49 protein-coding genes (2 of these 49 cut by a window edge) are annotated in these 57671 nt (G+C 64.5%); 24 read left to right on the top strand and 25 right to left on the bottom strand.

Annotated elements, in window-relative coordinates:
* Positions 1-116, bottom strand: partial view of a hypothetical protein gene (locus I603_RS13090; RefSeq protein WP_068865664.1) — the 5' portion only. The gene continues 541 nt to the left of window position 1, outside the view; the window shows 116 of its 657 coding nt (coding positions 1-116); it begins with the start codon at positions 114-116; its stop codon lies beyond the left edge, outside the window.
* Positions 113-319, bottom strand: coding sequence for a helix-turn-helix transcriptional regulator (locus tag I603_RS13085; protein ID WP_068865663.1), 207 nt, complete (start codon positions 317-319; stop codon positions 113-115). Before I603_RS13085 ends, I603_RS13090 begins: the two co-directional genes overlap by 4 nt.
* 238 nt (positions 320-557) lie before the next feature.
* On the opposite strand from I603_RS13085, the gene I603_RS13080 reads away from it, so the two are divergent.
* Positions 558-1190 (top strand): lysozyme, encoded by a 633-nt coding sequence (locus tag I603_RS13080; protein ID WP_232305395.1) that lies wholly within the window; start codon positions 558-560, stop codon positions 1188-1190.
* A gap of 43 nt (positions 1191-1233) precedes the next feature.
* Here the strand turns inward: I603_RS13080 and I603_RS13075 are convergent, their stop codons facing one another.
* The 4 genes from I603_RS13075 to I603_RS13060 all read right to left on the bottom strand — a co-directional run bounded on the left by I603_RS13075 (position 1234) and on the right by I603_RS13060 (position 10112).
* On the bottom strand, positions 1234-5484 hold the full coding sequence (locus I603_RS13075; RefSeq protein WP_068865661.1) for a translocation/assembly module TamB domain-containing protein: 4251 nt from the start codon (positions 5482-5484) through the stop codon (positions 1234-1236).
* Positions 5484-7787, bottom strand: coding sequence for a BamA/TamA family outer membrane protein (locus I603_RS13070; protein ID WP_232305394.1), 2304 nt, complete (start codon positions 7785-7787; stop codon positions 5484-5486). The genes I603_RS13075 and I603_RS13070 overlap by 1 nt, the downstream gene beginning before the upstream one ends.
* A 28-nt stretch (positions 7788-7815) precedes the next feature.
* Positions 7816-8661 carry an arginyltransferase gene (locus I603_RS13065; protein WP_068865660.1) on the bottom strand — a complete coding sequence of 282 codons (846 nt, stop codon included), beginning with the start codon at positions 8659-8661 and terminating at the stop codon, positions 7816-7818.
* Positions 8662-8846: 185 nt separating this feature from the next.
* Positions 8847-10112, bottom strand: coding sequence for a threonine ammonia-lyase (locus I603_RS13060; RefSeq protein WP_068865750.1), 1266 nt, complete (start codon positions 10110-10112; stop codon positions 8847-8849).
* A gap of 134 nt (positions 10113-10246) precedes the next feature.
* Between I603_RS13060 and I603_RS13055 the strand changes: the two genes are divergently transcribed.
* Positions 10247-11155 carry an NAD(P)-dependent oxidoreductase gene (locus I603_RS13055; RefSeq protein WP_068865659.1) on the top strand — a complete coding sequence of 303 codons (909 nt, stop codon included), beginning with the start codon at positions 10247-10249 and terminating at the stop codon, positions 11153-11155.
* Positions 11152-12810: an amidohydrolase gene (locus tag I603_RS13050; protein ID WP_407643895.1), complete on the top strand. Its 1659-nt coding sequence runs from the start codon at positions 11152-11154 to the stop codon at positions 12808-12810. The genes I603_RS13055 and I603_RS13050 overlap by 4 nt, the downstream gene beginning before the upstream one ends.
* On the opposite strand, the gene tatC is transcribed toward I603_RS13050, so the two are convergent.
* From tatC to I603_RS13005, 9 genes are all read right to left on the bottom strand, one after another.
* On the bottom strand, positions 12811-13608 hold the full coding sequence (gene tatC / locus I603_RS13045; RefSeq protein WP_068865658.1) for a twin-arginine translocase subunit TatC: 798 nt from the start codon (positions 13606-13608) through the stop codon (positions 12811-12813).
* Positions 13601-13951, bottom strand: coding sequence for a Sec-independent protein translocase protein TatB (gene tatB, locus I603_RS13040; protein WP_068865657.1), 351 nt, complete (start codon positions 13949-13951; stop codon positions 13601-13603). The genes tatC and tatB overlap by 8 nt, the downstream gene beginning before the upstream one ends.
* Before the next feature lie 37 nt (positions 13952-13988).
* Positions 13989-14225, bottom strand: coding sequence for a twin-arginine translocase TatA/TatE family subunit (gene tatA / locus I603_RS13035; RefSeq protein WP_068865656.1), 237 nt, complete (start codon positions 14223-14225; stop codon positions 13989-13991).
* A gap of 94 nt (positions 14226-14319) precedes the next feature.
* Complete coding sequence (gene scpB / locus I603_RS13030; protein ID WP_068865655.1) at positions 14320-14937, bottom strand: SMC-Scp complex subunit ScpB; 618 nt, start codon at positions 14935-14937, stop codon at positions 14320-14322.
* The gene (locus tag I603_RS13025) at positions 14934-15725 is read right to left on the bottom strand and encodes a segregation and condensation protein A (RefSeq protein WP_068865654.1); all 792 of its coding nucleotides are present in this window, start codon (positions 15723-15725) and stop codon (positions 14934-14936) included. The genes scpB and I603_RS13025 overlap by 4 nt, the downstream gene beginning before the upstream one ends.
* Entirely contained in the window at positions 15722-16744 is a 1023-nt protein-coding gene (gene nagZ, locus I603_RS13020) for a beta-N-acetylhexosaminidase (protein WP_068865653.1), read from the bottom strand. Before nagZ ends, I603_RS13025 begins: the two co-directional genes overlap by 4 nt.
* Positions 16745-16821: 77 nt before the next feature.
* On the bottom strand, positions 16822-17502 hold the full coding sequence (locus I603_RS13015) for an SPOR domain-containing protein (RefSeq protein ID WP_068865652.1): 681 nt from the start codon (positions 17500-17502) through the stop codon (positions 16822-16824).
* A gap of 28 nt (positions 17503-17530) precedes the next feature.
* Positions 17531-19279 carry an arginine--tRNA ligase gene (gene argS, locus I603_RS13010; RefSeq protein ID WP_068865651.1) on the bottom strand — a complete coding sequence of 583 codons (1749 nt, stop codon included), beginning with the start codon at positions 19277-19279 and terminating at the stop codon, positions 17531-17533.
* A 226-nt stretch (positions 19280-19505) separates the two neighbouring features.
* A complete protein-coding gene (locus I603_RS13005; RefSeq protein ID WP_068865650.1) occupies positions 19506-20159 on the bottom strand; it encodes a hypothetical protein in 654 nt (217 codons plus the stop codon).
* A 90-nt stretch (positions 20160-20249) separates the two neighbouring features.
* Between I603_RS13005 and ispH the strand changes: the two genes are divergently transcribed.
* Genes ispH through rnhA form a run of 3 tightly spaced genes read left to right on the top strand, consistent with a single transcriptional unit; the run spans position 20250 to position 22706 of the window.
* Positions 20250-21242: a 4-hydroxy-3-methylbut-2-enyl diphosphate reductase gene (gene ispH, locus I603_RS13000; protein ID WP_068865649.1), complete on the top strand. Its 993-nt coding sequence runs from the start codon at positions 20250-20252 to the stop codon at positions 21240-21242.
* A gap of 22 nt (positions 21243-21264) precedes the next feature.
* On the top strand, positions 21265-22233 hold the full coding sequence (gene thrB / locus I603_RS12995; RefSeq protein ID WP_068865648.1) for a homoserine kinase: 969 nt from the start codon (positions 21265-21267) through the stop codon (positions 22231-22233).
* A 29-nt stretch (positions 22234-22262) separates the two neighbouring features.
* Positions 22263-22706 (top strand): ribonuclease HI, encoded by a 444-nt coding sequence (rnhA, locus tag I603_RS12990; RefSeq protein ID WP_068865647.1) that lies wholly within the window; start codon positions 22263-22265, stop codon positions 22704-22706.
* A 22-nt stretch (positions 22707-22728) separates the two neighbouring features.
* Here rnhA and I603_RS12985 read toward each other — a convergent pair whose 3' ends face one another.
* The 3 genes from I603_RS12985 to I603_RS12975 form a co-directional block, all read right to left on the bottom strand.
* Entirely contained in the window at positions 22729-22905 is a 177-nt protein-coding gene (locus I603_RS12985) for a YegP family protein (protein WP_068865646.1), read from the bottom strand.
* 73 nt (positions 22906-22978) lie between these two features.
* A complete protein-coding gene (locus tag I603_RS12980) occupies positions 22979-24094 on the bottom strand; it encodes an NAD(P)/FAD-dependent oxidoreductase (RefSeq protein ID WP_068865645.1) in 1116 nt (371 codons plus the stop codon).
* Positions 24091-25032 (bottom strand): alpha/beta fold hydrolase, encoded by a 942-nt coding sequence (locus I603_RS12975; RefSeq protein WP_232305393.1) that lies wholly within the window; start codon positions 25030-25032, stop codon positions 24091-24093. Before I603_RS12975 ends, I603_RS12980 begins: the two co-directional genes overlap by 4 nt.
* Before the next feature lie 126 nt (positions 25033-25158).
* On the opposite strand from I603_RS12975, the gene I603_RS12970 reads away from it, so the two are divergent.
* The 7 genes from I603_RS12970 (at position 25159) to I603_RS12940 (ending at position 32610) form a co-directional block, all read left to right on the top strand.
* The gene (locus I603_RS12970) at positions 25159-25650 is read left to right on the top strand and encodes an A24 family peptidase (RefSeq protein WP_068865644.1); all 492 of its coding nucleotides are present in this window, start codon (positions 25159-25161) and stop codon (positions 25648-25650) included.
* Between the two features lie 89 nt (positions 25651-25739).
* Complete coding sequence (gene cpaB, locus I603_RS12965; RefSeq protein ID WP_068865643.1) at positions 25740-26840, top strand: Flp pilus assembly protein CpaB; 1101 nt, start codon at positions 25740-25742, stop codon at positions 26838-26840.
* Positions 26841-26923: 83 nt separating this feature from the next.
* On the top strand, positions 26924-28510 hold the full coding sequence (locus I603_RS12960) for a type II and III secretion system protein family protein (protein ID WP_068865747.1): 1587 nt from the start codon (positions 26924-26926) through the stop codon (positions 28508-28510).
* 19 nt (positions 28511-28529) lie between these two features.
* The gene (locus I603_RS12955; protein WP_068865746.1) at positions 28530-29216 is read left to right on the top strand and encodes a CpaD family pilus assembly protein; all 687 of its coding nucleotides are present in this window, start codon (positions 28530-28532) and stop codon (positions 29214-29216) included.
* A gap of 3 nt (positions 29217-29219) precedes the next feature.
* The gene (locus I603_RS12950) at positions 29220-30500 is read left to right on the top strand and encodes an AAA family ATPase (protein ID WP_068865642.1); all 1281 of its coding nucleotides are present in this window, start codon (positions 29220-29222) and stop codon (positions 30498-30500) included.
* 111 nt (positions 30501-30611) lie between these two features.
* Positions 30612-31583, top strand: a complete 972-nt coding sequence (locus I603_RS12945) for a type II secretion system F family protein (protein WP_068865641.1) — start codon at positions 30612-30614, stop codon at positions 31581-31583.
* A 16-nt stretch (positions 31584-31599) separates the two neighbouring features.
* Entirely contained in the window at positions 31600-32610 is a 1011-nt protein-coding gene (locus tag I603_RS12940; protein WP_068865640.1) for a type II secretion system F family protein, read from the top strand.
* A gap of 41 nt (positions 32611-32651) precedes the next feature.
* On the opposite strand, the gene I603_RS12935 is transcribed toward I603_RS12940, so the two are convergent.
* The 4 genes from I603_RS12935 to I603_RS12920 form a co-directional block, all read right to left on the bottom strand.
* The gene (locus I603_RS12935) at positions 32652-33128 is read right to left on the bottom strand and encodes a MarR family winged helix-turn-helix transcriptional regulator (protein WP_068865639.1); all 477 of its coding nucleotides are present in this window, start codon (positions 33126-33128) and stop codon (positions 32652-32654) included.
* The gene (locus I603_RS12930) at positions 33121-33993 is read right to left on the bottom strand and encodes a crotonase/enoyl-CoA hydratase family protein (protein WP_068865638.1); all 873 of its coding nucleotides are present in this window, start codon (positions 33991-33993) and stop codon (positions 33121-33123) included. Before I603_RS12930 ends, I603_RS12935 begins: the two co-directional genes overlap by 8 nt.
* A 178-nt stretch (positions 33994-34171) precedes the next feature.
* On the bottom strand, positions 34172-34957 hold the full coding sequence (locus I603_RS12925) for an SDR family NAD(P)-dependent oxidoreductase (protein ID WP_068865637.1): 786 nt from the start codon (positions 34955-34957) through the stop codon (positions 34172-34174).
* 26 nt (positions 34958-34983) lie between these two features.
* Entirely contained in the window at positions 34984-36153 is a 1170-nt protein-coding gene (locus I603_RS12920) for an acetyl-CoA C-acetyltransferase (protein ID WP_068865636.1), read from the bottom strand.
* Between the two features lie 182 nt (positions 36154-36335).
* On the opposite strand from I603_RS12920, the gene I603_RS12915 reads away from it, so the two are divergent.
* Together I603_RS12915 and I603_RS12910 are read left to right on the top strand one after the other, a co-directional pair.
* Positions 36336-37646 (top strand): putative 2OG-Fe(II) oxygenase, encoded by a 1311-nt coding sequence (locus tag I603_RS12915; RefSeq protein WP_068865635.1) that lies wholly within the window; start codon positions 36336-36338, stop codon positions 37644-37646.
* Positions 37647-37907: 261 nt separating this feature from the next.
* On the top strand, positions 37908-41000 hold the full coding sequence (locus I603_RS12910; RefSeq protein ID WP_068865634.1) for a TonB-dependent receptor domain-containing protein: 3093 nt from the start codon (positions 37908-37910) through the stop codon (positions 40998-41000).
* Positions 41001-41108: 108 nt separating this feature from the next.
* Here the strand turns inward: I603_RS12910 and clpB are convergent, their stop codons facing one another.
* The gene (clpB, locus tag I603_RS12905; protein ID WP_068865633.1) at positions 41109-43685 is read right to left on the bottom strand and encodes an ATP-dependent chaperone ClpB; all 2577 of its coding nucleotides are present in this window, start codon (positions 43683-43685) and stop codon (positions 41109-41111) included.
* 208 nt (positions 43686-43893) lie between these two features.
* Between clpB and I603_RS12900 the strand changes: the two genes are divergently transcribed.
* The 7 genes from I603_RS12900 (at position 43894) to I603_RS12870 (ending at position 52612) form a co-directional block, all read left to right on the top strand.
* The gene (locus tag I603_RS12900) at positions 43894-46113 is read left to right on the top strand and encodes an acylase (protein ID WP_084440112.1); all 2220 of its coding nucleotides are present in this window, start codon (positions 43894-43896) and stop codon (positions 46111-46113) included.
* A gap of 45 nt (positions 46114-46158) precedes the next feature.
* On the top strand, positions 46159-49014 hold the full coding sequence (locus I603_RS12895; protein ID WP_068865632.1) for a M16 family metallopeptidase: 2856 nt from the start codon (positions 46159-46161) through the stop codon (positions 49012-49014).
* 153 nt (positions 49015-49167) lie between these two features.
* A complete protein-coding gene (locus I603_RS12890) occupies positions 49168-49470 on the top strand; it encodes a hypothetical protein (protein WP_068865631.1) in 303 nt (100 codons plus the stop codon).
* A gap of 94 nt (positions 49471-49564) precedes the next feature.
* Positions 49565-50014: a hypothetical protein gene (locus I603_RS14745; protein ID WP_198157259.1), complete on the top strand. Its 450-nt coding sequence runs from the start codon at positions 49565-49567 to the stop codon at positions 50012-50014.
* A gap of 3 nt (positions 50015-50017) precedes the next feature.
* Positions 50018-50455: an META domain-containing protein gene (locus I603_RS12880; protein ID WP_084440111.1), complete on the top strand. Its 438-nt coding sequence runs from the start codon at positions 50018-50020 to the stop codon at positions 50453-50455.
* A gap of 33 nt (positions 50456-50488) precedes the next feature.
* A complete protein-coding gene (locus I603_RS12875) occupies positions 50489-50824 on the top strand; it encodes a DUF4212 domain-containing protein (protein ID WP_084440110.1) in 336 nt (111 codons plus the stop codon).
* A 12-nt stretch (positions 50825-50836) separates the two neighbouring features.
* Positions 50837-52612 carry a sodium:solute symporter family protein gene (locus I603_RS12870; RefSeq protein ID WP_068865628.1) on the top strand — a complete coding sequence of 592 codons (1776 nt, stop codon included), beginning with the start codon at positions 50837-50839 and terminating at the stop codon, positions 52610-52612.
* Positions 52613-52640: 28 nt separating this feature from the next.
* On the opposite strand, the gene acs is transcribed toward I603_RS12870, so the two are convergent.
* Both acs and I603_RS12860 read right to left on the bottom strand, forming a co-directional pair.
* On the bottom strand, positions 52641-54572 hold the full coding sequence (acs, locus tag I603_RS12865; protein ID WP_068865627.1) for an acetate--CoA ligase: 1932 nt from the start codon (positions 54570-54572) through the stop codon (positions 52641-52643).
* 151 nt (positions 54573-54723) lie between these two features.
* Positions 54724-55401 carry an OmpW/AlkL family protein gene (locus I603_RS12860; protein WP_068865626.1) on the bottom strand — a complete coding sequence of 226 codons (678 nt, stop codon included), beginning with the start codon at positions 55399-55401 and terminating at the stop codon, positions 54724-54726.
* A gap of 185 nt (positions 55402-55586) precedes the next feature.
* Between I603_RS12860 and I603_RS12855 the strand changes: the two genes are divergently transcribed.
* Positions 55587-56291: a Crp/Fnr family transcriptional regulator gene (locus I603_RS12855; RefSeq protein ID WP_068865625.1), complete on the top strand. Its 705-nt coding sequence runs from the start codon at positions 55587-55589 to the stop codon at positions 56289-56291.
* A 75-nt stretch (positions 56292-56366) separates the two neighbouring features.
* Positions 56367-57671, top strand: partial view of a cytochrome-c oxidase, cbb3-type subunit I gene (gene ccoN, locus I603_RS12850; RefSeq protein WP_068865624.1) — the 5' portion only. 363 nt of this gene lie beyond the right edge of the window; the window shows 1305 of its 1668 coding nt (coding positions 1-1305); it begins with the start codon at positions 56367-56369; its stop codon lies off the right edge, out of view.

Below are 57671 nucleotides of genomic sequence, written 5' to 3'. Positions count from 1 at the left end.
ATGAACCGCATGAGCGCAAAACTCGCGGTGAAGCCCGCAACTCCCCCGATCAGTCCGGGAATGACAAGCTTGCGCAGCCACGGGGTTGACGGTGGAGTTTCTTGTTCGGTCATCATTCATCGGGCTCCCAGTGATCGATAAACAGTTCCGGCACGGCAACACCGAACAACCGCGCCATGCGCAGCGCGAGCGGTAGCGAGGGATCGTATTTGTCCGTCTCCACCGCATTGATCGTCTGGCGCGATACCCCGAGCCGGCGGGCGAGTTCGCCCTGGCTCCAGCCGCGGCTTTCACGAAAGGATTTCACGCGATTTTCCAAGTTTCGGGCTTTGCCAGAGAGAGTTGTTCGGTGTCTGCGTCCCGCCCACCGCGCCTGAGGGACTTTTCCTTAGGCGATTCGGGCCTGACAAGAGTTCTTTACTGTAAAGAGCTCTTGTCAGTCAAGAGCTCTTTACAGCGCTGTCGGCACGCGAAGACCCGAAGTATTTTCCTACTCGCCCAGATTGTGCCTAATTCCCGCACCTCGTCCGCTCCCTTCCCTGTTTCGAGGTGCTGTCATGCAATATCAGTTCCCCTCTCCCCTGCTGGCCGTTGTCCGCCGCCTGTTCGCCATATCTGCCGCCGATGGTGGCACGCCTGCCCCTCGCGAAAAGGACGAGCGTTGTATTCCCGATGGTTTTGCAACGGCCTCTGACCCGGCTGCCCAGCGCATGGTCGGTTCCGCCGGGATCGCGCTCATCAAGCGTTTTGAAGGCTGCGCACGGCTGCGCACCGACGGACTGGTGGAAGCCTATCCCGATCCCGGTACCGGGGCAGAGCCGTGGACCATCGGCTGGGGCGCGACGGGCCGCGATCATGTCCATGGCGGGCGGATCGGTCCCGGCACTCTCTGGACACAGGACCAGTGCGACGCGCGGCTGGCCGATGATCTGGTCCGCTACGCTGCCGAGGTCCGCACGGCCATTGGCGATGCGCCCACCACGCAGCCGCAATTCGATGCGCTGGTCAGCTTCCACTACAACACCGGCGCGATCGCCCGCGCGACTCTGACCCAAAGGCACCGCGCCCTCGACTACGCAGGTGCGGTGCGCGAATTTGCCCGCTGGAACCGCGCGGGTGGCCGGGTGCTCAAGGGTCTGGTGCGCAGACGCGCCGCCGAGGCCGCACTCTACATGAGCGGGGCCGAGTGACGGAAACAGTCGCGGCGGCCAGGAGAACGCGTGCGGCAGAACATCAGTAATCGCGGCTGACTTCGACCAATACGCTGTCGCGCCCGATGGTCGAGACCGTGCCGAGCAGCGCCAGCCAGCTGGTTATGCGATATTCCACCGTCGTGGCGCTGTAGCCCTGTCCGTCGGTCACCAGTTCGACATAGACCCGCCGGCCGATATTCTTGCCCAGCGCCACGCCGGTCTCGCGTCCGATCAGTGGGTCGGCGCCGACGATGCGCAGCTGGTCAAGCCCGATCGACTTGCGCAACTCGCCGATCGGATCGAGTCCCGCGCCCCCGCCCTGCAAGGCGGCAAGCGCGGCGGCCAGTTGCAGCGCGTCTGTTGCCGACAAGGAGGTAACCGACCCGCCGAATAGCAGCCGCGCGAGAATCTCCTCCTCCGGCAGCGCCGGTTCCGAGGAGAAGGCAATGGTGGGCGACTGGGCATTGCCGGTGATCGCGATGTCGACATTGGTGCCGTTGCGCGAGGTTTCGGCAAGAATGTCGAGCCGCGGATCGATCGGTTCGTTCTCGTCGAACAGGATACGGCCGCGAGTCAGTTCGAAGCGATTGCCCGCAAAAGTATAGTCACCGCGCACCAGCCGCGCAGTACCGCCGATACGCGGATCGTCCACTGTGCCGCGCAGGGCGATGTCGATGCCCCATTCGCTGTCAAGGCCCATGCCCTCCACTGCAACGCGGCTCGGGGCCGAGGCATTGACGAGATAGCGCCACGCCGCATCGCGCGCCGACACCCGTTCGCGCGCACGGCCATCCCCGCCGTTGATCTCGCGCGTGGCGATCTGCGGCAGCGCGACGTCCTCGGCGGCAATCCCCAGCGCCCAGCGTGCGCGGTCGATCTTGACCCGTCCGGCGATGGTGCCGCCAAGACCGTTCGAGACGATCCGCAAGGGCCCGGTAATGGTCGCCTCCAGCCCATTGGCGTCGAGCAGTCGTGCACCCTTGACCGATGCGCGCAGATCGATCCCGGGACCGCGAGTCGCGCTCAGGCTGGCAAGGTCGATCGTCCCACTGCCGGAAACCGTGCCGCCGCCGGGCGTAGCGCCGCTAAAACGGGTCAGCTCGAGCCGCGAGCCGGCAAATCGCCCGGTACCGCTTACCCCGGTTATCCGGGTGCCGGTCAATGCGCTGGAGACGGTCAGGTCCTCGGTCGCGAGCGTGCCGACGATACGCGGATCGGCCAGCGTACCTGTCGCCCGCGCGGCTATGTTGACCGGGCCGGTAAGGTCGAATGCCTCGATCGCCGCGAGCCGCCACAGCGTCTCGGCCGCGCCGTCAAACATCAGCCGCGCCACAAGGCGACCGTTCATCAGCTTCGTGCCGATGTTGCCATCCTCGGGAAAGTCGGTGATTCTGACCGCGATATCGCCGAGCCGCGCGTCATCCTCGGTGAGGCGGGCCGCCGCGGTCAACCGTTCGGCGTTGAGATCGATCACACCGAGTACGCCGACCGGCTTGGACGAGAGCACAAGTCCCGCGCGGCTGAAGCGGTCGATGCGCACCCGGGCCTTTGCGCTTGGCGGACCGTCGCCGAACTGGCGGTAGTCGATGATGCCGGAAAGCTGCCCGCCAAGCCCGAGGTCGCCCCCCGCTAGATCGAGCAGGCGCAGCGGCATACGGGCGAACTTGACCTCCAGCGCGGTCTCCTGCCCACCCAGAACCCCCTCGGCGATGGCATAGCCGCGGCCGAAGCCGAACTGGGTCTGCTCCAGTCGCCAACCGCCGCCCTCCTGCTGGGTCAGCACGGCGCGGCGCGGCATCGATATTGCAGTTCCGGCATATTGCCCGCGTGCCACCGCGGCGATCCGGTCCGGGGCCACGTCGGCATCGAAGGTAAGCGCGAACCGGTCGGCCCGGCGTCCGGCGATACCGCCAGTAACCTTGCCCCTGCCTCCGGCGATCTTCGCATCGGCGGTGAAGCTGGCAATGTAGAGCGCACCGTAAGCCAGACCCTCGCCGCTGATATCGGCATCGATGCGGGTGTCGCCCTCGGCATAGCGACCGGTGGCGCGGATGCTGGCGCGCGCGATGCTGATTGGAACCTTGCCGCCGAAGGCGGCATCGTCGGCGTCAAGGTCGACCGCAAAACCCAGCGCGCCGCCGCTCTGCGGGCGGAACGACACCGTCCCGTCGAGCCCGCCGCCCGCCAGCGCCAGATCGCCCGAGACGCCGGCCTCGTCCAGGACCACGTCGCCCGAGACCCTGGTGCGGTAAACTGATAATTGCTCGATGCCGATCCGGGTCGGCCCGCTTTCGGGGAGGATAAGGCCCAGCCTTCCCTCGAACGGCCCGAGCAGCGAGCCGCCTTCGATGTCGAGTGCAAAACCCTCAGCGCTGGGGGCGAGCGCGATGCGGACATCCTGCAGCCCGGCCGCAGGATAGGGATCGGCCAGCACCAGCACGGCGCGCGGTCCATCGGCGGCGAGTTCGGCATCGATGGTGAAGGGGCCATACTGCGCCTGCCGCCCGCTGCCGGCGAGCGTGGTCCGCGCGCCGTCGCTGCCGGGAACAACCTTGCTGTCGAGCCGCGCGTCGAGCTTCGCGCTTGCGATCACCACGTCGCGCAACACCAGCGGCTGGTCCGCGCCCGTGCCCAGCGAGCCCGTGAAGCGGATTTGCTCCCCGGCCAGATCGGCGAGGGTCGCATTGCTCACCTTCGACAATACGCCGGCAAGATTGGCGCGCAGGCTCCACGGGACAGCTGGGCCGAACTTGGCGAGGATCTTGGCATTGGCTGTTACTTCGCCCGCCTTGTCGACCTTCAGGCCGCGCGCGGTGACAGGTCCGGCCAGCGCATATGCGCCGGCGGGAATGTCCCCGCGCAGCGCCAGCGTGGCCTCCAAGCCCGGAAAGGCGATGCGCGCGGCATCGGCGCTGAGGCGCTGGCGTGCGAGATCATAGACCAGCGTGCCTGTCACACGTCCCTTGACCAGCCTCGGGTCGGCAAGGGCGTTGCCGGTAACGATCCGCGCGGCGGTAAGCGCGAGAGGCACGGACAGGGTGTCACCATCAAAGCGCGCCAGCCCTTCCTGCACCAGGTCTTCGGCCTCCACTCCAGGTGCCAGCAGCCGTCCGAGCGAGAGACGGTGATCGATTGCGAGATCACGGAAACGCCCCGACAGATCGGCGGCGAGGCGCGCATCCTCAAAGCGCCAGTCTTCGCCCAGCAGCCCCGGATCGCGCAGCGTCAGGCTGGTGCGCGCGCCGTCGACCGCGTTTTCGGCAAGGTCGACGACGCCCGCCCCGCGCAGATCAAAAGCGCGCGTGATCAGCGCAGCCTTGCCCTCCATCACGCTGTCCTCGAGCGTGAAGCTGGCGGCGAGAGACACCCGCTCGCCCAAGGCGCGCGCGCCCAGATCGTCGGATGCAAAGCGGGGCCGCAGCTGGCCGAGCACGCCATACTTGCCGGCATCATTGCTGATCCGGAAGGCGGCAACGGCAGGCTGGCTCTCAGGCCCCGAGCCCTCGCTTGGCAGCTGCCGCGCGACGGCTGTGCCGCGCCAGCGCCGCCATGTCCCGTCACCTGCTACCCGTGCATCATATCCGGCATCCAAACCGGCGAGCCCTGCCAGCACCCCTCCTGCGGGCGCGCGGTAATCGGCCTCCAGATCAAAGCGGTCGCCATCCGGCTCGGCATCAAGCAGCAGGGCAAACCGGTCACGCGCGCCAAATTTCGCCTTGGCATCGATCAACACACGGCCTGCGCGGATATCGACTCTCGCCTGCAGGTCGGCCTGTTCGGCCCGTGAGGTGGCGACCCCCTCTCCGATCACGAGACCCTCGATCGCGAGCCGATCGATGCGAATGTCGAAATCGGGCAGCAGCGGCGCATCGGGATCACCGGGGAGCAATTCGGGCAGACGCGTCAGCCGACCGCGCCGCGCGGTGACCTCGCGGATGTCGAGCCCGCTCCACAGCCAGTTGAGCGGACGCCAGTCGAGCGCCACTTCCGGAATGGTGAGAAACACGCCTTGGGGATCGCTCACCCGCACGTCGCGCAGCATCGCCGTGCGGTAGACGTCGCCCTCGATCCGGCCGACGGTGAAGCGCAATCCCGAAGCAGGGGCCACCGCTGCGATCTGGTCGGCGATGAAACGTTTGCCGATGGGAGTGGAGAGAAAGCCGGCCACCAGCACCAGCGGGGCAAGCAGCAGCGCCAGCGCCCAGCCCAGCCGCTTGGCCCAGACGCGCTTGGCGCGCGCGGGCGGATCGTCGCTTGCAAGGTCGGGGGAAAGATCGTCAGCCACGCTCATCAGAACGCCTGCCCGAGACTGACATAGACTACCACAGGGCTATCGAACTGCCCGGGGTTCAACGGGGTTGCCACATCGACGCGGATCGGGCCGAAGGTGGTCTTGTAGCGTACGCCGAGCCCAGCGCCGTACTTGATAAAACGGAAATCGGGCGTGCTGCCGAGGCTGACCGTACCGGCATCGAAAAAAGGCACCACTTCGACGGCGCCGCCCAGCAGCGGGGTCTCGATCCGCGCTTCAACCGAGACCTCGACCAGCGAGCCGCCGCCGGTCGGCTCTCCGCGATCATTGACTGGACCGACACCCTGAAAACCGTAACCGCGCACCGATCCCCCGCCACCGGCATAGAGCCTGCGCGATGGCGCGATTTCGAAGAACCGGGCGCCCTGAATGGTCGCCGCGCGCACCCTCCCCGCGAGCACGGCGGCGCCTAGCGATTTGTAATAGCTCGCATCGGCCTGGGCGCGCAGGTAGAACACCTCGCGCCCCTCGGACCGTGAAACCTCGGGCGCAACGAACATGGTGGCGCGGTAGCCGCTCGAAGGGTCAAGCAGATCGTCACTTTCGTCGAGGGTCAGGCTGCCGAACACGCCGCCGATGAGGAAGGCCTGGCGCGGCAGCTGGATCGTGGAATTGCGCGCCAGCCGGTTGCGCTCGTCAGTGTAGAGCAATTCGCCGCCCAGCTGCCAGCTAACCGGCTTCTGGAACAGGATGTTCGATACCTTTTCGAAGGTGGCACGCATCCCGAACCCGCGCGAGTCCACGGCCAGGGTCTTGATGTCGCTGGCGAACAGATCGGCCGTCAGCACCTGGTCACGACCGCGGAAGTTGTTGCGCCGCACGCCGATGCTGGCGAGCGCCTCGCGCGTGCCGAGAATGCCGCGCAGCCGCAGCGCACCTTCCGGCGGGAACAGGTTGCGGTGCTCCCAGCGGCCCTCGACCTTGAAGCCGTCCTCGGTACCGTAACCGATCGCACCTGCTATGGTGCGCACCGGCGCGCGTTCGAAGTCCACGTCGAGCGCGACTTCGCCCGGCTCACCATCGGCCGGGGGAGCGACTTCGCGCGGAGTGACGGTAACACTGGAGACGAGGCCCGTGGCGATGATCGCGCGGCGCAGATCGGTCTCGAGGCTCTGGCGATAGATGTCCCCCGGCGCGAATCGGGCGATGCGGGCCAGGTGGCGACCGGAGAGGAAGGAAGGATCGCCGCTGACGACCTGGCCGAACGCATATTGTCCGGCCGGCTCCACCGCCAGCGTCAGGTCCCCCTCCTGGCGGGCATGATCAATCAGCAATTCGGGTTCGGCCACCGTGGCGAAGGGATAGCCGGTCTCTCCCAGCGCCACGCGCAGTTCCAGCTCGCGGTCGACGATACGGTCGGCGTAGAGCGGATCGCCCGGCGCAATGCCGAATGCTGCCCGCAGCCGCTTGGAATCGGTTTCCGATAGGCGTTCGAGCGGGCCGAAGTTGATTGATCCGAAGGCGTAGCGCGTGCCGGGGAGGAGATCGTAGCGCACGCTCGGCTCGCTTGCGACGCTGCCATTGGCATCGCCCTCGTCACCGCGCGCCCGCCGTCCACCGGAAAGCTGCCGGACAACCTCGCCGCCATAATAGCCATAGGTGCGCAACATCTCGCCGAGCAATTCCTCGTCGGCCCGCGCGCGCGCCGCGACCTGGGGAGCACCGTCCTTGTCACCGTCAAGCTGGCGCAGGGTGGACAATTCGCGGAAGCGCTCGATGAATTCGCGGCGTTCGGGAAAGGCATCGGGTGCGGCTGGGAAGCCTAGCACCAGCGTATTACCGACCCTTACATCCTCTAGCTCTGGCGATTCTCCGATCAACTGCTGGGCAAGGCTCGCCAGCGCCTCCACTTCCGGGTCAGGCGCGAGCGGTTCGGGCACCGCAACGGTGAAATCGGTGAAGGCGGCGTCGAGCGCGGGCTGCAGCCTCTCGGCAGGCGGAGGCAGGAATTCGGCACCGGCTTCGGGCATTTCAACCACATTTCCTGCGGTTTCGGGCTGGCTGTCGCCTGTTTCGGGTGAAACGCCGGGGCGATCGGGCGCTCCCAATGTTGCCCAACTTTCGGGATCATCGACCGCAGCGGGCGGTATCAACTCGTCCAGCGTACGAGGCACCGGCGCGGGTTCGGGCAGCGGTTCGACTGGTTGCGGTGACGGTGCGCCACCATCAGCCGGAACATCGGGCCCCGCCTGCGTGGCGAGCGTTTCAGGCGCTGGAGCCTGCGCCCATGCAGGCTGCATGGACAGCAGCAGTGCTGCCGGACTCAGAGCGGTCGCGAGCACGAAACCATGTTTCAGGCGATGGCTTGGCTCAGCTGCCCGGGAACTTGACAGGCTGCCCATCCTTGCCTCGGGCACCGGCCAGCGGCGCATCCTGCGGCTGGCGCGGCGCTGTTGCCGCGGCGATCAACCGGTGCTGTTCGTCGGGATCCATCAGCTGCCAGCCTTCTCGCGTCAACCGCTCCATCGGGCGGTAGCGGATCTTGTACTGCATCCGCGGGCTGCCTTCCACCCAGTAGCCGAGATAGACATAGGGCAGACCTTCGGCCGCAGCGCGCCGGATGTGATCGAGGATGATGAAATTGCCAAGGCCCACCCGGGTCTTATGGTCGGGCTCGTAGAAGGAATAGATCATCGACAGACCGTCACCCTGACGATCGGTCAGGCAGGCCCCAACCAGTCGCCCCGGCCGGCCGCGCGCATCAGGTTCGCGATACTCGGTCACCACGCTGTTGACCGGGGTATGCTCGATCATGTCGGCGTAGTCGAGCTCGTCCATCGCCGCCATCCCGCCATCCGGATGTCGCTGGCCGAGATAGCGCGCCAGCAGCTCGAACTGCTCGTCGGTGGCCCAGGGGCGACATTCGGTCACAATCAGATCGCTGTTGCGCTTCAGATCGCGCTTCTGGCTCGGCGAGGGACGGAATTCGCCCGCCACGACCCGCACGGAAACACAGGCCTGACAATCAAGACAGGAAGGCCGGTAGGCGACCGTCTGGCTACGGCGGAAACCGATTCGCCCGAGCGCCTCGTTAAGCTGATCCGCGTGCGCGCCCTTGAGCTCGGTAAAGACCTTGCGCTCGCTCCGGCCCGGCAGATAGGGGCACGGGGCCGGGCTGGTCACGAAAAACCGGGGAAAGCGGATCGGGGCCGTCACTGGCGGGCTCTGTCCTCTTGGCGTGAATCGTTCGGGCAAGTGTTACCGAAAGGTTATGCCTGCACGCGGCCCGCGGTAAAAGTCCCTTAACCACGAAATCATGCGAATAATGCCGCAGCCGGCACACCCTGTCGCATCAACATGGGCCGGAATGGTGCAAAGGCGCCTTGCTGCGTCCGCCAGGATCAGCCCAGTTCGACCATCTGAACCGAATAGCCCTTGGCCCTCAGGCCTTCGACCAGCCGCTCGACCTGCTCCGCATCGCGCGCCTCGCATTCGATATCGGTGATAAGACCCTTGGCCGGCAGGGTGGTGAAGATGCGCTGGTGATAGATCTCGATGATGTTGACATTGTGCTCGTCGAACAGGCGCATCACCTTGAACAGCGCGCCCGGACGGTCCTGCAAGGTAATGCGCAGCCGCGCCAGGCGACCCTGCCTGGCAAGATCGCGCAGCAGCACGTTCGCGAGCAGGCGGGTATCGATATTGCCGCCGCACAGCACCAGCCCGATGCTCTTGCCCGCGAAGCGCGCGGGATTGCTGAGCACCGCCGCAAGGCCCGCCGCGCCCGCGCCTTCGACCACGGTCTTCTCTATCTGCAAAAGCAGCGCCACTGCCTTTTCCAGCGCAGGCTCATCGACCAGCAGGATGTCGTCGACGCGATCGGCGATCACCTGAGCGGTGAATTCGCCCGGCTTCTTGACCGCGATGCCTTCTGCCAGCGTATCGCCGCCGCACGGCAAGTTCTGGCCCTTGATCCGGTCGAACATGCTCGGGAACAGCGCGGCCTGCACGCCAACCACTTCCATCGCCGGATTGAGCGCCTTGGCGACCGTCGCCATGCCGGAAATCAGCCCCCCTCCGCCGATCGGAGTGACGATGCAATCGAGATCGCTCTTCACGTCGAACATCTCAAGCGCAACCGTGCCGGCGCCCGCGGCCACATGCGGATCATCGAAGGGATGGACGAAGGTCAGTCCCATCTCACCCTCCAGCCGGCGAGCGTGGGCGTAGGCCTCGTCGAATGTCTCGCCCTCCAGCACCACCTTGCCGCCGACACTTTCGGTCTGCATCACCTTCACCGTCGGTGTGGTGCGCGGCATGACGATGGTGACGGGCACGCCGAGCCGGGTGCCATGATAGGAAAGCCCCTGCGAATGGTTGCCCGCCGAAGCCGCGATCACACCGCGTGCGCGCTGTTCGTCCGTCAGCTGGAGCAAGGCATTCAGCGCGCCGCGTTCCTTGTAAGCAGCGGTGAACTGGAGATTCTCGAACTTCAGCCAGATGTCGGCGCCGGTGATCTCGGACAGGGTGATCGAATGCATCATCGGCGTTTCGACCACCGCGCCTGCTATGCGAGCAGCGGCGGCGCGCACGTCATCAAGGGTGAGATCGGCCGGGGTGGCGGCGGGCCGTACCGGCGAAGCGGCGGAGGTTGCAGGCGCAGTCATGATGCGCGCCGCGCTAGCCTTCCCCTGCGGCAAGGGCAATTCCAAACACATCCCCCCGCCCAAGAAATGCTTGCCTTGCCCCTGCCCCTCCTTTGCATTGGCACAGCGCGCAATTGCGATTAGGGCCTCGCGGCATGAGCGCACCGATCAGCATCGCCTTTATCGGGCTCGGGGTCATGGGAGGGCCGATGGCAGGCCACCTCGCCCGCGCCGGACACCGTGTCACCGCCTATAACCGCTCGCCTGAGCGCGCCGACAAATGGCGCGAAATCTGGGCGGCTGAAGGGCTGGACATTGCCTTCGCTCCAAGCCCGGCCGACAGTGCACCCGGTTCGGATATCGTGTTTACCTGCGTGGGTAACGATGAGGATCTGGCCGAAGTCACAACCGGCGAGGCGGGCGTGCTGGCATCCATGGCACCGGGCAGCCTGCTGGTCGATCATACCACCACTTCGGCGGACATGGCGCGAAGCCTGGCCCGATCCTGCGCTGCCAGGGGTATCGGATTCGTCGATGCCCCGGTCAGCGGCGGAGAGGCAGGCGCCGTCAACGGACAGCTCGCGATCATGTGCGGCGGCAGCGCTGACGACCTTGCCCGCGCGCGTCCGGTGATGGAAGCCTACGCCAAGGCCATTGTCCATGTCGGCGCTGCGGGCGCGGGACAGACCGCGAAGATGGCCAACCAGATGGCAATCGCGGGCGTGCTCGCGGGGCTTTCCGAAGCGGTGCGACTAGCGGAGGCGGCGGGGCTTGATGTCGACAGGACATACGAAGCCATTTCCGGCGGCGCTGCACAAAGCTGGCAGATGGACAACCGCTGGACGACGATGACAAAAGGCGAATTCGACTTCGGCTTCGCGGTCGACTGGATGCGCAAGGATCTGGGCTATGCGCTGGCCGAGGCGCGCAGGCTGGGCCTTGCCGCACCGGTTACCGCGCTGGTCGACCAGTTCTATGCCGACGTGCAGGCCGCAGGCGGCGGGCGCAAGGATACCAGCGCGCTCATCACCCGCCTGCCGCGCCGTGTTCCCGAGGAAGGATGATCATGCTTCGTCTCACGCTCAGAGCTGTTCTCGCCACCTCGCTTCTTGCTCTCGCCGCGCCTGCCCTGGCCGACACGCTGGTCGACAATGTCGACGGGGTGACCATCGACGCGGAAGGCAAGGTCCTACGCTTTACCGGCCTTGTATTCGACGATGACGGCAAGGTCGTGCAGGTGCTGGCGCGTGGCGAAGAGCGCCCACGGGTCGATTACCGCCTCGATGGCGAAGGGCGGGTGATGCTGCCCGGCATGATCGATGCCCATGTGCATGTCATGGATATCGGCTTTGCCGCGCTGACGCTGGACCTGTCGGACACGACCTCGCTCGAGGACGCACTGGCAAGGATCCGAACGTTTGCCGGGGAGAACCCGGGTCGCCCGTGGATCCTCGGACGTGGCTGGAACCAGGAGAAATGGGGCCTCGGGCGCTTTCCGACCGCTGCCGAGCTCGATGCCGTGGTGGCCGATCGTCCGGTGTGGCTCGAGCGCGCGGATAATCACGCCAAGTGGGCCAACAGCCTCGCAATCCAGACCGCCGGGGTGACTGCAAAAACGCCCGATCCGGCGGGCGGCAAGGTAATCCGCGATGCCAGAGGCAATCCTTCGGGTGTGTTCGTGGACAAGGCGATGGCGCTGATCGAGGAGGTCGTCCCCCCGCCCCGCCCCGAAGACCGTGATCTTGCCTTCGCCAAGGCGCAGGAAGTGCTGCTGGGCTACGGCGTGACGGCGGTTGCCGACATGGGCACCGAAATGGCCGACTGGACCACCTTCCGCCGCGCGGGCGATGCGGGGCGGCTGCAAATCCGCATCATGGCCTATGCCGACGGGTTCGAGACACTCGAACTTGTCGCCGGCTCCGGTCCCTCGCGATGGCTTTATGACGATCGCCTGCGCATGGGCGGGATCAAGCTCTATCTTGATGGTGCTCTGGGATCGCGCGGGGCGAGCCTGAAGGAGCCCTATCACGATGATCCGGGTGCGAAGGGCCTCCCGCTGCTCACGCCCGCACAGCTCAGAAACCTGATGAGTCGCGCCGCGATGGACAATTTCCAGACCGCCGTGCACGCTATCGGCGATGCCGCCAATGCCGAGGTGCTGGCTGCGGTCGAGGAACTGGCCGAGACCTATGACGGCGACCGGCGCTGGCGGATCGAACATGCGCAGATCGTCGATCCGGCAGACCTGCCGCTGCTAGGCAAGCATGGCGTGATCGCCTCGATGCAGCCGCTGCACCAGACCTCAGACCGGTTGATGGCCGAAGTGCGGCTGGGGCCGGACCGGCTCGAGGGCGCCTATCCTTGGCGCAGCGTGCTCAAGGTCGGCGGGCGCTTGGCCTTCGGCTCGGATGCGCCGGTGGAGCCGGCCGATCCCTTTGCCGGAATGGCCGCCGCAATCAGCCGCACCGATGCCAAGGGCGAGCCTTTCGGTGGATGGCTTCCGCAGGAGACGGTGAGCCGCGAGACGGCGCTGGCAGGGTTCACTGCCGATGCCGCTTTCGCCGGATTTGCCGAGGGCCGCTTCGGCAGGCTGGTGCCCGGCGAACGTGCCGATTTCCTGCTGGTCGACCGCGACCCGCTGTTCGCCTCGCCCGATGAAATCCGCCAGACCAAGATCATGCAGGTGTGGATCGGCGGGGTCAGGGTGCGCGGGGAGTAATTACTCCGCCGCCACCTGCTCGGCCTTGTCGGCTGCGCGCTCGGCTTCGACCTTGCGCTCCTGGAGCCGCATCAGCAGCAGCGAAATCTCGAACAGGAGAAGCAGCGGGAGGGCAAGTATGACCTGTGAACCGGGATCCGGCGGGGTGACAATCGCCGCGACCGCGAAGATGCCGACGATCACGTAACGCCGCGCCCCGGCCATCTGCGCGCGGGTGATGATCCCGGCACGGTGAAGCAGCAGCAGCAGCACCGGCAGCAGGAAAGTCATCCCGAAGGCGAGGATGAACTGCATCACGAGCCCCAGATATTCGCCCGCGCTCGGCAGGGCCTGTACCTGCAGGCCCCCCGCCTCGCCGCCAAAGCCGAGGAAGAAGCGGAACGCGGTCGGCATGACGACGAAATAGGCCAGCGCCGCACCACCTAGGAACAACACGGGGGTCGCAATCAGGAAGGGCAGGAAGGCGCGCTTCTCGCGCGCATAGAGCCCCGGCGCGACGAACGCCCAGAGCTGGTTGGCGATTACCGGGAAGCTGACCATGAAGCCCGCGAAAAGCGCGACCTTCAACTCGACGAAAAACACTTCCGGAAGCTTTGTGAAGATCAGCTGGCCTTCGCCCTGCGGGAAGGCCTGCTTCAGCGGCAGCACGAGAAAGCCCAGAATTTCGTCGGCGAAATAGAAACACGCCCCGAAGCCGACCGCGAGCGCCAGCAGCGAGCGGATGATCCGCGTGCGCAGCTCGATCAGGTGGTCGAGCAGAGGCGCGCGAGTCTCGTCGAGATCCTCGATCTCAAACATCGCCGCCGCCCTTTGGCGCGGAAACATCATCCTTGTCGGCGGACGGCGCGGCCTCTACCGGCGGCGGCCCCGTCATCACCGGTGCGCCTTCCTCCGCCTCGGTGAGGGCGGCGGAGCGGCGCATGATTTCCTCGTTCTGCGCCTTCCACTTCTTTTCCATGTCTTCAAGCTCGGCCTCGCGCACCATCGTGTCGATGCCGGAGCGGAAATGGGCCGAAACGCGCCGCGCCTTGCCGATCCAGCGCCCCGCCGTGCGCATGGCGAGCGGCAAATCCTTCGGCCCGATCACAATGACCGCGACGACGATGATAACCAGCAGTTCCGCAGCGCCGATGTCGAACATGGAAGGTGCGGACGCGCCGCCTCCTGTGGTGCGAGGATCAGTTGCCGGAGGTTTCGTTCTTGTCGGCTACCGAAGGGGTTTCGGCAGGTGCAGCCGGGGTCGCGGGCGGTTCGATCCGGCCCTTGGACGCAGGCTCGTCCGCCTCGTTCATGCCCTTCTTGAAGCTGGAGATGCCCTTGCCGAAATCGCCCATCATTTCCGAAATGCGCCCGCGCCCGAAGAGGACGAGGACAACCAGAGCGACGATGAGGATTTGCCAGATACCGATATTCATGGGGCGAGACTCTTGTTCGTGTGCACTCCCTATATAGGAGCCTTCACGGCGCTGCGCCACCCGCCTGTCTGATGTCGGTAAAGAAGCAGTATCGTCAGGACGCCTCGGAGCTTTCATCGTCCGCTTCGTCCGCTTCGTCCGGCTCGAAGCGCATCGCGGCTTCCATCGCCTCGTCGACCGGATCGAGCAGGCCGGCAGCACGCAGTTCGTCGATGCCGGGCAGGTCGCGGCGGGATTCGAGACCGAAATGGTCGAGGAATACGGGTGTGGTGGCATAGATCACCGGACGGCCCGGCACCTCGCGGCGGCCCGCGGGGCGCACCCACCCCGCTTCCATCAGCACGTCGAGCGTCCCCGCGCTGGTCTGCACGCCCCTGATCGATTCGATCTCTGCCCTGCTTACCGGCTCGTGATAGGCAATGATTGCAAGCACTTCGGTCGCGGCGCGGCTGAGACGGCGCACCTGCTCCTTCTCGCGCCGCAGCAGGTGGGCCAGATCAGGCGCGGTCTCGAAATGCCAGCGCCCGCCGCGTTCGACCAGATGCACGCCGCGGGCAATGTAGTGCGCCTGCAACGCGGCAAGCGCGGCGCGCACTTCGGCATGTTCCAGCACGCCGAGATGGGTCGCCAGCGCCTCCACCGTCATCGGCTCCTCGGCGGCGAACAGCGTCGCCTCGAGCGCACGTTCGAGCGTGGCCGGCTGGGTGTTCATGCTGATGTGCTGTCCTTCAGGCGGCGGATACGCAGAGGAGCGAAGGCGCCGTCCTGCTCCAGCTCCGCCCGCCCGCGTTTGGTAAGCTCCAGCGCCGCCACGAAGCTTGACGCCAGCGCCGAGCGCTTGAGTTCGGGGGAGGCATGGGGCGGGAGGAAATCGCGGATCTCCATCCATTCGAGCGTCACCCCGAGCATCGCCGACACCCGCTCCAGTGCCGAATCGAGCGTCATCACCGGGCGGTTGGCGACATGGTAGATGCGCGGTGCCGTGCGCGCCTTGACCTGTCCGTAAGCCTGGATCAGCGAAAACATGTCGCTGCGCCACACGATCTTGCGGTCGGTCCGAAGGCCCTCGGGCGCGCCCCGCAGGAACACATCGCGCCCGATCCGGTCGCGTGCCATCAGCCGCGCCGCCACCTCGCGCATCGCGCCCAGCCGCTGCAGGCGCAGTTGCAACCGAAGCGCGAGCTCTTCCGGCGAAGGATCTTCCTGCTCGTCCTTGGGCAGCAGCAGCGCAGATTTGAGATAGGCCAGCCACGCCGCCATCACGAGGTAGTCGGCGGCCAGTTCAAGCTTCAGTGCACCGGCCCGCTCGATATAGGTGAGATACTGGTCGACCAGCGCAAGGATCGAGATCTGCCTGAGATCGACCTTCTGCCGCCGCGCGAGATCGAGCAGCAGGTCGAGCGGCCCCTCCCACCCGTCAATCGCAAGATAGAGCGCATCGGCATCGGGCCGCGCGCTGTCCGACGGCGGGAACATGAAGGGCTGTGCACTATCGTTCATGCCGCAGCCCCGGCAAGCGCCAGCAGCGCATCGCGCTTGGCAAGCAAGTCTTCCGCTTCAGGCGCGAGCGCAGGTGCGATCCGGGTGCCTGCCAGTGCTGCATCAAGTCGCGCGGCAGTAACCTGGGACATGGCAGGCAGCACGTTACAGATACCTTCCATGTCCTCCATTTTCGCCCAGCAATTCAATATTATGTCGCATCCTGCTGCATGGGCGCGCGCCGCGCGCACGGGAATCCCGCCGCCCAATGCCTCCATATCGATATCGTCGGTCAGCAGCAGGCCGTCAAAGCCGATGGCCCCCCGGATCACCTCGCGGATCACGGTTGGCGACAGGGTGGCGGGGTTTTCGGCATCCCATGCAGTAAACACAAGGTGCCCCGTCATGCCGATCTTCGCATGGTTGAGCGCGCGGAACGGCGCGAGATCGGCTTCCAGTTCCTCGGCGCTCGCGGTGACCGTCGGCAAGGACTTGTGCGTATCGACATCGCTGCGCCCGTGCCCGGGCATGTGCTTGATGCAGCCGGTCACGCCCCCCGCGCCCAGCCCCTCAAGGATGGCTCGCCCGATCGCGGCGACCTGCATCGGCTCCGGCCCGAGAGCACGGTCGCCGATCACATCATGCGCGCCCGGCACGCGCAGATCGAGCGGCGGGTGATAATCGACCGTTATCCCCATGGCCGACAGCTCCAGCGCCATGGCTGTCGCATTGGCGCGTGCCGCCTCGATGGCGCTGGCAGGAGCAAGATCGTACAGCTTCGCGAAGGCATCGCCGCAAGGATAGGCAGCCCAGTGCGGCGGGCGCAGGCGGGCCACTCGCCCGCCCTCCTGATCGATCGAGACCAGCAGCCCATCGCGCCCGTGGATGCTGCGCAGATCATCGGTCAGCGCGCGCAATTGCTGCGGGTCGATGCAGTTGCGACCGAACAGGATGTAGCCCGCCGGATCGGCCTCGCGAAAGAAGTCGCGTTCGTCGGCCGTAAGGTGCGGGCCGCTCAAACCGAAGATCGCCGGAATCATCCGTGCAGGTTTGCAGGCAAGTCCGCCTCAGGCAAGCGCGCCGACCATCCGCAACGGGGAAAACGGCGACGTGCGCGCTATTTGACCTGGCAGTCGAGCCCGTCGGACTTGAGCGCCGCGCACAGCGCCTCCGCCTCCGCCCGGGTCGCGGCGATGGCCTGGAGGCGATAGACGGTGCCGATATCGACCTTGCCCTCGACCACGCGGTGCCGGATACCGGCAAGCACATCGGTGCGGCGCGACAGTTCGCTCCACCCCTGCTCGGCCCGTGCGCGCGAGGAATAGGCGGCGAGTTGCACGCCGACACCCGACATGTCCGCCGCTGGCGCGGGTGCTGGCGCAGCCGACGGACTGGCCGACGGTTCGGGCTTGGGCGCGGGGGCGCTATCCTTGCTGGCCACCACCGCCTCGCGCGTCCCGCCCTCGCCAACCACCGGCGCGACATTGCCCGTGCCGGCGAAGGTCTTGCCGCCAGGATCCTCGGGCCGTTCCTTGATCGGGCCTTCGGGAGCTTCGATCACGCTGCCGTCGGCAACCGCCTCGCTTCCGGTCGCCCGGTTCGAGACATACCAGACCGCTCCGACCACCGCGGCCAGAAGCACCAGCAGCAAGGCGAGAAAGCCAAGGATCTGAGCGATATCGAGCCCGCCGGAGTCCTCGTCCTCCTCGTCGGATTCGAGCCACGGCAGGTTGTCGGTATCGGCAAGGTCTAGCTCGCCGTCACCTTCGTCCAGTTCCTCGTATTCGGCGTCGATCATGACGAAACCTTCTACCCTTCCCCGGCGGTCACATCGTCTCGACGGCCTCGACACCGAGCACGCCAAGACCGCCCCGGATCACTTGCCCGATTGCATCGGCAAGGAAAAGCCTCGCGGCGGTAAGGCCTGCATCCTGTTCCACGATGAAGCGTTTTTCGGGCCGGTCATTACCAAGGTTCCAGAAGGAATGAAGGTCAGCCGCCAGATCATAGAGATAGAAGGCAACCCGGTGCGGCTCACGCGCGCGCGCCGCAGCCTCGATCTCGCGCGGGAACTGCGCGGCGCGGGCAACCAGCGCCAGTTCCTCCGGGCCAAGCCGGTCAAGCGCGGCATCGGACGGGGTCAGCCCCATGTCGGCGGCCTTGCGCAAGGTCGAGCGGATACGGGCATGCGCATATTGCACATAGAAAACCGGATTGTCCTTCGAGGCTTCAACCACCTTGTCGAAGTCGAAATCCATCTGCGCATCAGGCTTGCGGGTGAGCATGGTGAAGCGCACCACGTCCTTGCCCACCATCTCGACGACATCGGCGAGGGTAACGAAGTTTCCCGCACGCTTCGACATCTTGAAGGGCTGGCCGCCCTTCATGAGCTGCACCATCTGGACGAGCTTGACCTCGAAAGGTTTGGGCTCGCCCCCGTCGGCGCTGGTCAGCGCGGCGACCGCGGCCTTGATCCGCTTGACCGTGCCCGCATGATCCGCGCCCCAGATATCCACCAGAGCATCGGCATCTTGCGCCTTCTGGAAGTGGTAGGCGAGGTCTGCGCCGAAATAGGTCCACGCGCCGTTCGACTTCTTGATCGGGCGATCCTGATCGTCACCGAACCTCGTGGAACGGAACAGCGGGAGTTCCACCGGCTCCCAGTCCTCGGGCGGGGCCTTGCCCTTGGGGGCTTCGAGAACGCCGTCATAGACGAGATCGTGGTCGCGCAGCCACTTCTCCGCTGCATCGACCTTGCCCGAGGCCTGCAATTCGGCCTCCGAGGAGAACAGGTCGTGCCGGATACCGAGCTGGGCGAGATCGGCGCGGATCATGTCCATCATCGCCGCGACGGCGCGGGTGCGGAACAGCACCAGCCATTCGCTTTCGGGCGCAGCGGCGTAACGGTCACCGAATTCGGCGGCGAGCGCCTCGCCTACGGGCACGAGGTAGTCACCGGGATAAAGCCCCTCGGGAATGGTGATGCTTTCTCCCAGCGCCTCGCGGTAGCGCATGTGCACCGAGCGGGCGAGCACATCGACCTGCGCGCCGGCATCATTCACGTAGTATTCCCGGATGACCCTGTGGCCGGCAAACTCCAGCAGCGAGGACAGCGCATCGCCCACCACCGCGCCGCGACAGTGCCCCATATGCATGGGCCCGGTCGGGTTGGCCGAGACATATTCGACATTGACCACCCGGCCGCCCCCCATCGCAGAGCGACCGTACTCCGCGCCGAGCCTTGCAATGGCACGCAATTCATCGAGCCAGATTTCAGGTGCGAGACGTAGATTGATGAAGCCCGGCCCTGCGATGTCGACGCTGGTGATGGAGGGAAGTTTCGCCAGCTTGGCGGTGATAGCTTCAGCCAGGGCACGCGGGTTCATCCCTGCCGCTTTCGCCAGCACCATCGCCGCGTTGGTCGCAAGGTCGCCATGCGCGGGATCGCGTGGCGGCTCCAGGGTGACATTGGCAAGGGAGGTGCCGGCGGGCAGCACGCCCTCGCCGACCAGTTCGGTCAGCACGCTTTCTATCAGTGCCGCATAGGCGGCATAAAGGGTTTTGGTTTGGGTCATCGGTTTCTCGTGCGCTGTGCGCGATTATTCGCGCGTGCAAAGAAGGAAGCGGGGTTCCGGGTCAAGCCCGGGAAGGCGATAAAGGATGGCAACGTCTGCAACTGCGTTCGGGCAACCGGCGCGGTGCCACAGGCACCGCAAGGCCGAACGGCCGCCCGCAGGTACCCTTCCCAAAGTGACGGAACGGCACCGAGGACAAAGGCGCACAGGCGCCTTCGCAACAAGATCAGCGCGTCACGTTGTACGCCAGCTGGTCCTCGGTCAGCTGGAAACCGACCAGCATCTCGAATCGGGTGCGGGCAATGGCCGCCTTGACTTCGGGATCGGCCAGCGGATCGAGCGCCGCGTCGACTTCGCCCGGACGTCGTCGTCGGGTAATCTTCTCGCGGATGTCCTCAGGCAGAGCGGCATCGGCGCGGTTCACGAACGCGCCGGCCTTGCCGGTCGCCACCGCGCGGTCCTGCCCGTCCCCAAAGGTTAGCGTGACTTCGCCGATCCGCTTGCTCACCACAGCGCTTCCGCCGCGCAGCACGGTGACGAAATAGGGAAGCGTCACCGTACGGGCGCCACGTGCATCCGCGCGCCGGGCATGCACCTCGAACACGGCTTCGCTGTAGACCTGCGCTCCGCTGTCGTTGCAGGTCGAGCGCATGTTGGTGATCGCAGCGCTGACATCGAGGCTGGCTGTGCTGCGATCGGTTCCGGAACGGAAGGTGGTGACATCCCCGGTGTAATCGGGAATGCCCACCGCCGGGCAGGTACTCAGGACCGAGGTGATACCGACGCCCTGATCGAGCACCAGTTCACCTTCGCCAGCGCAGCCTGACAGCGTTGCCGCCACAGCGGCAAGAACGGGAAGGGCGCGGGTGCGGAAAATCATCAAATGGCCGTCCTCGAAATCCGGTTCCAGTTGCGCAAATGCGCAAGCACGCCCTAGCGAGACGCATCGCAAAGCGCTAGAGGAAGTGACATGAACGCGCCCTTTCCCCCTTCCGAAGTCGCCGCGAGCGACGCGACCATCGCCAGCCGCCCTGTACTCAACCTGCTGATCGCCGCCCCGCGCGGCTTCTGCGCAGGGGTGGACCGGGCCATCGAAATCGTCGAGCGCGCGCTCGAACGCTATGGCAAACCGGTCTATGTCCGTCACGAGATCGTCCACAACAAATACGTCGTCGAAGGACTGAAGGCCAAGGGCGCGATCTTCGTCGAGGAACTCGATGAAGTACCTGACGATGCCCCGGTGGTGTTCAGCGCCCATGGCGTGCCCAAGGCAGTCCCGGCCGAGGCCAAGCGGCGCAAGCTGCTCTATGTCGATGCCACCTGCCCGCTGGTGAGCAAGGTCCACCGCCAGGCCGAGCGCCAGATCGAAAAGGGCCGCCACATCATCTTCATCGGCCACGAAGGCCATCCCGAAGTGATCGGCACCATGGGCCAGGTCGAAGACGGGCAGATGACGCTGGTCGAGACGATCGAGGATGTCGACAAGCTGCCGTTCGATGCAGATGAAGAACTGGCCTACCTCACCCAGACCACGCTTTCGGTTGACGACACGCGCGAGGTTATCGAGGCGCTCGAATGGCGCTATCCGAATATCAAGGGGCCGCGCGCGGAGGATATCTGTTACGCCACCTCCAATCGTCAGGCGGCGGTCAAGGAACTGGCGCATGACTGCGATCTGGTGCTGGTAATCGGCGCGCCCAATTCCTCGAACTCGCTGCGGCTGGTCGAGGTATCGGAGCGGCTCGGAACGCCCGCCAAGCTGATCCAGCGTGCCGAGGAAATCGACTTCGCCTGGCTCGACGGGGTCACGACCCTTGGTCTGACAGCGGGCGCATCGGCGCCCGAAATCCTCGTGCGCGAAGTGGTCGCGGCGCTGGCGAGCTATCGCCCGATCAGCGAGAAGACCATTACCGCTGCGGAAGAAAAGATGGTGTTCAAGCTGCCCCGGCAGCTTACCGAATAGGCTCGCCGGGCCGCGCGCGAAGATGGCGGTCTACACGCATCTCGGAGCCGAAGATCTGGCCCGGCTGATCTCGCACTATGACGTAGGCGAGCTCGTGTCGGCCAAGGGCATTGCCGAGGGCGTGTCCAATTCGAACTGGCTGGTGGAGACGACGGGCAAGGACGGTGCCGGCGCGCGCTTCATTCTTACGCTTTACGAGCGGCGGATCGACTATGCCGACCTGCCCTATTTCCTCGGATTACTCGATCACCTCGCTGACAAGGGCTGCCCGGTGCCGCGCACCATACATGACCGCGAAGGCGCCGCTTTCCGCATGGAGCACGGCAAGGCGGCGGCCCTGATCGAGTTCCTGCCCGGCGTGTCTCCCGGACGGCCAACGGCAACGCAGGCCCGCAGCATCGGTGCGGTGCTGGCGCAAATGCATCTGGCTGCGAGCGACTATCCGCTGACCCGCGCCAACGCGATGGATTTTGCCGCCAGCACCGCGATCCTCGAGCTGTGCGGGGCCGAACGTTTGGCGACCATTGATCCCGGCCTGCCGGAGATGCTGGCCCATGCGCGCGCCGCTGCGGCGCTGGATTTGTCCGGCCTGCCGCAATCGCAGACACACACCGACCTGTTCCCTGACAATGTGCTGATGCGCGGCAATGCGGTAACCGGCCTCATCGATTTCTACTTCGCCTGCACCGGGCCGACCCTGCTTGACCTGGCGGTGACGCACGCGGCGTGGTGTTTCGATGCCGACAACCGCTATCGCGCCGATTGCGGCGCGGCGCTGGTCGAAGGCTATGAAAGCGTCCGGCCGCTCGAACCGGCGGAGCGCGCGCTGTTTGCCGATGTCGCCAAGGGTGCCTGCCTGCGGTTTGTCGCATCCCGCGCCGAAGACTGGCTCGACACGCCCGATGATGCGCTGGTGACCCGCAAGGATCCGATGCAGTTCGTGAAGCGCTGGCGATTTTATGACGAGGCAGGCGATGGTCTGCTTGCCTGAAAGGCCTGCAGCGCTTTAGGGCTTAGCCGATGAAACAGGTCGAAATCTTCACCGACGGCGCGTGCAAGGGCAATCCCGGCCCCGGCGGCTGGGGCGTTCTGCTAAGGATGGGACGCCATGAGAAGGAAATGTCGGGCGGCGAGGCTGAGACAACCAACAACCGAATGGAACTGACCGCAGCCATTCGCGGTCTCAACGCCCTGATCGAGCCTTGCGCGGTGGAGCTTTATTCCGACAGCAAATACGTGCTCGACGGGATGCAGAAATGGATCCACGGTTGGCAGCGCAACGGCTGGGTCAATGCCAGCAAGAAGCCGGTTCGCAATGCCGATCTGTGGCACGACCTGATCGAGGCCGCCCGGCCTCACCATGTCACCTGGCACTGGGTGCGCGGGCATAACGGGCACCCGGAAAACGAGCGGGTCGATGCCCTCGCCAGCGCCGAGGCAGAGCGGATTGCGGCGGGAGGTTAGGTCCCCCGCCGCCTCGCCGAATTCAGCTGTTGTCTTCGACCGGCGCTTCGGGGCCGTTCTTCTTGATCGAGTCGATCGCGTTCTGCGCGCTGGACTTGCTCGAATAGCCCTGCGTCGAGAACATCACTTCCGAATTGTACTTGAAGCGCACGCGGAACTCGCCTGCGTTGTCTTTGTAGATTTCGAACTTGTGCGCCATGTCGGCCCCTCCTGATCTGGCGTGGTTCACAATGCGACCACGTCGCTAACCATACAGATCGAACCGCGCTTGGCTAGGCCGTGCGTAGCTTGTTTTCGTGATGGAAGCGGGCAGGCGAATAGGCGGCCGGATCGATGTTTCGCGTCATTGCGTCCCGCCCTTGCCCAAGGGCCAGCTGCGCGCCCAATCGGGCAGCGGCCGGGGCCGTCTGGATTCCGAACCCTCCCTGCCCTGCAAACCAGAAGAAGCTCCCGTCTGCAGGATCGGCCCCGTAAACCGGCAGCCGGTCAGGCGCAAAACTCCGCAGGCCTGCCCAACGCCGCTCGACCGCTTCAATGCGCCAGCTGGTCGCCTGTTCGAAGCGGTCGATCGCGATCGCGACGTCCAGTTCCTCGGGTGCGGCATCGCCGGCCTCGGCGGGGATCTCGTCATGCGGGCTGAGCCACAAGCGGCCATTGTCGGGCTTGAAATAGAAGTGGCCGTTGATGTCGAGCACGAGCGGCAGATCGGCAGGGGCCGGCGGATCGACCCTCAATTGCACCACCGTGCGGCGCAGCGGCCGGATATCGAGCGGGGCGATCCCCGCCAGAGCGGCCACCGGATCGGCCCAGGCACCTGCCGCGTTGACAATCTTCGACGCGCGATATTCGCCCCCCGCTTCGGTCACGATCCGCCAGCCGCCCGGCTCCCGCACCAGAGCTGCCACCTGCGCACGGCACACCAGTTCCACCCCGCTCCGGCGCGCCTGCCCCAGATAATGCTGGTGCAACCCGGCCACGTCGATATCGGCACAGGCCGGTTCGTGGATCGCCTCGCACCATCCGGACCGCAGCCCCGGCACGCGCGGTTCGATCGCCGCGCGGTCAAGCCGCTCAATGGTCACCCCCGTGCCCGCGAAAGTAGCGACGAAGGCATCCATTGCGGCGCGATCCGAAGCGCGCCCGAGATGAAGCGCGCCGCGCGTGGTCAGAAACCCATGATCGCGCAGGTAGGGCCCCGAGGCGAGCGTCAGCGGCACCACGCCCGGCCCGCCGTAGCACTCGTCCCAGAACGCAGCAGAACGCCCCGTGGCATGATAGCCCGGCGCATCCTCGGCTTCGAGCAACAGGACCCGGGCCTCGCTGGCCAGTTCGGCCGCAATGCTCGCCCCGGCCATTCCGGCCCCGATTACCGCGAAATCATAAGTCATGCCGCAGGCACCACGCGGTCGAGAAAATCGGCAATCGCCGCCATTGCCCGGTCCCGCACGGGATCGACCTCGCGCAGTATCTCGTGATGGGCCTCGGCCCCGAACGCGACCATCTCGCCCCTGGGCAGGCGCCGCGCGGCGCGCAGGTTGGCGGGATGGCTCACCAGCTTGTCGGAACTGGTCGAGAGGATCAGCACCGGCACGTCGACCTGCTCCAGCACGCCGGCCCGCTCCAGTCCGCGGGCCGAGGCATAGGCCTGTTCGACCCAGCGCCAGCTCGCCGGACCCATGACCAGTTCGGGCCGGTGGTCGCGCCACCATTGCTCGTCGGCGTAGCGATCGGGGTCATGGGTGAGAAGGTTCGCGCGCGCTGCCGGGAGTTCCCCCGGCTTTTCGCTCCACTTCCACGCCTGCCGCGCAGGATCGCCGACCACCGTCATCAGCCGTGCAACGGTATGCAGCACCCCAAGCGGCAGCGGCGGGCCGTTGACGCCGAGCATCGGCGCGGACAGCACCACCGCATCGGGGGCGACGCGCCGTTCCGCCAGAGCGCGCATCACCAGATGCCCTCCCATCGAATGGCCCGCGAGCACATGCGGCCCAGGCGTTTCGGCAACCCAGCTTTCCCAGAAGTGGGCCAGATCATCGATCCAGATGGAGAAATCCTCGATATGGCCGGTGACCGCGTCCTTGCCGAGCCGCCCGGAGCCGGCCTGCCCGCGCCAGTCGGCCGCCGTGACCCGCCAGCCGGCACGGTGCCACTGTTCCAGCGTTTCGAGATATTTCTCGTAATTGTCGCCCCGTCCGGGGAGGAACAGGATCGCGCCGCGGACTTGCCCGTCAGCGCTCGGCCAGTCGATCCGGCGCAATTCATGGCCATCGGCGGCGCGCCAGATGCTCTCGCGCGCAGCGGGGGGAATGGCCCGGCGGTCGATCACCGCATCGTCGGTCTTTTCGTGAATCTGGAGCCTCCGAGCTTGGTTACTTTTTGGTAAGCAAACACCTGTAGCACCGTCCCGAAGCAGGACTGTCCGCACCACGCGCACGGTTACTTCGGGGGCACGATGTTGATGATGACCATTCACTACGGGCTGCTGGTTGCCTTGGCAATCGCGCTGGTTTTCGCGGCATTCACCGATATCCGCAGGCGCCAGATCGACAACTGGCTGAACGGCGCGATCGCACTGGGCGCGCCGCTGTTCTGGTGGTCGAGCGGCCTGTCGCTGTGGCCGGATGTTGCGATCCAGATTGGCGTGGCCGCGGCCGCATTCGCTTTGCTGGCAGGCCTGTTCGCGCTCAAGATGATGGGCGGAGGGGACGTCAAGCTCCTGACAGTTCTGGCCCTTTGGGTGCGCCCCGAGATTTTCATCCAGCTGCTGGTGATCATGGCGCTCGCCGGCGGAGTCCTGACCATCGCGATGGGCATGTGGCACGTGATGCGCCGCCAGCGCGAGCGCCTGGCCATACCCTATGGCGTGGCCATCGCTTTCGGGGGGCTCTGGGTGCTCGCCGTCAACTACCTTCCCGCCGCCGCAATGGCAGCGCCAACGCCGTGAACCTGATTTTAACCAGTCGGGGCTTACTCATCGAAACCATACCTGCCCGCTAACCAACCTAGGGCGATTACGAGGGGGCTATTTCAGCCATGGATAGGAAGAAACTGGTTCTGCTGATCGGCGCTCTGATCATCGCGATCGGAACTGCCTTTGCCGCACGGAGCATCTTCGCCGGAGGCGGTGCCCCGACAGCCGAGGCTGCGCCGCAGCCGACAGGCCCGAGGGTCCTCGTCGCCAAGCGCGCGTTGACCGCCGGCACCATCATCACCGCTGACGCCCTGGGCTTCCAGCCCTGGCCGGAAGAGCTGGTGAAGGACGCCTACTTCATCGACGGCGAAGCCAACATGGAGCAATTGCTCGGAACGGTTGTGCGCTTCCCGATCACGGCCGGTGAGCCGGTGACGCAAGGCACGCTGGTTGCTCCGGGCGACCGCGGGTTCCTTGCGGCGGCGCTCGGGCCGGGCATGCGTGCGGTCACCGTTCCGGTGTCGGCGATGACCGGGGTTGCGGGCTTCGTGTTCCCGGGCGACCGGGTCGACCTGGTGCTGACCCAGTCGGTCAAGGGTGACGGCCCCGATCTCAAGGCTGCCGAAACGGTGATCCGCAATCTGCGCGTGCTCGCCACCGACCAGACCACCGAAAGCACCACCGACGAGAACGGCAAGACCGTTGTCCGGGCCTTCCGCACCGTCACCCTCGAAGTGACGCCGAAGATCGCGGAGAAGGTGGCGGTCGCCCAGACCATCGGCACGCTCAGCCTGGCGCTGCGCTCGCTGGCCGACAACGAGGCCGAACTCGAGCGGGCGATTGCCGCCGGGGATATCGAAATCCCGGCCAACGCCACCCCCGAGCAGGAAGAAAAGCTGCTCAAGGCTGCTGCAACCCGTCCGGTCGACAAGGGCACGACCTACGTGACCGGTGGCGATGTCTCGCGCTTCCAGCGCAAGACCGTGCCGCCGCAGGACCGGGACCGTAACGACTACACCCCGCCTGCGCCCGGTGTTTCGGCCCGCGTCAACAACGAGCCGGTCTACAAGGGTCCCAGCGTCCGCGTGACCCGTGGCAAGGCGACCCAGGAAACCCCGGTCAGCCCGCAGGCCGCAGTCGGTGGCATGGTCGGCAGCCAGGCGAACGGCCTGCGCCGCGCCGGGCAGACCGTCCCGGCCGCCGGTTCGACGATGGTCTTCTGAGGGGAATGGACATGCTGACGCGCAACACGTTCCGACCGCTTTTGCAAAAGGCGGCAACAGGCAAGCCCGAGGGGAGCTCCTCCATGAAACTGAATGTCAAAGCCAAGCTGCTGCTCGCCGCCGTCATGGTTGCGCCGCTGGCGGCAGTGCCTACCGCCACCGCCACCGCCCAACAGGTGGTCAAGCCGAACCAGGAAATCGTCCTTTCGATCGGTCGCGGTGAACTGGTGACGGTCCCCGGCACCATGGCCGACGTCTTCGTTGCCAACGAGAACGTTGCCGACGTGCAGATCAAGTCGCAGCGCCAGCTCTATGTCTTCGGACGTGCCGGCGGCGAGACCACGATCTATGCCAGCAACGAACGCGGTGACGTGATCTTCTCGGCCAACATCCGGGTCGGTTCGAACATCGGCAGCGTCGACCAGATGCTGGCGCTGGCGATGCCCGATGCCCAGATCAGCGTGGCGACCATGGGAACCAACACCGTGCTGCTGACCGGCACCGTGGGCGCTCCCGAGGATGCCGCCGAGGCCGAGCGTCTGGTCCAGGCCTTCACCGGCGAGGGAACCAACGTCATCAGCCGGCTGCGCACCGCTACTCCGCTGCAGGTCAACCTGAAGGTGACCATTGCCGAAGTCAGCCGCTCGCTGCTGCGCGAGATCGGCGGCAATCTCAACACCTTCGACGGATCGAGCGGTTTCCGCTTCGGGGTCGGCACCGGTCGCCCCATCGGCGGCGAAAGCTACCGCGTCGACGGTCCGCTCGGGGTCGGCAACCAGGTTGCGCAATCGGCCTTCATCCTGCCCGACGGGACCGAGATCCCCGGGCCGGCGGTGGATTCGCGTGGCGGATCGACGATCTCGGGTCTTGGGCGGCTGTTCGGCATGGACATGCTGGGCGCGCTTGACCTCTCCGAGCGTCTTGGCCTCGTCAACACCCTGACCGAACCCAACCTTACCGCCTTGTCGGGCGAAACCGCGACGTTCCTTGCGGGCGGCGAATTCCCGATCCCGATCGCCCAGGGCCTCGGCCAGGTGACCGTGCAGTTCCGCCAGTTCGGGGTCAGCCTCGCCTACACGCCGACGGTGCTCTCGAACGGTCGCATCTCGATGCGTGTCCGCCCGGAAGTGTCCGAGCTGTCGAGCCAGGGCTCGATCACGCTCAACGGCTTCCAGGTGCCCGCGCTGACGACCCGCCGTACCGAGACCACGGTCGAGCTGGGCTCCGGCCAGAGCTTCATGATCGCCGGCCTGATGAGCGCCAACTCGCAGAACCAGCTCGATAAGGCTCCGGGTCTGGGAGACGTTCCGATCCTCGGCAACCTGTTCCGCAGCCGCCAGTTCCGGCGCGGCGAGAGCGAGCTGGTGATCGTCGTCACCCCCTATCTGGTGAAGCCGGTCGACGCCAAGGACATCAAGCTGCCGACCGACGGCTATCGCTCTTCGAGCGAGCTTGAGCAGTTCCTGGGCTACCAGAACAACTCGGGTGTTTCGGGCGAAGAACGTCCGGGTCCGACCTCGGGCCAGCCCGATGCGCCGCAGCCGCGGGTCAGCGATGCCGATCCCGCCGCGATCGTCCCGAATGCGCCGGAAAAGCCGCGCCGGGCCGACAAGAAGAACCGCAAGGACGAGCGCGAGGCCAAGGCAGCGGCCCCGGGCTTCAGCCTCTAACGTGAGAAAGGTGAGTATGATGCCTGTTGCACGACCCAAATCTTTGACCGGGCGTCTGGGGCGCGCGCCTGCGCTCGCCGTTGCGCTGACGCTTGGCCTTGGCCTTGCCGGATGTGGCGGGATGCCGACCAACACCAGCTTGTACAGCACCAAGCAGCCGGTGGTCGAGCGGACCAACTTCACGCTGGACGTCAACACCAACGCCTCGGGCCTGCCGATCTCCGAACAGCAGCGTCTGAACGGGTGGTTCGAAACGATGGACCTGCGCTATGGTGACCGTGTCGCGATCGAGAACCCGGGCCAGAACCCGGCCGTGACGGCTGCAATCCGCGATCTGGCCGCCCGCTATGGCCTGATGATTGCCGATGCGGCACCGGCCACCCCCGGAATGCTCCAGCCCGGACAGGCGCGCGTGGTGATTACCCGCTCGACCGCCTCGGTGCCCGGTTGCCCGGATTGGTCGGAGCGTTCCGACATGAACTACAAGAACGCGATGAGCCCCAACTTCGGCTGCGGCGTGAACAGCAATCTGGCTGCCATGGTCGCCGATCCCCAGGATCTGCTGGAAGGCAAGAAGGGCACTGGCGAAACCGTCATCGCCACGTCGAACAAGGCCATCGCCACCCTGCGTGAAGCCACGCCGACGGGCGCTGGCGGTCTGATGGATGCAACCGCCGGCAGCGGCGGCGGCGGAGGAGGTAACTGATCCATGAACGCTCCCTGGAAATCGGGCTTGCCCGGAAATCGTGATCCGTTCGCAGCCTATATCTGCGACGACAATGCCCTCGACGTTCTGCGTCCGGTGGTGGTCGAACTCGGCTGGGCTCCGGAAAAGTGCAACAAGGGCGGCCTGCGCAACGCGGTTCAATCGCTCTCGGTCAGTGCTTCTCCCGCGATCCTCGTGGTCGACCTGTCGGAAAGCGGCGATCCGCTCAACGATATCAACGCGCTGGCCGAAGTGTGCGAGCCGGGCACGGTGGTGATCGCCATCGGTCAGGTCAATGATGTGCGCCTCTACCGCGACCTGCTCGCAAGCGGCATCCACGACTACCTGCTGAAGCCGCTTTCGGCGCAGGCGGTGCATGACACACTCAACCAGGCGCTGGCGGTGTTCATGGCCCCCAAGGCGGGTGACAGTGATGCGGCCAAGCGGCACATCTCGACGGCAATCGTGGGCACCCGCGGAGGCGTGGGCGCCTCGACGCTGGCAACCTCGCTGGCGTGGCTGTTCAGCGAGCAGCACAAGTCGCCGACCGCGCTGCTCGATCTCGACGTGCATTTCGGCACCGGCGCCCTCGCGCTCGACCTCGAGCCCGGCCGCGGGTTGACCGATGCGATCGAGAACCCGAGCCGCATCGACCCGCTGTTCATCGAACGCGCCATGGTGCGCGCCAATGACAATCTGTCGATCCTTTCGGCCGAAGCACCGATCACTCAACCGCTGATGACCGATGGCGCGGCCTTCGTGCAACTGGAGGACGAGTTCCGCCAGGCGTTCGAAATGACTGTCATCGATCTGCCGCGCAACATGCTGATCAACTTCCCCCAGCTGATGGCGGACGTGAACGTGGTGCTGGTGACCTGCGAGCTGACCCTCGCCTCGGCGCGCGACACCATCCGGATCCTGTCGTGGCTCAAGACCAATGCCGCGCATGCCCATCCGATGATCGTCGCCAACAAGGTCCAGCCGGCCCTTGCCGAGATCAGCAAGGCCGATTTCGAGGCCTCGATCGAACGCAAGGTCGATTTCGTGGTGCCTTACGACATCAAGGCGGCATCGAACGCGGCGAAGCTGGGCCAGGTGTTCGTCGACGCCAACCGCGCGAGCAAGGCGACTGCGGCGATCCGCCAGATCGCCGAGCGCATCGTCGGCGCGGACATGGACGATCTTGCCGCCACCAGCGGCGAGAAGAAATCGCTGCTCGGAGGGTTCGACTTCAAGGCGCTGCTCGCCAAGAAGACCAAGCCCGAACCCGAAGAAGCCGACTGAGACCGCACGAAACCGCAGGGCCGGCAGGGCAAACGCCCTCGCCGCCCCTCGGTCCGGGCATGAACGAGAACGCGTGCCGCAACTGCGCGGTACAAGGCAGGAAGCAACGGCATGGACATTCTCCAAACCCTGCTGATCACCCTGGTGATCTTCACCGCACTGGTCGTCGGCTATTTGCTGGTGACCGGGTCGGGCGCCGCGAAAGCGCAGAAGCGCAGGATGCAGTCGCTGCGCTACCGCCACTCGGAAAGCGTCGATGCCAAGGTCGATGCCCAATTCAAGCGCGCGATCGCCGCACGCAAGCCGAAGACCTACCGCGTGGCCGGATCGGGTTCGCGGATGGAAGCGCTTGCGGTGCGTCTGAACCGCTCCGGCAAGTCGTGGAGCGTCTCGCAATATATCTACACCTCGCTGGGCCTGTCGCTGGCGGTCGCGGTGATCGTTTTCATCCAGAGCGGCGCGTTGCTGCTGTCGCTGGGGGTTGGCGCCGCGGTCGGTGTGGGCCTGCCGCACCTGGTCGTGGGCTACTTCATCAAGCGCCGCACCAATGAATTCGTCTCCAAGTTTCCCGACGGACTCGAACTTCTGGTGCGCGGCCTGCGTTCGGGCCTGCCGGTGACCGAGACACTGAGCGTGGTCGCACAGGAAGTGCCCGGCCCCGTCGGGGTGGAATTCCGCGGCATCGTGGACCGGATCAAGGTCGGCAAGACAATGGAGGATTCGCTCCAGGACACCGCTGACCGGCTGGGCATCCCCGAATTCAACTTCTTCACCATCACCCTTGCGATCCAGCGCGAGACCGGCGGCAACCTTGCCGAAACGCTCTCGAACCTTGCCGACGTGCTGCGCAAGCGCGGGCAGATGAAGCTCAAGATCAAGGCGATGAGCTCGGAATCCAAGGCCTCGGCCTATATCGTGGGCTCGCTCCCGTTCATCGTCTTCGGCCTGATTTTCTGGGTTAACCCCGGTTATATCGGCGGCTTCTTCACCGACGATCGCCTGATCGTGGCGGGCCTCGGCGGCCTGACGTGGATGAGCATCGGTGTGTTCATCATGGCCAAGATGGTCAGTTTCGAAATCTGATTGGGGAACCTGAGCGATGCTTGATCAACCCACCGGCCCCACCCTGCTCGGTTTCGATGTCATCATGGTTGGCACCGTGCTGGCAGGGCTTGCCGCCTTCGCCATGGTGCTGGCAATCTATGCTGCGGTCACCATCCGCGATCCCATGGCCAAGCGCGTCAAGGTGCTTGAATCCCGGCGCGAACAGCTCAAGGCCGGGATCGTCACCTCGGCCACCAAGAAGCGCACCCGCCTTATCCGGCGCAGCAACAGCACCGACAAGGTCAAGGAAAACCTCGGCAAGCTGAACGTCCTGCAGGACAGCCAGATCAAGGTCATCCAGCAAAAGCTGGCCCATGCCGGCTACCGCAACAAGGAACTGGCCTATTTCATCATCGGTGCCCGGGCGATCATGCCGATCGTGCTGGGCGGTATTGCCGCGCTGATGATCTACGGTATCGAATACTGGCCGGATTGGGGTCCGATGACCCGGTTCGGGGCCTTCGCGGTGACGCTGATCCTGTCCTACAAGGGGCCTGAACTCTATCTTAGCAACAAGGCCAACAAGCGCACCAAGGAAATCCAGAAGGGCCTGCCCGACGCGCTCGACCTGCTGGTGATCTGCGCCGAGGCCGGCCTGACCGTCGACGCTGCCTTCAACCGCGTCGCCAAGGAACTGGGCCGCGCCTATCCCGAACTGGGCGACGAATTCGCGCTCACCGCGATCGAACTGTCGTTCCTCAACGAACGCCGGCTGGCCTTCAACAACCTGGCCTATCGTGTCGATCTGGAAGCGGTGAAGGGCGTGGTGACCACCATGATCCAGACCGAGCGTTACGGTACGCCGCTTGCCTCCGCGCTGCGCGTGCTGTCGGCCGAGTTCCGCAACGAGCGCATGATGCGCGCCGAGGAAAAGGCTGCGCGTCTGCCGGCGATCATGACCGTGCCGCTCATCCTGTTCATCCTGCCGACGCTGTTCATCGTCATTCTCGGCCCGGCAGCCTGCTCCATCAGCGACGCGCTGATGGGTCCCGACGGGGCGCTCTGACGGCGCAAGGCAGCGGGTCGGCCCAGAAGGCCGGCCCGCTGTCACGCACCGCGTGACAATTCTCCGGCTTTCAGCCTGATAACCGCCAGCATGTCGCGCAGCATGGTCTGCTGATCGGGCGGGAAACTGCTCAGCAACTCGGCCTCCATCGCCAGGGCCAGGGGCATGATCTCGGCATGGATTGCGCGCCCGTCTTCGGTCAGCGCCAGCAGGTGCGAGCGGCCGTCGACCGGATTGGCGACCCGCGCCGCCAGACCGCGATCTTCAAGCACCTTGACCGCCCGATTGACCGCGACCTTGTCCATCAGCGTCGCCGCCGTCAGCCCGCGCTGGGTCATCGCGCCGGTATCGCCAAGCACCGCCATCACCCGCCACTCGGGGATCTTTAGCGCGAAGCGGTTGCGGTAACGCTCGGCGATGAGATCGCTGACCGCGTTGGAGGTGACCGAAAGCTGGTAGGGCAGGAACCCGGCCAGCCGCCCTGCCCCGTCGGTCGCACCCGTGTCGTCGTCACTCATAGGGGCGTTCGTCCCACCACGGGTAGAAATCGGGCATGTCGGCGCTGACCTTGCCCGGATACGCGGCGCGGCGCTTTTCGAGGAAGCTGGCGATGCCCTCTTTCGCGTCGGCCCCGCGACTGAGCCGGTAGATCGCGCGGGAATCGATCTTGTGGGCTTCCATCGGGTGATCGGCGCTCATCAGCCGCCACATCATCGCCCGCGTCATGGCGACCGAAATCGCCGAGGTGCTTTCGGCAATCTCGCTGGCAAGCGTGCGCGCCGCGATCATCAGGTCGTCTGGAGCGTGGATCGAGCGCACGAGGCCTCCCGCCTTCGCCTCCTCGGCGTCGAAGATCCGGCCCGTATAGCACCATTCCAGCGCCTGGCTGATCCCGACGATGCGCGGCAGGAACCAGCTCGAGGCCGCCTCCGGCACGATCCCGCGCCGTGCAAAGACAAAACCGTAGCGCGCGTGGGACGCTGCAAGGCGGATGTCCATCGCCAGCTGCATCGTCGCGCCCACGCCCACCGCAACGCCGTTGCAGGCGGAGATCAGCGGCTTCTTGCTCTCGAACAGTCTGAGCGTCAGCAGACCGCCGCCGTCTCGCACCTTCGGATCGGACAGGTCGGTTACCTCGGTCGGATCGGAGAATACTTGCCCGCCCCCTTCCGGGGTCAGGTCCGCGCCCGCGCAGAAAGCGCGCTCGCCGCTGCCGGTAAAGATCACCGCCCTCACGCTGTCGTCGGCGTCGATATCGTCCATCGCCGCCATGATCTCCTGCCCCATGGTGCGGGTATAGGCGTTCATCTTGTCGGGCCGGTTGAGGGTGATGGTGGCGATGCCGCCGGCCTTGGTGACGATGATCTGGGTGTAGTCGGTCATGGGTCTGTCTCTCCTTTGCCGACCGTGATGCCATGCGCGGCGCAAAAGAAAACCCCCGCAAAAGCGAGGGCTTTCCTGGCAGGGCTTCAACCGGGTCCAGAAGGCGCTTGACCCCCTCCAGACCCCTCTTGGCCCTCTCTTGACCCCTGTTTCACGTGAAACAGGGCAGCTTTCGAGCCTAGCGCGGGGCCATGCGGATCGCGCCGTCGAGGCGTACGTCCTCGCCGTTGAAATAGCCGGTCTCGATCATGCACATGGCGAGCTTGGCATATTCGGTCGGGATGCCGAGCCGCTTGGGGAACGGCACGGATGCGGCCAGCGCATCGCGCACGTTCTGGGGCGCAGCGGCGAGCAGGGGAGTGTCGAAGATGCCGGGCAGGATCGTGTTCACCCGGATGCCCTCGTTCATGAGGTCGCGCGCGATGGGCAGCGTCATGCCGATAACGCCGGCCTTCGAGGCGGAGTAGGCCGCCTGGCCGATCTGGCCGTCCTCGCCCGCGACGGACGCGGTGTTGACGATCGCCCCGCGCTCGCCGAATTCGTCGATCGGATCGAGGGTCAGCATTCCCGCCGCCGACTTGGCGATGCAGCGGAACGTGCCGATCAGGTTGACCTGGATGACGAAGTCGAACGCCGAAATCGGGAAGTGCTTGATCGAGCCGTCTTCCTTCGAACGGCTGGCGGTCTTGATCGCGTTGCCGATGCCCGCGCAGTTCACGAGGATGCGCTCCTGCCCGTGGGCCGCGCGCGCGGCGGCGAAACCGGCGTCGACGTCTTCATCGCTGGTCACGTTGACCTTGCAGAAGATGCCGCCGATTTCCGCGGCCATGGCGTTGCCCTTTTCCTCGTTCATGTCGAAGATCGCGACCTTGGCGCCCTTCGCGGCCAGCGCGCGGGCGGTGGCGGCCCCGAGGCCAGAGGCACCGCCAGTGACGACGGCGGGGGTATTGGCAGAAACTTCCATTGGTTTTCCTCTCAGATTGAAATGACTTAAAGCGCTTCGACGATGGTAACGTTGGCGACGCCGCCGCCTTCGCACATCGTCTGAAGGCCATACTTCTTGCCGTGGCGCTTCAATGCGTGAACCAGCGTCGCCATCAGCTTGGTGCCGGATGCGCCGAGCGGGTGGCCGAGCGCAATCGCGCCGCCGTGGACATTGAGCTTTTCCGGGTCGGCCCCGGTGTGCTTGAGCCAGGCAAGCGGGACGGAAGCGAATGCCTCGTTGACTTCGAACAGGTCGATATCTTCGATGGACAGTCCCGCGCGTTGCAAGGCGCGGTCGGTCGCGAACAGGGGCTCTTCGAGCATGATCACCGGGTCGCCCGCGGTGACGGTCAGGTTGTGGATACGGGCGAGCGGGGTCAGGCCGTGGGCCTTGAGCGCGGCTTCCGACACTACCAGCACCGCCGAGGAACCATCGCAAATCTGGCTCGACGAAGCAGCCGTGATCGCCCCGTCGGGCGAGAGCAGCTTGACGCCCGCGATGCCTTCCAGCGTCGCATCGAAGCGGATGCCCTCATCGACAGTGTGCATCTGAGCGCCTTCGGGGGTTTCGATCTCGACGGCCACAATCTCGCGCTCGAACGCACCGGCCTTGGTCGCGGCAATCGCCTTTTCATGGCTCGAAAGCGCGAAACGGTCGAGGTCGTCCTTGCTGAAGCCATGCTTCTTGACGATCATCTCAGCGCCCATGAACTGGCTGAAGTTGATACCCGGGAACTTCTCCTCGATCCCGGCCGCCTTGCTGTAGAGGCCTTCCTTCATGTGCAGCGTGACGTTGGAGCCCATCGGCACGCGGGTCATGCTTTCCACGCCGCTGGCAATCACCACATCCTGCGTACCGCTCATAACCGCCTGGGCTGCAAACTGGATCGCCTGCTGGCTGGAGCCGCACTGGCGGTCGATGGTGACGGCAGGCGTTGACTGGGGCAGCAGCTTCGATGCCAGCACGCCCATGCGCCCGACCTGCATGGCCTGCTCGCCTGCCTGGCTGACGCAGCCGGTTACCACATCATCGATCGCCTTGGGATCGATGCCGCTGCGTTCCACAATGGCGTCCAGCGACTTCGCCAGCAGGTCGACCGGGTGAACCCCGGCCAGACGCCCGCCACGCCGCCCCCCGGCGGTGCGGACGGCTTCGACGATATAGGCAGTGCTCATTGCTCTCTCCTTGCAATCCGTTGTCCGACAGGGCGCGGGCGCAAGATCAGTTTCACATCGCCACTCGCCTTTACGCGACCCGCCTATTCAAGCCCGCGGGGCAAATCAAGCGGGCAAAATGATGGTTGGTCTCGGGATAGGCTTGCCTCGACAGCAGGTGATGCATAGCCCCTACTCCCACCATGAGCGATACATTGACATACGAGCACGCCCAACACCTGCTGGCGCAAGGTGATGCTGCGGCACTGGACGTGTTCGACCGTTTGCTTGCACGTGATCCGGGCGATGCGAGACTCTGGCTGGGCAAGGCGCAGGCCCTTGAAGCAAGGGGCGATACAGCGGGCGCGCGATTGATTGCCGAACAGATCGCGCGGCAGGCACCGGGCTATCTCGACGGCTTGACCTTTCTTTCGAGGCTGCGACTGGCGGCGGGCGAGGCGGACTTTGCCGCGCCGTTTCGTTCCGCTGCCGCCCGTGCACCGATTGATCCGAATATCCCTGCTGCCCATATCGAGACACTCGCCGGGATCGGCCATGCCGCCGAAGCCGCCGAAGTGGCTGCCGAGGCCCGCCGACGGTTCCCGAACGAGCCGCATTTTGCTTTGCTCGAAGCGATCCATGCAGGTTCGGCGGGAAATCTTGCGCGGGCCGAGGCGATCTTCGCCACCCTTTCGGATGACCGTCCCCTGCGCCACCGACACGAAGCCCGGCACCGGCTGCGCGGACGCGATCCCGCAGCGGCCGAAGCTCTGCTGGCGCGGGTGTTGGCGATCGACCCGTGGGATATCTCGGCCTGGGCACTGCGCGGCATAGCTTGGCGACTGGCGGACGATGCGCGGGCGGATTGGCTGCACGGCCAGCCGGGTCTGGTGCAACTGCGCCCCCTGATGGGCGGACGCGAAGGACTGGTGAGCGATGCTATTGCCGAACTGCACAAGCTGCACGCCGCCTCTTCGATGCCGCTCGGCCAGAGCCTGCGGGGCGGCACCCAGACCCGGGGCATCCTGTTCCACCGGAGCGAGCCGGTTTTCAGCGAACTGCAAGAGTCGATCCGCGCGACGCTGGAAGGCTATCGTGCCGAGTTGCCACTGCGCGACGACACCCATCCGCTGCTGCGCCATAGGGATACCCCGTGGCAGCTCCGCGGCTCGTGGTCGGTCCGGTTGCACGGAGGCGAAGGGGATGTTCAAGGCCAGGGCGGTGACTATCACACCGCGCACATCCATCCGCAGGGGATCGTCTCCTCGGCGCTCTACCTGGTGGTGCCGGAGGAAGCCGGCGACGAAACGCTGCAACGCGGCTGGCTCGAGCTAGGGCGTCCGCCGTCAGATCTCGGACTCGACCTCGAACCGCTGATGGCGATCCGCCCGAAAAAGGCGCATCTGGCGCTGTTCCCCTCGACGCTCTATCACGGGACTACTCCCTTCAGCAGCGGGCGCGGTGCGCTGGCGGAGCGGATGACCGTGGCGTTTGATGTTGTGGCGGCACGATAGCCCTTCAAACCTCCTTCCCAAGGTTTGGAACGAAAGGTACATGAACGCAGTCTGCAACACGCCGTTGGTTGCTTCGAGACGCTTGCGGCTCCCCGCGGTCGAATGTTGCATATGTGCCACGACCGGCAACTTTATTGTCCCCAAAATGTCACCATTGCGGCGTTGCGGTTGCGCGGCTCCGTGGAATGTAGTCTAACCTGCCGCCTTGTCAGGTTTCTACCGACAAAGGGCGGAATCTGCCCATAACTAAGGGGTTTACACATGAAGACGTTTTTCGGTTCCGATCGCCGTATCGGACTTTTTACCAGCGTCGGCGTGGTCGCGCTTGCGGTTGCGTCGCCTGCGATGGCGCAGGATGCAGACGAAGAAGAAGCGGTTGTAACCACATCTGAAGCTGCCGAGGAATCGCGCGGCATCACGGTTACCGGCTCGCGTATTCGCCTGCCCAACCTTGAATCGACCGAGCCCACCACCACGATCGATGCGCAGTACATCGAACAGCGGAACTTCATCAACGTCGCCGACGCGCTCAACGATCTGCCGCAGATCCGCGGCTCGGTGACCCCGCAGGGCGGCCAGTCCGCATTCGGGCAGGGCGTGAACTTCGTCAACAACTTCGGCCTCGGCACCAACCGGACCCTGACCCTCGTCAACGGTCGTCGTATGGTGTCGTCGAACACCCCCTCGCTGTTCGGTCCGGGCGCTCCGGGTCTGCAGGTTGACCTCAACGTCATCCCGACCGCGCTGATCAAGCAGATCGACATCGCCTCGACCGCTGGTGCGCCGGTTTACGGTTCGGACGCGATCGCGGGCACCATCAACATCATCCTCGATGATCGTTATGAAGGCCTCACGCTCAACGCCACCGGCACCATCACCGAAGCCGGTGACGGCTTCCAGTACCGCCTCGAAGGCGTGTACGGCACCAGCTTTGCCGATGGCCGCGGCCACATTCAGGTCTCGTCGTTCTACACCCAGACCGATGGCCTGCTGCAGCGCAGCCGCCAGTTCTTCCTCGACGAAGTCGAAACGCAGAACAACACGGTTCTCAGCAACCGCGTGAACCCGAACCTGCCGCTCGACACCGGCCCGAACGACGGCATTCCCGATACCGTGCTGTTCTCGCCTTCGCGTATCTTCGTGCTGTCGAACAACGGCGTGATCTTCGGCGGTCCGCTCGGCGTGACCAGCTCGAGCGCGGCTCTCAACGGCCTCAGCGGGACCGGCGCGTTCGAATTCGACGCCAATGGCAACCTCGTGCCGTTCAACCCGGGCGTGCGTCCGACCAACGTGGCCGGCACCTCTGCGGTCGGTATCCGCGGTTTCGGCGGTCAGGGCTTCCAGTTCTCGGACTTCGGCCAGCTGACTTCGGACCTGCGTCGCTTCGGCGCGAACGTTTTCGGTAACTACGACGTCACCGATCACATCAACGTCTTCGTCGAAGCGCAGTATTACGATGCCCGCGCTGACGAACTCGTGCAGCAGCCGACCTTCAACACGCCGCTGTTCGGCGGGGCGAGCAGCGCGCTGTCGTTCGACGTCACCAACCCGTTCCTGAACGATCAGGCGCGTGGCGTTCTTACTGCCGCCGGCGTGAACCGCTTCACCATCTCGCGCGCCAACGTCGGCTTCGCTGACCTCACCGGCTTTGCCGAAACCGAACTGCTGCGCGGCGTCATCGGCGCACGTGGCGACTTCGAAATCGGCGGTCGGAGCTGGAACTGGGAAACCTCGCTGACCTATGGTCAGACCGAAGTGAACGACTTCCGCCAGGACATCAACGTCCAGAACTTCGTCAACGCGACCAACGTGACGACGAACGCCTCTGGCCAGATCGTCTGCGACGCGACCCCGGCGACCCCATCGCAGTCCGGGTTCCTGCCCGTGGCCGACCCGCGCTGCGTGCCGTTCAACTTCTTCGGTCTTCAGGCGAGCCCGGAAGCGATCGACTACGTCATCTCCGACAACCAGTCCCGCTCGGTGCTTGAACAGACCGTGTTCAACGCCAACGTCGGTGGCACCCTTTTCGAGCTGTTCGGCAACGAAGTGGGCGTCAACGTCGGTTACGAACACCGCAAGGAATCGGGCCGGTTCAACCCGTCCGAATTCGAACAGCAGGGCCTTGGCCGTGGTGCTGCGGTGACCCCGATCTCGGGTTCGTTCACCCTGAACGAAGTGTTCGGCGAACTCTACGTGCCGATCATCACGCCGGAAAACGACTCGTTCATCGAGAGCGCGATCGTCTATGGCCGTGGTCGTTACGTCGACAACACCGTGAACGGCGGGTTCTTCTCCTGGGCCGCGGGCGGCAGCATCGCTCCGGTGCGGGACATCGAATTCCGCGGCAACTTCACCCGTTCGTTCCGTGCTCCGGCGCTGACCGAACTGTTCCTCCCGCAGGCCAACGCGTTCGGCTTCATTCCCGACCTGTGCTTCGGTCCGGCGATCACCGGCGGTCCGAACCCGACGGCGCGTGAAAACAACTGTAACGCCTTCCTCGCGGCATTCCCGAACATCCCGCGTCCGCAGACCGCGGCGCAGGCTTCGGTGCCGATCATCGTTGGTGGTAACCCCACCCTCGATAACGAGCAGGCTGACAGCTGGAGCATCGGCGTGATCCTGCGTCCGTGGTTCCTGCCGAACTTCAACCTGACCGTCGACTACATCGACATCTCGATCTCGAACCCGATCGCGCAGCTCACCACTGCCCAGATCAACTCGGGCTGCTTCGACAACGACAACTTCAACACGGCTGACCCGGCCAACGGGAACCAGTTCTGCTCGCTCATCCAGCGTGACGCGATCGGTGAAGTTGTGTCGAACCCGGCCAACCCGGGTGTCCGTACGGGCTTCGTAAACGGTAATGCCATCGATTACGAAGGTATTCAGGCTTCGGCGAACTATGCGACCTCGCTTGACGGTCTCGGCATCCCGGGCACGCTGCAGCTTCGCGGCGACCTGTCGGTGGTGCTGTTCCGTCAGACCGACATCACCGGGGTTGCTCCGGCACGGTCGGACGCGACGCTGGGTGACCCGACTTGGGCCGGCCAGTTCACCGCCAACTACCTCGGCGACAACTGGGGCTTCGGTTCGGTTGTGAACTACACCGGCGAACAGCTGTTCTCGCGGTTCAACCGGACCCCGGACCAGCGTCTGTTCGACCAGCTTGAAGACTTCGTCACCGTCGACTTCAACGTGTACTTCGAAACCGATGACGACATGCGCTTCAACTTCGTGGTGAACAACGCGTTCAACCGCCAGTGCCAGCGCACCTTCGGCTTCTGTATCCCGGGCACCGGCATCAACGATGCCTTTGGCCGCACCTTCTCGGTGAGCGCGACCAAGCGCTGGTAAGTCGACAAGACGCCAACAAAAAAGAAAGGCCCCGGGAAACCGGGGCCTTTTTTTGTTGGACTGCGATGGGTTGCGGCGATCAGGATCGAACGCCCAGCCTGAAGCGGCTCACGAGACCGTCATGGAGAGTTGCCCGTCGCCCTCGTCCACACGCAGCGTCGCACCGTCGGGCAGCTTGCCCTCAAGCAGCATTTCTGCAAGCGGATCCTGCAGATAGCGCTGCACCGCACGCTTCAATGGCCGCGCACCGTAAACCGGATCATAGCCGACGCGTCCAAGCCAGCGCAGCGCGGCATCGGTCAGATCGAGCGTGATCTTGCGATCCGCCAGCAGCTTCTGGACCCGCTTGACCTGGATTTCGACGATCGGCGCCATGTGCTCCTGACCCAGACGGTGGAACAGGATGATCTCGTCCAGACGATTGAGGAACTCGGGCCGGAAATGTCCGCGCACCACATCCATCACGTCCTTCTCGACGCTGGCGACATCGCCGCCGTCGGGCAGATTGGCGAGATACTGGCTGCCGAGATTGGAGGTGAGGATGATCAGCGTGTTGCTGAAGTCCACTACTCGGCCCTGCCCGTCAGTCAGGCGACCATCGTCGAGCACCTGCAGCAGCACGTTGAACACGTCGCTGTGCGCCTTCTCGACTTCGTCGAACAGCACCACCTGATAGGGACGGCGGCGCACGGCTTCGGTCAGCACCCCGCCCTCTTCATAACCGACATAGCCCGGAGGCGCGCCGATCAGGCGGGCGACGGCGTGCTTCTCCATGAACTCGCTCATGTCGATGCGCACCATCGCGCTGTCATCGTCGAACAGGAACCCGGCGAGCGCCTTGGTCAGTTCGGTCTTGCCGACGCCCGTAGGACCGAGGAACAGGAAAGAGCCCAACGGCCGGCCTGGATCCTGTAACCCAGCGCGCGCCCGGCGGACGGCCTTCGAGACCGCCTCGATCGCCTGGGTCTGGCCGATCACACGCTTTCCGAGGATGTTTTCCATGTCGAGCAGCTTCTCGCGCTCGCCCTCCATCATCTTGTCAACCGGCACACCCGTCCAACGGCTGACGACGCCGGCGATGTCCTCCTCGGTCACTTCCTCGCGCAGCAGCGCGTTCTCGCTGTGGCTCTGGGCCTCGGCGAGCTGCTTTTCGAGTGCCGGGATCGTACCGTAGGACAGCTCGCCCGCCTTGGCGAGGTCGCCGGTGCGCTGGGCCTGTTCAAGCTCCAGCCGCGCGGCATCGAGCTGCTCCTTGATCTTGCCTTCGGCCTCGATTTTGTCCCGCTCGTTCTGCCAGCGGGTGGTGAGCTCGCTCGACTGCTGCTCAAGGTTCGCCAGTTCCTCGCGCAAAGCTACGAGGCGGTCCTTCGAGTTCTGGTCGGTTTCCTTCTGGAGCGCCTGCTCCTCGATCTTGAGCTGGATGATACGCCGGTCGAGTGCCTCGATTTCCTCGGGCTTGCTCTCCACTTCCATGCGGATACGGGACGCGGCCTCGTCCATCAGGTCGATCGCCTTGTCAGGCAGGAAGCGGTTCGAGATATACCGGTCGGACAGTTTGGCCGCAGCGACGATCGCGCCGTCGGTGATGCGCACGCCGTGGTGCAGCTCGTACTTGTCCTTGATCCCGCGCAGGATCGAAATCGTGTCCTCGACGGTCGGCTCGTCGATATAGACGGACTGGAACCGCCGCTGGAGCGCGGGATCCTTTTCGACATACTTCTGGTATTCGTCGAGCGTGGTCGCACCGATGCAGTGCAACTCGCCGCGCGAAAGGGCCGGCTTCAGGAGGTTCGAGGCGTCCATCGAGCCCTCCGAGGCACCCGCCCCGATCAATGTGTGCATCTCGTCGATGAACAGGATGATGTTGCCCTCGGCGGCCTTGACCTCGTCGAGCACGGATTTGAGGCGTTCCTCGAACTCGCCGCGATATTTCGCACCCGCGATCAAAGCGCCCATGTCGAGGCTCATCAGGGTGCGGCCCTTGAGACTGTCGGGCACGTCGCCATTGGCGATGCGCAACGCAAGACCTTCGGCAATAGCGGTCTTGCCGGTACCGGGCTCGCCGATGAGCGCCGGATTGTTCTTGGTGCGGCGTGCGAGAATCTGGATGGTGCGGCGGATTTCCTCGTCGCGGCCGATGACCGGATCCAGCTTGCCGTCGCGCGCCGCCTTGGTCAGGTCGCGGGCATACTTCTCCATCGCGTCGTAATTGGCCTCGGCGTTGGCGCTGTCGGCACGCTTGCCACCACGCAGGTGCTCGATCGCGGCGTTGAGGCTCTGCGGCGTGATCCCTGAGGCCTTCAGCGCCTCGCCGGCGCCACCCTGAGACAGGGCCAACGCGACCAGCAGGCGTTCCACGGTGACGTAGGAATCGCCTGCCTTGTCGGCGATCTGCTCGGCCTGATCGAGCACCCGCACTGCGTCATTATCAAGGCCGGGCGTTGCCTGTGCGCCGCTCCCGGTTACCGCAGGAATTCTGGCAAGGCCCGCGTCCACAGCGGATACAGCCAACGCAGGCTCGCCGCCGGCGCGCTGAATCAGGCCGGAGGCCATGCCTTCATTATCCTCCAGCAGCGCCTTCAGGATGTGAAGGGGCGTGATACGCTGATGGTTCATCCGGATCGCGACAGTCTGCGAGGATTGCAGAAAGCCTTTCGCTCGGTCTGTGAACTTTTCGAGATTCATTTGGTCTAACCCCTCCAACGGTTGCCCTGATCAAATAGTGTTGCGAATTTGCAACACAAGTTCCTGTGGCGAAAAAATGATGCCGTCAGGTGTGTTACCGGACTAGGTGGGTTCGTCTTTGACCCAAGGCAAGAGGGACCGCGCTGCTTGACCTCTTATCATGCACGGGCAATGAAGCCGCACGCACCATGCGGGGAGAGCAAAAGCGATGAAATGGTTGAAGCGTGGCGGTATTGCGCTGGTAGCGGTCGGCTGTCTGGCGTTTACGGTGCTCGCTACCTGGGAGCCGTTCTTCGCCAGCGCCGCCAATCCGCCTGCTGGCCGCGTCTATTCGGCCGAGATCATCCGCGACGATTTCGGCGTGCCGCACATTTACGGCAAGACCGATGCCGACGCCGCCTTCGGAGTCGCTGTTGCCCATGCGGAAGACGATTTCTTCACCCTTCAGGATGTGGTTGCCATGGCGCGTGGACGCTACGGGGCGATCGCAGGCGAAGACGGAGCGAAGATCGATTACGTTTACCACCTGATAGACGCGCGCGGCACCGCCGAGGCGAATTATCCCAAGCTGCCCGAAGACACCCGCGCCCTGTTCGAAGCCTATGCGGCAGGGCTGAACCACTATGCCCAGCAGCGCCCGGACGAGGTGAAACTCGCCAATCTCTTCCCGGTGGCGGGGATCGACGTGGCGGCGGGCTTTGCGCTGCGCCAGCCGTTCTTCTTCGGGCTCGACAGCGTGATCGGTCCGCTGGTGGCGGGTGAAGACCTTCGCCGTGAACATGGCCCCGACATCCCCGGCTTCCCGCGCGAGCAACTGCCGGGGTCAGTGCCAGAGAAACAGTCCGCGCCCGCACAAGCCAGCCGCACTCTCGTTCTGCCGCTGGGCGAAGATGCCGAGCACATGGGCTCCAACGCTTTTGCCGTCGCGCCGGAAAAGGGCGGCGGCACGACGACCCTCATCTCCAACTCGCACCAGCCCCTGCGCGGCGGGGTCGCGTGGTATGAGCTGGTGGTGGAAAGCGAGGAAGGCTGGCACTTTGCGGGCGCCAACTTTCCCGGATCGCCCTTTCCCTTCCTGGGCCATAACGAGCATCTGGGCTGGACCAACACGGTCAACACGCCCGACATGATCGACGTGTACCAGCTCGAACTCGACGAGACCGGCACCCGCTACAAGCTCGACGGCGAATGGCGCGATCTAGAATCCGCATGGGTGACGCTGCCGGTCAAACTCGGCCCCGTGGTGCTGCCGATCCGCCGCGAGGTGCTGCGTTCGGTTCACGGGCCGGTGATCCGCAACGACAAGGGCGCCTTCGCAGTGCGCTATGGCGGGATTGGCCGGCTTGAACAGCTTGATGCCTATTACCGGCTCAACAAGGCCACCAGCTTTGCCGAGTGGGAAGCGCAGATCAGCCGGCTGGCGATCCCCTCGACCAACTTCATCTATGCCGACCAGGACGGCACCATCGCCTATGTCTACAATGCCGCGCTCCCGAACCGGCCCGAGGGCGTGGAGGCGAACTGGCGCAGCGTGCTGCCGGGCGACCGCAGCGACCTCGTCTGGCAGGGCGCGGTCGATTACGAGGCTCTGCCCCGGATCGTGAACCCGGCATCGGGCTGGCTCTACAATTCCAACAACACACCCTTCACCGCAGCAGGCGCCGGGAGCGATCTCGATCCTGACGCGTTCTCGCCGGTGATGGGAATCGAACTGAAGCAGACCAACCGCTCGCGCCGCGCCTACCAACTGCTGACGGAGGCGGGCGTGCTCGACCGCGCGGCGCTCGAGCGCATCAAGTACGATACCGGATATGCGCGCGAAGGCTATGTCGCGCGGCTGTTCGATGCGCTCGACACCGTTGACGTTATTCCGGCCGAAGCCAAGGAATTCGGCGAGGCGGTGGAATTGCTCAGGACATGGGATTTCACCGCCGACGGGCAAGGCCGCGCCGATGCGCTGGCGCTGCTGGTCATCCGCGACTTCATGTCGGCCGATTACGGCAACAGGCCCTTTCCCGATGTCCGCGAGAAGGTGCAAGCCGCTGCGGACCACCTAGTGACCCATTTCGGTCGGCTCGATCCGCCGATGGCCGAGCTGCTGCGCCTGCGGCAGGGTGATCTCGACCTTCCGCTCGACGGTGGTTCGGACACATTGCGCGCCTCGACCACATGGGATGTCGACGATGACGGCCGCCTGAGCCTCAAGCACGGCGACAGCTTCATCCAGTGGGTCGAATGGCAGAAAGGCAAGCGGGTATTCTCGCGTTCCATCCAGCCGTTCGGCTCGGCCACCACGCGCCCAGAGAGTCCGCATTACACCGACCAGATGCAGCTGTTTGTCGAACACAAGCTGAAACCGGTTCACTTCTGGCGCGACGATGTGATGGCGAATGCCATCAAACGCACCAACGTCACCAACGCCAGCTGAGGCTGCCGGCTTTCCGCCAATCATCCGCACCGGAGAAACAGATTTATGACCCACCGTATTGCCGCCGCAAGCCTTACAGCGTTGGCACTCGCGCTTGCCGCCCCGACCACCCCGGTTCTTGCCGACAATCATTCCGCCGCTTCTGCCGGGCAGCAGGCCACGGCCGACCTGTCATCACTGGTTGCGCAGGTAAAGATCCCTTATGAGGAATTCCAGCTCGACAACGGATTGACCGTGATCGTCCATGAAGACCGCAAGGCCCCCGTTGTGGGCGTTGCGGTCTGGTACAACGTGGGTTCCAAGGACGAGCCTGAGGGCAAGACCGGCTTTGCCCACCTGTTTGAGCACCTGATGTTCAACGGGTCCGAAAACGCCCCGCAGGACTATTTCCAGTACCTCGCCGAAATGGGTGCCACCGATTACAACGGCACCACCAATTTCGATCGTACCAACTACTTCCAGACCGTGCCGCGCCCGGCACTAGAGCGCGCACTGTGGCTGGAAAGTGACCGCATGGGCTATCTGCTCGGCGCGGTAACGCAGGAAAAGCTCGATAACCAGCGCGGCGTTGTCCAGAACGAGAAGCGCCAGGGCGATAACCAGCCGGGCGGGCTGGTGTTTTATGAAATCCTCAAGACCCTGTTTCCCGAAGGTCACCCCTATCACCATTCGGTGATCGGTTCGATGGCCGACCTCGACGCAGCTTCGATGGAGGACGTGCGCAAGTGGTTCACCGACAAGTACGGCCCCAACAATGCGACGCTTGTCATGGCAGGCGATGTTTCGGCGGCCGAGGCCCGCGTGCTGGCCGAGAAGTATTTCGGCGGAATCAAGCGCGGGCCCGTCAATAGCCCGGCGGCTGCCGAAGTACCGACTCTCAAGGAAAACGTTCGCAAGGTGATGCGCGATCAAGTCGCCGCCACGACCATCACCCGCTACTGGCCGGCCCCCGGCATCACCGATGCCGAGCTTACCGCGCTCAATGTCGGAGCGGCGATCCTCGGCGGGCTCGCTTCCAGCCGCCTCGATGAAGTCCTGGTGCGTGACGAGCAACTGGCGGTTAGCGTGTCGGCCAACAGCAGCAATTTCCAGCGCGTCGGCCTGCTTTCAGTGAGCGCTACGGCCAAGCCGGGTGTCGATATCGCAGTCCTTGAGGAGCGGCTCAACGCTCTTGTTACCAAGTTCATTGCCGAAGGCCCGACCGAGGACGAGGTCCGTCGCGCCGCCACCAGCGGTCTCGCGCGGACTATTCGCGGGCTGGAGCAGGTTGGCGGTTTCGGCGGCAAGGCGGTGACGCTGGCCAATGGCGAAGTGCTCGCGGGTGATGCCTCGTTCTATGCCACCCAGCTCGACCGGCTGGCCAAGGTCACACCGGCAGATGTCAGGCAGGCAATGGCCCGCTGGATGAATCGACCGGCCTTCACGCTGGTCCTCGAGCCGGGCGAACGCGATGCCAATTACGAGGAAGCGGCCTCTGTCGGCGCGGCCAGTGCCAACGCCAGCGAACGCGACCGCAGCGCCGAAACGCTCACCGTGACGCTGGAAAGGCCGAAGCCTCCGATTAGCACGATTGCCGAGCTCGATTTTCCGGACATCGAACGCGCCACGCTGGTGAATGGCATGAAGGTGACCTACGCCGGGCGGACAGCTGTCCCGGCGACTTATGTGGCAATGAGCTTCAACGCCGGCAGCGCCGCTGATCCGAGCGGCAAAGCCGGGCTTGAAAGCCTGACCATGGATCTGTTTACCGAGGGTACGGCATCGCTGACCGGCCAGCAAATCGCCGAAGCAAGCGAACGTCTGGGCGTGAGCATCAATGCCAATGGCGATGATGACCGCTCGACCTTCACCATGTCTGCGCTGAGTGCGAACCTTGCGCCCTCACTCGAGCTGATGCGCCAGATCATGCGCGAGCCGGCATTCAAGCCCGAAGATCTGGAGCGCGTGCGGACCCAGGCGGTGACCCGCATTCGCCAGACCATGAAGTCGCCGCAAGGCATCGCGCAGCGCACGCTTACCGCAGAACTGTTCGGCCCGCAGAGCCCCTATGGCGAAGTCAGCACGGTTGCGAGCGTAAGCGCGATTACGCGCGATGACCTCGTTGCCTTCAAGGACACCTGGATCCGGCCCGACAATGGCGAGGTCTTTGTTATCTCCGACAGGCCGCTGTCCGAAATCGTCGAGGCACTCAATGGCGCCTTCGGAGACTGGCGCGCGCCCCAGACTGCAAAGGGCAGCAAGCGATTCGATACGGCCGCTGCGGCCAAGGGTCAGCGCATTATTCTGGTCAACCGTCCCAACTCGCCGCAAAGCATCATCTTCGGCGCGCAGATCACGCCGCTCGATGCGGGAGAACCTGAATTCGTCGCCTTCAACAGCGCAAACAATTCGCTGGGCGGCAACTTCCTCGCGCGTCTGAACATGAACCTGCGGGAGACCAAGGGCTGGTCCTACGGTGTGCGGGGGGGCACCCAGGCCCGCGAGAATGCGGTAATCTACGGCATTTCGGGCGGCGTGCAGGCCGACCGAACCGGCGACTCGCTGGCCGAGATGATTCGCGAGACCACCGAGTTCCTCACCACCAAGGGGGTCACCCCCGAGGAACTCGAACGCACCATCGCCTCAGAGGTCGGCGCTCTCCCGGGCCGATTTGAAACCTCGCCAGCTGTGCTCAATGCAATGCAGAGCAATGCTCTTTTCGGTCGCCCGGACGACTATCAGGAAAAGCTGGCCGGCATGTACCGGACACAAACCCGCGAATCGCTCGATGCCGTTGCGCGTGCAGCGCTCGATGTCGATGATTTCGTGTGGGTCGTGGTCGGCGATGGTGAAAAGGTGAGGCCGCAACTCGAAGGTCTCGGCCTGCCGATCGAGCAGCGCGAGATGGAAGCCGGGGAATAGGCCTGGATCAGCGCGCCACAGCCGGAATCCGGTTGAAGCGCGCTGACATAAGTGTAAATAACACAACCTATTCGGGTGGACGGGAGGGTCCTGTCACACGGGTTTCCCTTTTCCGGGCGACACTCGCCGGGAAGAATGACAAGGAGTTGAATTATGTCTGTTGCAGGTACCTACAAGGCCGTGGTCAAGAGCCCGATGGGCGATCAGAATGGCACCTTCACCGTGGTTCCGGGTGATGGTGACAGCTTCACCGGTTCGCTGGTCGGCAGCCTGGGCTCCATGGACGTGGTCGATGGCAAGATCGACGGCGACACCCTGACCTGGAAGATGAACATGACCGTGCCCATGCCGATGACGCTCGACTGCGAAGCGACCGTCAACGGCGACCAGCTGACAGGCACCGTCAATGCGGGCGCGTTCGGCGCGATGCCGCTGGCCGGTCATCGCGAAGGCTGATAGCCCTTCCCTCGCGGATTATCGAAAGGCCGCCGGGTTTCATGCCCGGCGGCCTTTTTGCATGGAGTTGGGCCGAGCGATTGCCAGCCCGTCCTTGTCTAAGTTACCTTCCGGCGCTGTCGACAAAAGGGAGGGAAGGACGATGAAATTTCAGGCGATCGCCGTTGGGATTGGTGTCATGGCGCTGGCGGCATGCAGCGGCAATACCGCAGGTAGCAATGCCGAGGAGGCCGCCGCCGAACAAGCCGCCGCAAGCGGCACGGTTGTAGAGTCCCCCTTGCCTGTGGCCACGGCCTTTCCCGATAGCCTGGGAGCCTTCGGCGATGGCTATCCAGCTGCGGGCGATCCGTGCCGCAATCTTGGCGAAGCCGCAGCGACTTCGAATTATCTCGATGACAGTGCAATTCTCGTCGGCTGTCCGGATAGCGCATCTGCCGAAGCGCTGGGTGGCAATATCATCGATACCATTGAAGGGATCACGCTGGTCTCCATTCCGCAAGGTGATACCATGGCCCCGCCGATGATGGAGGCAGCAGGGGAATAGACCATGCTCAGCAAGGCATTAGTGGCGGGCGGCGCCCTTCTGGGGCTGACGGCCTGCGCAACCAGTTCCAGCCCGCATCAGCTGACGGGGAGCGAGTGGCTGCTTGTCGCGATCGACACTTCGGGCAGCACCACAACCCTGACCCGGGCGTTGCAGGCAAACCATCGCCTGTCTTTCGGCGAGCAGGGCCTGCTTGCCCTTCAGCTCGATTGCAACCGCGGGCGGGCATCGTGGGCGGCAGGCAAGCCGCGAAACGGGGCCGGTCGGATCAACATCGGCCCCGTGGCCAGCACGCGTGCGCTTTGCCGCGATCCGAGCTTTGGTGACCAGATGGCGAGCAGCCTGTCCGACGCGAAAAGCTACGTCCTGTCGGCAGACAGGCGCGAGCTGGTGATCGAGACGGGGGCGCTTCGCTTCACTTTCGCAACGGCAGCGGAATAGTCGCAAGCATGATTATGGACGCAAGGCGCAGTCATGGTGGATGAACCTGTGCCACCCGGCTCCGAAGAGAACCCGAGCGATGCGTCGGGTCCGGCGAAGCTGTCGCCCGGCGTGGCGACCAATGAACGCGAGGACGCCTACTGGCACGCAAACCTGCGACTGCTGGCCTGGCTGATGACGATCTGGTTCGCCTGTTCCTTCGGGGCAGGCATCCTGCTGCGCGACGTGCTCGACCGGTTCAGCATCGGCGGATATCCGCTGGGTTTCTGGTTCGCCCAGCAGGGTTCGATATACATCTTTATCATCCTGATCTTTATCTATGTCGTGCGGATGCGGGCGATCGAGCACAGATACGATCTGGACGACTGAGGGCGCAGCGCGATGGACACGCAGAGCCTGATCTATCTCTTCGTCGGTGCCAGCTTCGCGCTCTATATCGGCATCGCCATATGGAGCCGGGCCGGGTCGACCAGCGAGTTCTATGTAGCAGGCGGCGGGGTCAACCCGGTGGTCAACGGCATGGCCACCGCTGCGGACTGGATGAGCGCGGCAAGCTTCATCTCGATGGCCGGGATCATCGCCTTCACAGGCTACGATGCGTCCGTCTACCTGATGGGATGGACCGGGGGCTATGTGCTGCTGGCGTTGCTGCTGGCCCCTTACCTGCGCAAGTTCGGCCAGTTTACCGTCCCGGACTTCATCGGCACGCGCTATTACAGCAAGGCCGCCCGGGTAGTCGCGGTAATCTGCCTGATCCTAGTCAGCTTCACCTATATCGCCGGACAGATGCGCGGGGTGGGGATCGTGTTCTCGCGCTTTCTCGATGTCGACATCACGACTGGCGTGGTCATCGGCATGGGCATCGTCTTCGTCTATTCGGTGCTGGGGGGCATGAAGGGCATCACGTATACGCAGGTCGCGCAGTTCTGCGTGCTGATCTTCGCCTATATGGTGCCCGCCTTTTTCCTCAGCTTCATGATCACGGGCAATCCAGTGCCGCAATTCGGTCTCGGCTCGAAGGTCGGTGACGCTTCGGGGCTTTACGTGTTGCAGAAGCTCGATCTGGTGCTGACCGGTCTCGGCTTTGCCGCCTATACGGCGGGGCAGAAAAGCATGATCGACGTGTTCTGCATCACGCTTGCGCTGATGGTGGGGACCGCCGGACTGCCGCATGTGATCGTGCGCTTCTTCACCGTTCCCAAGGCCTCCGACGCGCGGCTGTCAGCGGGATGGGCGCTCATCTTCATCGCTCTGCTCTATACCACCGCGCCCGCCGTTGGCGCCTTTGCCCGGCTCAATTTCATCGAGAGCGTCAACGAGCAAGCCTACGCACAGGCACCGGCATGGTTCACCAACTGGGAGGGCAACGATCTGATCGCCTTTGCCGACAAGAACGGCGACGGTGTGATGCAGTATCGCAAGGGGGATGCCTTTACCGGCAAGCCCGAATTCACCGGCGAGACCGGCGCCTCGGGCGAGCGGCTGGTCGTCAATCCGCCCGTCACCGACAATGCCAACGAGGTCTATGTCGATCAGGACATCATGGTGCTCGCCAACCCTGAAATCGGCAAGCTCCCGGGCTGGGTCATCGCATTGGTGGCAGCGGGCGGGCTGGCGGCGGCGCTTTCGACGGCGGCGGGGCTGTTGCTGGTGATCTCGGCCGCGGTCAGCCACGACCTGCTCAAGCAGACCTTCCGGCCCGCGATCTCGGAAAAAGGCGAGTTGCTGGCCGCAAGACTGGCAGCGACGGCAGCGATCGGGGTGGCCGGCTATCTCGGCATCAACCCGCCGGGCTGGGTCGCGCAGGTGGTCGCCTTTGCCTTCGGGCTGGCGGCGGCAAGCCTGTTCCCGGCGATCCTGATGGGCATCTTTTCCAAACGCATGAACCGAGAAGGCGCGATCGCCGGGATGGTATCGGGTCTTGCGTTCACCTTCGGCTACATTGTCTGGTTCAAGCTGGTAAGTCCCGATACGAGCACGGCTGCCAACTGGCTGTTCGGGATCTCGCCCGAGGGCATCGGCGTCATTGGCATGGCGATCAACTTCGCTGTCGCTACGGCCGTATCAGGCATCACCGCCGCACCGCCGAGCGAGATCGCGCGTCTGGTGGATTCGATCCGCGTTCCGCGCGGTGCGGGCGAAGCGCAGGTCCACTGACCCGCGCCCGCCGGCCTCCTGCATCTGCTCAGCGGTTCTGGCGCCCTTCGATCAGCCGCTCTACCAGGGATGGATCAGCCAGAGTCGAGGTATCGCCCAGCGATCCGAACTCGTTCTCTGCGATCTTGCGCAGTATGCGGCGCATGATCTTGCCCGAGCGGGTCTTGGGCAAGCCATCGGTGAACTGGATCAGGTCGGGCGTGGCAATCGGGCCGATTTCTTTGCGCACCCACGCCCGCAATTCGGCCAGCAGTTCGGGCGAACCCGCCTCGCCCGCATTGAGCGTGACATAGCAATAGATGCCCTGCCCCTTGAGATCGTGCGGGTAGCCTACCACAGCGCTTTCGGCGACTTTGGGGTGAAGCACCAGCGCGCTTTCGACCTCGGCCGTGCCCATGCGGTGGCCCGAGACATTGATGACATCGTCAACCCGACCCGTGATCCAGTAATAGCCGTCCTTGTCGCGCTTGCACCCGTCGCCGGTGAAATACTTGCCGGCATAGGTGCTGAAGTAGGTCTGCACGAAGCGGTCGTGATCGCCATATACGGTGCGCGCCTGCCCCGGCCAGCTATGCGTGATGCACAGGTTGCCCTCGGCGGCGCCATCCAGCACTCCGCCCTCGTTGTCGACAAGCTGCGGACGGATGCCGAAGAAAGGCAGGCCGGCGCTACCGGGCTTCATGTCGTGCGCGCCGGGCAGCGTCGTGATCATGCAACCGCCGGTCTCGGTCTGCCACCAGGTGTCGATGATCGGGCAACGCCCTTCGCCCACAACGTCGAAATACCAACGCCAGGCTTCCGGGTTGATCGGCTCGCCGACGCTACCGAGCAAGCGCAGCGAGGCGCGAGAGCGGGTGGTCACGTAGTCGTCCCCCTCGCGCATCAGCGCGCGGATGGCGGTGGGCGCAGTGTAGAGAATGTTGACCTTGTGCTTGTCGACGACATCCCAGAAACGCCCGTGATCGGGGAAACTCGGCACACCTTCGAAGACAACTTCTGTCGCGCCGTTGATGAGTGGGCCGTAGACAATATAGCTGTGCCCGGTCACCCAGCCGATGTCGGCCGTGCACCAGAACACCTCGCCCGGCTGGTAATCGAAGATGTAGTGGAACGTCGCCGCCGTCCACACGCCGTAGCCGCCAGTGGTGTGAAGCACGCCCTTGGGCTTGCCGGTCGATCCACTGGTGTAGAGGATGAACAGGGGATCTTCCGCCGCCATTTCCTCACAAGGGCAATCGGCGTCGGTAGCAAGGTCATCGAGCCAGTAGTCGCGTCCCTCCGTCATGGAGATTTCGGCACCGGTGTGGCGCACAACCAGCATCCCGTCGATCGGGGTATCGTGGTCAGGCTCTGCCAGCGCGGCATCGACATTGGCCTTGAGGGGCACGCGCTTGCCGCCGCGCAGGCCTTCGTCGGCGGTGACGACAAACCTGCTGTCGCAGTCCTCAATGCGGCTCGCGAGCGCCTCGGGCGAGAAGCCCCCGAACACCACAGAATGCACCGCTCCCAGCCGCGCGCAGGCGAGCATGGCGGTGACGCCCTCGACGATCATCGGCATGTAGATGGTTACGCGGTCGCCCTTCTTCACGCCCATTGCCTTGAGCGCATTGGCCATGCGCAAGACTTCGCGGTGAAGTTCGCCATAGGTCAGGCTGCGACCGGACGCGGCCGGATCGTCGGGCTCGAAGATCAGCGCCGTACGGTTGGCGTTCGTGGCAAGGTGACGGTCGACCGCATTGTGGCACAGGTTAAGCGTGCCATCTTCGAACCAGCTGATTCCGACCGGATCGTAAGACCACTCGCCGCCCTGCGCGGGCGCCTTGAACCAGTCGAGCCGCTGCGCCTGTTCGAGCCAGAAAGCATCAGGGGTCTCGATCGAGCGGCGATACATCTCGGCATATTGCTCGGGCAGACAATGGGTTTCGGTATGTGCCTGCGGCCGCTGCACGGCATGAATCATTACGACTCTCCCTTTTTTGCCCCTCTTGCATAGGATGCTACACGCCCCCGCGCTGTGAGACAAAGGTCTAACACCGCGACGGACACGGCAGAAAAAAGCCCTGCCGGAACGGGTCCGGCAGGGCTGGCTATTGTGCAGGAACAGAGCAGACTCAGAAGCGGTAGGCAACACCCGCGCTCAGCACCCAGGGATCGAGCTTGTGCTCGGTTTCGATCGCCAGCGTATTGCCCGCGAACCAGCGCGCCGTCGTATCGATAAAATAGCGCTTGGCATCGAATGTGAGGCCAAAGCCATTGTCGCCCAGCGGCACGTCGAAACCCGCCTGCAGCGCGAAACCAAACTCATCCGACAGATCGGTATCGGTCACGCCGAGCGGAATAGTTGCAGCGCCCGGCTTGTCGCTCAACCACATGAAATAGGCGACCCCACCGCCGACATAGGGTTTCACTCCGCCAAGGTCGAAATGATACTTGGCCGTGACCGTCGCAGGCAGCAGCAGCGCATCGGAGACCAGCTCAGCTCCCGGAAGCCCCGAAACCGCATCGACATCATGCTGGGTAGTTCCGGCAATCGTCTCGATCGAGACATTGTCGGTCAGGAAATATTCGATCGCGATGGTCGGAACGAAATTGTTGTTGGCCTCGGTCTGGGTATTCGCCGGAAGGCCGACGAGGTCGACATTCACATCGGTGATGGCTCCGTCGGGCAGAACGGCGGTGCCGAGCACCTTGAACTGCACACTGCCGGCCCGATCGGTGTCGTCCTGAGCCATTGCCGGGGTCGCGGCCAGCGCCAGAGCTGCACCGCCAAGCATCAGAAGAGTCTTCATATTATCGCGTCCTTCAACGGCAGCAGTGGCCGCCCTCCGCGACCCAGGATGCTTGCTGCCTGTGACCGCCCGTTAGCCGCAGGCAGGAGGCGGGCTCATTGATCAGGATCAAAGACGTTTGCGCATGACACGTTCATTGACGCATCATCATGGCAACGATCAGCACATCATTCGGGCAAGAATGCATGGAAGCTTTCCGTGATGCGTTACCGGTCGGCACCGGTGCCCAGCCCACTGCCGACCGGTTGTGCGCAATCGGTTATTGCCTGCATCTTGCAAAGGGCGAAGAACTGGCGCCAGACCGCTTCGAGGATCGACTTGTCTACATCGCGCATGGTTCGGCCAAGCTTGCTGCACAGCCGGTAGCCGACGCGCCGACGGGGCAGGTTCTTGCCTTCCATTTCGGCGGGGACATGATTTCGGTGCTACGCCAGAGCGACGGCGATTTTCGTCTCGTGGCGCTTACCGATTGCGACATCGTGGTGTTTCCCGCTGAGCGCTTCCTCGACATCGCCCAAAGCGATCCTGCGGTGCTGCGCTCGGTGCTAGCGCGGAGCCTGCAGGCGCTTCATCGCAGCCGCACGCGGATGATGCAGATGGGTCACAAGTCGGCACAGCAGCGGATTGCCGATTTCCTCGTGTCGATGGCAGAGCGGCTTGCCGGTTGCACCGATGGCGCCTGCGCCTTCGCTTTGCCGATGAGCCGGCGCGATATCGGTGACAGTCTCGGGCTGACCATCGAGACAGTGAGCCGACAGCTCACCGAACTGCGGGAGGCTGGGCTGCTGGCGACCGAAGGTCGTTCCAAAGTCGCATTGTCGGATGTGAAAGCCTTGGCGAAACTGGCCGGACGGCCAGTAAGTCCATCCAGCCTGACACCCAAAATCTGACACATTTTTGATTTAGATCAACAACAGGGATCACGGGGGCACGCTAAGAAGCGGCCGACGGAAGGGAAGAATATTATGGAAGCAGTCGTCAGACGGCTGGGGGTATGGGCGCTTGTCCTGCTCGCGGCCATTAGTGCCATTGCGCTTACCCCGGACAGCGGGTTTGCCATTCACATGGGGATCGTCGCGCTGGTGGCGGTAATCCTCATTATCGCCACGCTGGGCACCTACGACCCGCTGGCCAAGGCCCAGAGCATCTTCAAGATGCCTCCCGGACCTTCGCGCTATGATGATGACGTTGTGCGCTGGGGCGTGATTGCGACCATGTTCTGGGGCCTTTCCGGGCTGCTGGCGGGCGTGTTCATCGCCGCACAGCTCGCCTTTCCAGACCTCAATCTCGAACCCTATCTCAATTTCGGACGCGTACGCCCGCTGCACACCTCGGCCGTGATCTTCGCCTTCGGTGGTAACGCACTGCTGGCAACAAGCTTCTATGTGGTGCAGCGCACCTGCCGGACCACCCTGGCCTTTCCCGGGATGGCCCGCTTCGTGTTCTGGGGCTACCAGCTGTTCATTGTGCTGGCCGCGACCGGCTACCTGCTCGGAATCACCCAGTCCAAGGAATATGCCGAACCCGAATGGTATGTCGACCTGTGGCTGACGATTGTTTGGCTGGCCTATCTCGCAGTCTTCGTCGGCACCATCCTGCGCCGCCATGAACCGCATATCTACGTGGCGAACTGGTTCTACCTTGCCTTCATCGTGACCATCGCGATGCTGCACGTCGTAAACAATCTTGCAGTGCCGGTGAGCTTCCTGGGCAGCCGCAGCTACTCGGCATTCGCGGGTGTGCAAGATGCCCTGACCCAGTGGTGGTACGGCCATAACGCCGTGGGTTTCTTCCTGACCGCCGGTTTTCTGGCGATGATGTATTACTTCGTTCCCAAGCAGGCAGGGCGGCCGGTCTATTCCTATCGCCTGTCGATCATCCACTTCTGGTCGCTGATCTTCCTGTACATCTGGGCAGGTCCGCACCACCTCCACTACACGGCGCTTCCCGATTGGGCCCAGACGCTGGGCATGGTGTTCTCGATCATGCTGTGGATGCCCAGCTGGGGCGGGATGATCAATGGTCTGATGACCCTGAACGGCGCTTGGGACAAGGTGCGTACCGATCCCATCATCCGCATGATGGTCCTCGCGCTCGCCTTCTACGGCATGAGCACCTTCGAAGGTCCCATGCTGTCGATCAAGGCGGTCAACAGCCTGTCGCACTATACTGACTGGACCATCGGTCACGTCCACTCCGGCGCGCTCGGATGGAACGGGATGATCACCTTTGCCTGCGTCTACTACCTCGTGCCGCGCCTGTGGCAGAAG

Origin of the sequence: Erythrobacter dokdonensis DSW-74, from assembly GCF_001677335.1 — a bacterium.
Lineage (GTDB): Bacteria > Pseudomonadota > Alphaproteobacteria > Sphingomonadales > Sphingomonadaceae > Erythrobacter > Erythrobacter dokdonensis.
This window is presented reverse-complemented; position numbering and strand designations above follow the sequence as displayed.

Coding starts and splice junctions, on each gene's coding strand:
- I603_RS13080 (WP_232305395.1), top strand. CDS start 558: ATGCAATATCAGTTCCCCTCTCCCCTGCTGGCCGTTGTCCGCCGCCTG.
- I603_RS13075 (WP_068865661.1), bottom strand. CDS start 5,484: ATGAGCGTGGCTGACGATCTTTCCCCCGACCTTGCAAGCGACGATCCG.
- I603_RS13060 (WP_068865750.1), bottom strand. CDS start 10,112: ATGACTGCGCCTGCAACCTCCGCCGCTTCGCCGGTACGGCCCGCCGCC.
- I603_RS13055 (WP_068865659.1), top strand. CDS start 10,247: ATGAGCGCACCGATCAGCATCGCCTTTATCGGGCTCGGGGTCATGGGA.
- I603_RS13050 (WP_407643895.1), top strand. CDS start 11,152: ATGATCATGCTTCGTCTCACGCTCAGAGCTGTTCTCGCCACCTCGCTT.
- tatC (WP_068865658.1), bottom strand. CDS start 13,608: ATGTTTGAGATCGAGGATCTCGACGAGACTCGCGCGCCTCTGCTCGAC.
- tatB (WP_068865657.1), bottom strand. CDS start 13,951: ATGTTCGACATCGGCGCTGCGGAACTGCTGGTTATCATCGTCGTCGCG.
- tatA (WP_068865656.1), bottom strand. CDS start 14,225: ATGAATATCGGTATCTGGCAAATCCTCATCGTCGCTCTGGTTGTCCTC.
- scpB (WP_068865655.1), bottom strand. CDS start 14,937: ATGAACACCCAGCCGGCCACGCTCGAACGTGCGCTCGAGGCGACGCTG.
- I603_RS13025 (WP_068865654.1), bottom strand. CDS start 15,725: ATGAACGATAGTGCACAGCCCTTCATGTTCCCGCCGTCGGACAGCGCG.
- nagZ (WP_068865653.1), bottom strand. CDS start 16,744: ATGATTCCGGCGATCTTCGGTTTGAGCGGCCCGCACCTTACGGCCGAC.
- I603_RS13015 (WP_068865652.1), bottom strand. CDS start 17,502: ATGATCGACGCCGAATACGAGGAACTGGACGAAGGTGACGGCGAGCTA.
- argS (WP_068865651.1), bottom strand. CDS start 19,279: ATGACCCAAACCAAAACCCTTTATGCCGCCTATGCGGCACTGATAGAA.
- I603_RS13005 (WP_068865650.1), bottom strand. CDS start 20,159: ATGATTTTCCGCACCCGCGCCCTTCCCGTTCTTGCCGCTGTGGCGGCA.
- ispH (WP_068865649.1), top strand. CDS start 20,250: ATGAACGCGCCCTTTCCCCCTTCCGAAGTCGCCGCGAGCGACGCGACC.
- thrB (WP_068865648.1), top strand. CDS start 21,265: ATGGCGGTCTACACGCATCTCGGAGCCGAAGATCTGGCCCGGCTGATC.
- rnhA (WP_068865647.1), top strand. CDS start 22,263: ATGAAACAGGTCGAAATCTTCACCGACGGCGCGTGCAAGGGCAATCCC.
- I603_RS12985 (WP_068865646.1), bottom strand. CDS start 22,905: ATGGCGCACAAGTTCGAAATCTACAAAGACAACGCAGGCGAGTTCCGC.
- I603_RS12980 (WP_068865645.1), bottom strand. CDS start 24,094: ATGACTTATGATTTCGCGGTAATCGGGGCCGGAATGGCCGGGGCGAGC.
- I603_RS12970 (WP_068865644.1), top strand. CDS start 25,159: ATGTTGATGATGACCATTCACTACGGGCTGCTGGTTGCCTTGGCAATC.
- cpaB (WP_068865643.1), top strand. CDS start 25,740: ATGGATAGGAAGAAACTGGTTCTGCTGATCGGCGCTCTGATCATCGCG.
- I603_RS12960 (WP_068865747.1), top strand. CDS start 26,924: ATGAAACTGAATGTCAAAGCCAAGCTGCTGCTCGCCGCCGTCATGGTT.
- I603_RS12955 (WP_068865746.1), top strand. CDS start 28,530: ATGCCTGTTGCACGACCCAAATCTTTGACCGGGCGTCTGGGGCGCGCG.
- I603_RS12950 (WP_068865642.1), top strand. CDS start 29,220: ATGAACGCTCCCTGGAAATCGGGCTTGCCCGGAAATCGTGATCCGTTC.
- I603_RS12945 (WP_068865641.1), top strand. CDS start 30,612: ATGGACATTCTCCAAACCCTGCTGATCACCCTGGTGATCTTCACCGCA.
- I603_RS12940 (WP_068865640.1), top strand. CDS start 31,600: ATGCTTGATCAACCCACCGGCCCCACCCTGCTCGGTTTCGATGTCATC.
- I603_RS12935 (WP_068865639.1), bottom strand. CDS start 33,128: ATGAGTGACGACGACACGGGTGCGACCGACGGGGCAGGGCGGCTGGCC.
- I603_RS12930 (WP_068865638.1), bottom strand. CDS start 33,993: ATGACCGACTACACCCAGATCATCGTCACCAAGGCCGGCGGCATCGCC.
- I603_RS12925 (WP_068865637.1), bottom strand. CDS start 34,957: ATGGAAGTTTCTGCCAATACCCCCGCCGTCGTCACTGGCGGTGCCTCT.
- I603_RS12920 (WP_068865636.1), bottom strand. CDS start 36,153: ATGAGCACTGCCTATATCGTCGAAGCCGTCCGCACCGCCGGGGGGCGG.
- I603_RS12915 (WP_068865635.1), top strand. CDS start 36,336: ATGAGCGATACATTGACATACGAGCACGCCCAACACCTGCTGGCGCAA.
- I603_RS12910 (WP_068865634.1), top strand. CDS start 37,908: ATGAAGACGTTTTTCGGTTCCGATCGCCGTATCGGACTTTTTACCAGC.
- clpB (WP_068865633.1), bottom strand. CDS start 43,685: ATGAATCTCGAAAAGTTCACAGACCGAGCGAAAGGCTTTCTGCAATCC.
- I603_RS12900 (WP_084440112.1), top strand. CDS start 43,894: ATGAAATGGTTGAAGCGTGGCGGTATTGCGCTGGTAGCGGTCGGCTGT.
- I603_RS12895 (WP_068865632.1), top strand. CDS start 46,159: ATGACCCACCGTATTGCCGCCGCAAGCCTTACAGCGTTGGCACTCGCG.
- I603_RS12890 (WP_068865631.1), top strand. CDS start 49,168: ATGTCTGTTGCAGGTACCTACAAGGCCGTGGTCAAGAGCCCGATGGGC.
- I603_RS12880 (WP_084440111.1), top strand. CDS start 50,018: ATGCTCAGCAAGGCATTAGTGGCGGGCGGCGCCCTTCTGGGGCTGACG.
- I603_RS12875 (WP_084440110.1), top strand. CDS start 50,489: ATGGTGGATGAACCTGTGCCACCCGGCTCCGAAGAGAACCCGAGCGAT.
- I603_RS12870 (WP_068865628.1), top strand. CDS start 50,837: ATGGACACGCAGAGCCTGATCTATCTCTTCGTCGGTGCCAGCTTCGCG.
- acs (WP_068865627.1), bottom strand. CDS start 54,572: ATGATTCATGCCGTGCAGCGGCCGCAGGCACATACCGAAACCCATTGT.
- I603_RS12860 (WP_068865626.1), bottom strand. CDS start 55,401: ATGAAGACTCTTCTGATGCTTGGCGGTGCAGCTCTGGCGCTGGCCGCG.
- I603_RS12855 (WP_068865625.1), top strand. CDS start 55,587: ATGGAAGCTTTCCGTGATGCGTTACCGGTCGGCACCGGTGCCCAGCCC.